Annotated in this window: 47 protein-coding genes (2 of these 47 cut by a window edge); 38 read left to right on the top strand and 9 right to left on the bottom strand. The window is 62.2% G+C overall.

Features of this window, described 5'->3' with window-relative positions:
* On the bottom strand, nt 1-1,123 hold the 5' portion of the coding sequence (locus tag NKH93_RS04480; protein ID WP_352470646.1) for a M16 family metallopeptidase. The gene continues 170 nt to the left of window position 1, outside the view; only the first 1,123 of its 1,293 coding nucleotides appear in the window; the start codon lies at nt 1,121-1,123; its stop codon lies off the left edge, out of view.
* A 14-nt stretch (nt 1,124-1,137) separates the two neighbouring features.
* Complete coding sequence (gene thrC / locus NKH93_RS04475; RefSeq protein ID WP_352969324.1) at nt 1,138-2,535, bottom strand: threonine synthase; 1,398 nt, start codon at nt 2,533-2,535, stop codon at nt 1,138-1,140.
* Nucleotides 2,536-2,663: 128 nt separating this feature from the next.
* Here thrC and NKH93_RS04470 point away from each other — a divergent pair, with 128 nt between their 5' ends.
* Nucleotides 2,664-3,362 carry a hypothetical protein gene (locus NKH93_RS04470; RefSeq protein WP_352768744.1) on the top strand — a complete coding sequence of 233 codons (699 nt, stop codon included), beginning with the start codon at nt 2,664-2,666 and terminating at the stop codon, nt 3,360-3,362.
* Nucleotides 3,363-3,400: 38 nt separating this feature from the next.
* Here the strand turns inward: NKH93_RS04470 and NKH93_RS04465 are convergent, their stop codons facing one another.
* Nucleotides 3,401-4,090, bottom strand: a complete 690-nt coding sequence (locus NKH93_RS04465) for an HAD family hydrolase (RefSeq protein ID WP_254818468.1) — start codon at nt 4,088-4,090, stop codon at nt 3,401-3,403.
* Between the two features lie 180 nt (nt 4,091-4,270).
* On the opposite strand from NKH93_RS04465, the gene NKH93_RS04460 reads away from it, so the two are divergent.
* On the top strand, nt 4,271-5,404 hold the full coding sequence (locus NKH93_RS04460) for a site-specific DNA-methyltransferase (RefSeq protein WP_352969322.1): 1,134 nt from the start codon (nt 4,271-4,273) through the stop codon (nt 5,402-5,404).
* 65 nt (nt 5,405-5,469) lie between these two features.
* Here NKH93_RS04460 and NKH93_RS04455 read toward each other — a convergent pair whose 3' ends face one another.
* Both NKH93_RS04455 and mutY read right to left on the bottom strand, forming a co-directional pair.
* On the bottom strand, nt 5,470-6,081 hold the full coding sequence (locus tag NKH93_RS04455) for an HAD family hydrolase (RefSeq protein WP_352470642.1): 612 nt from the start codon (nt 6,079-6,081) through the stop codon (nt 5,470-5,472).
* An 11-nt stretch (nt 6,082-6,092) separates the two neighbouring features.
* A complete protein-coding gene (gene mutY, locus NKH93_RS04450) occupies nt 6,093-7,205 on the bottom strand; it encodes an A/G-specific adenine glycosylase (protein ID WP_352969320.1) in 1,113 nt (370 codons plus the stop codon).
* 49 nt (nt 7,206-7,254) lie between these two features.
* Here mutY and NKH93_RS04445 point away from each other — a divergent pair, with 49 nt between their 5' ends.
* The 8 genes from NKH93_RS04445 to nadE all read left to right on the top strand — a co-directional run bounded on the left by NKH93_RS04445 (nt 7,255) and on the right by nadE (nt 18,258).
* Nucleotides 7,255-7,755 carry a DUF721 domain-containing protein gene (locus NKH93_RS04445; protein ID WP_023674157.1) on the top strand — a complete coding sequence of 167 codons (501 nt, stop codon included), beginning with the start codon at nt 7,255-7,257 and terminating at the stop codon, nt 7,753-7,755.
* A 129-nt stretch (nt 7,756-7,884) separates the two neighbouring features.
* Nucleotides 7,885-8,610 carry a DsbA family protein gene (locus NKH93_RS04440; protein WP_023674158.1) on the top strand — a complete coding sequence of 242 codons (726 nt, stop codon included), beginning with the start codon at nt 7,885-7,887 and terminating at the stop codon, nt 8,608-8,610.
* A 117-nt stretch (nt 8,611-8,727) separates the two neighbouring features.
* Nucleotides 8,728-12,186: a chromosome segregation protein SMC gene (gene smc / locus NKH93_RS04435; protein WP_352969318.1), complete on the top strand. Its 3,459-nt coding sequence runs from the start codon at nt 8,728-8,730 to the stop codon at nt 12,184-12,186.
* A gap of 109 nt (nt 12,187-12,295) precedes the next feature.
* Nucleotides 12,296-13,267, top strand: coding sequence for an NAD-dependent epimerase/dehydratase family protein (locus tag NKH93_RS04430; RefSeq protein WP_352470637.1), 972 nt, complete (start codon nt 12,296-12,298; stop codon nt 13,265-13,267).
* Nucleotides 13,268-13,451: 184 nt separating this feature from the next.
* On the top strand, nt 13,452-15,389 hold the full coding sequence (gene asnB, locus NKH93_RS04425; RefSeq protein ID WP_352969316.1) for an asparagine synthase (glutamine-hydrolyzing): 1,938 nt from the start codon (nt 13,452-13,454) through the stop codon (nt 15,387-15,389).
* Between the two features lie 19 nt (nt 15,390-15,408).
* Entirely contained in the window at nt 15,409-15,672 is a 264-nt protein-coding gene (locus NKH93_RS04420; RefSeq protein ID WP_352470706.1) for an acyl carrier protein, read from the top strand.
* A 19-nt stretch (nt 15,673-15,691) separates the two neighbouring features.
* Nucleotides 15,692-17,254: a class I adenylate-forming enzyme family protein gene (locus NKH93_RS04415; RefSeq protein ID WP_352470635.1), complete on the top strand. Its 1,563-nt coding sequence runs from the start codon at nt 15,692-15,694 to the stop codon at nt 17,252-17,254.
* Nucleotides 17,251-18,258, top strand: a complete 1,008-nt coding sequence (gene nadE, locus NKH93_RS04410; RefSeq protein WP_352969313.1) for an NAD(+) synthase — start codon at nt 17,251-17,253, stop codon at nt 18,256-18,258. Before NKH93_RS04415 ends, nadE begins: the two co-directional genes overlap by 4 nt.
* Before the next feature lie 275 nt (nt 18,259-18,533).
* On the opposite strand, the gene NKH93_RS04405 is transcribed toward nadE, so the two are convergent.
* From NKH93_RS04405 to NKH93_RS04395, 3 genes are all read right to left on the bottom strand, one after another.
* Entirely contained in the window at nt 18,534-21,005 is a 2,472-nt protein-coding gene (locus tag NKH93_RS04405) for an adenylate/guanylate cyclase domain-containing protein (protein ID WP_352969459.1), read from the bottom strand.
* An 81-nt stretch (nt 21,006-21,086) separates the two neighbouring features.
* A complete protein-coding gene (locus NKH93_RS04400) occupies nt 21,087-22,181 on the bottom strand; it encodes a branched-chain amino acid ABC transporter substrate-binding protein (protein ID WP_352969311.1) in 1,095 nt (364 codons plus the stop codon).
* A 378-nt stretch (nt 22,182-22,559) separates the two neighbouring features.
* Nucleotides 22,560-23,675, bottom strand: a complete 1,116-nt coding sequence (locus NKH93_RS04395; protein WP_352969309.1) for a hypothetical protein — start codon at nt 23,673-23,675, stop codon at nt 22,560-22,562.
* 522 nt (nt 23,676-24,197) lie between these two features.
* On the opposite strand from NKH93_RS04395, the gene NKH93_RS04390 reads away from it, so the two are divergent.
* The 22 genes from NKH93_RS04390 (at nt 24,198) to NKH93_RS04285 (ending at nt 52,948) form a co-directional block, all read left to right on the top strand.
* Nucleotides 24,198-25,325: a transporter substrate-binding protein gene (locus NKH93_RS04390; protein WP_352969307.1), complete on the top strand. Its 1,128-nt coding sequence runs from the start codon at nt 24,198-24,200 to the stop codon at nt 25,323-25,325.
* Nucleotides 25,322-25,924: an ANTAR domain-containing response regulator gene (locus NKH93_RS04385; protein ID WP_352969305.1), complete on the top strand. Its 603-nt coding sequence runs from the start codon at nt 25,322-25,324 to the stop codon at nt 25,922-25,924. Before NKH93_RS04390 ends, NKH93_RS04385 begins: the two co-directional genes overlap by 4 nt.
* A gap of 19 nt (nt 25,925-25,943) precedes the next feature.
* Nucleotides 25,944-26,810 carry an ABC transporter permease gene (locus NKH93_RS04380; RefSeq protein ID WP_352969457.1) on the top strand — a complete coding sequence of 289 codons (867 nt, stop codon included), beginning with the start codon at nt 25,944-25,946 and terminating at the stop codon, nt 26,808-26,810.
* Nucleotides 26,807-27,727, top strand: coding sequence for an ABC transporter permease (locus tag NKH93_RS04375; protein WP_352502518.1), 921 nt, complete (start codon nt 26,807-26,809; stop codon nt 27,725-27,727). Before NKH93_RS04380 ends, NKH93_RS04375 begins: the two co-directional genes overlap by 4 nt.
* Before the next feature lie 32 nt (nt 27,728-27,759).
* On the top strand, nt 27,760-29,403 hold the full coding sequence (locus tag NKH93_RS04370) for an ABC transporter substrate-binding protein (RefSeq protein WP_352969302.1): 1,644 nt from the start codon (nt 27,760-27,762) through the stop codon (nt 29,401-29,403).
* Nucleotides 29,393-30,337 carry an acetamidase/formamidase family protein gene (locus NKH93_RS04365; protein ID WP_352969300.1) on the top strand — a complete coding sequence of 315 codons (945 nt, stop codon included), beginning with the start codon at nt 29,393-29,395 and terminating at the stop codon, nt 30,335-30,337. Before NKH93_RS04370 ends, NKH93_RS04365 begins: the two co-directional genes overlap by 11 nt.
* Complete coding sequence (locus NKH93_RS04360; RefSeq protein WP_352969298.1) at nt 30,334-32,130, top strand: ABC transporter ATP-binding protein; 1,797 nt, start codon at nt 30,334-30,336, stop codon at nt 32,128-32,130. The genes NKH93_RS04365 and NKH93_RS04360 overlap by 4 nt, the downstream gene beginning before the upstream one ends.
* A gap of 204 nt (nt 32,131-32,334) precedes the next feature.
* Complete coding sequence (locus tag NKH93_RS04355) at nt 32,335-33,219, top strand: dihydrodipicolinate synthase family protein (protein WP_352969296.1); 885 nt, start codon at nt 32,335-32,337, stop codon at nt 33,217-33,219.
* A gap of 39 nt (nt 33,220-33,258) precedes the next feature.
* Complete coding sequence (locus NKH93_RS04350) at nt 33,259-33,918, top strand: GntR family transcriptional regulator (RefSeq protein ID WP_023674176.1); 660 nt, start codon at nt 33,259-33,261, stop codon at nt 33,916-33,918.
* A gap of 61 nt (nt 33,919-33,979) precedes the next feature.
* Complete coding sequence (locus NKH93_RS04345) at nt 33,980-35,317, top strand: extracellular solute-binding protein (protein ID WP_352969294.1); 1,338 nt, start codon at nt 33,980-33,982, stop codon at nt 35,315-35,317.
* Between the two features lie 35 nt (nt 35,318-35,352).
* Nucleotides 35,353-36,255, top strand: a complete 903-nt coding sequence (locus NKH93_RS04340) for a carbohydrate ABC transporter permease (protein ID WP_245274609.1) — start codon at nt 35,353-35,355, stop codon at nt 36,253-36,255.
* Entirely contained in the window at nt 36,256-37,077 is an 822-nt protein-coding gene (locus NKH93_RS04335) for a carbohydrate ABC transporter permease (protein ID WP_023674179.1), read from the top strand. It abuts the gene before it with no gap.
* A 40-nt stretch (nt 37,078-37,117) separates the two neighbouring features.
* Nucleotides 37,118-38,176: an ABC transporter ATP-binding protein gene (locus NKH93_RS04330; RefSeq protein WP_352807638.1), complete on the top strand. Its 1,059-nt coding sequence runs from the start codon at nt 37,118-37,120 to the stop codon at nt 38,174-38,176.
* 837 nt (nt 38,177-39,013) lie between these two features.
* Nucleotides 39,014-40,108, top strand: coding sequence for an HlyD family secretion protein (locus NKH93_RS04325; protein ID WP_352470621.1), 1,095 nt, complete (start codon nt 39,014-39,016; stop codon nt 40,106-40,108).
* Nucleotides 40,105-41,685, top strand: a complete 1,581-nt coding sequence (locus NKH93_RS04320; RefSeq protein ID WP_352969291.1) for an MFS transporter — start codon at nt 40,105-40,107, stop codon at nt 41,683-41,685. Before NKH93_RS04325 ends, NKH93_RS04320 begins: the two co-directional genes overlap by 4 nt.
* A gap of 403 nt (nt 41,686-42,088) precedes the next feature.
* The gene (locus NKH93_RS04315) at nt 42,089-45,217 is read left to right on the top strand and encodes a PAS domain-containing protein (RefSeq protein WP_352969289.1); all 3,129 of its coding nucleotides are present in this window, start codon (nt 42,089-42,091) and stop codon (nt 45,215-45,217) included.
* Nucleotides 45,218-45,590: 373 nt separating this feature from the next.
* On the top strand, nt 45,591-48,428 hold the full coding sequence (locus NKH93_RS04310) for a sensor histidine kinase (RefSeq protein ID WP_352969455.1): 2,838 nt from the start codon (nt 45,591-45,593) through the stop codon (nt 48,426-48,428).
* Complete coding sequence (locus NKH93_RS04305) at nt 48,425-49,066, top strand: response regulator transcription factor (RefSeq protein WP_352470618.1); 642 nt, start codon at nt 48,425-48,427, stop codon at nt 49,064-49,066. Before NKH93_RS04310 ends, NKH93_RS04305 begins: the two co-directional genes overlap by 4 nt.
* Nucleotides 49,067-49,068: 2 nt before the next feature.
* On the top strand, nt 49,069-49,458 hold the full coding sequence (locus NKH93_RS04300) for a response regulator (protein WP_352470617.1): 390 nt from the start codon (nt 49,069-49,071) through the stop codon (nt 49,456-49,458).
* Nucleotides 49,448-50,131, top strand: coding sequence for a response regulator transcription factor (locus NKH93_RS04295; RefSeq protein WP_031211078.1), 684 nt, complete (start codon nt 49,448-49,450; stop codon nt 50,129-50,131). Before NKH93_RS04300 ends, NKH93_RS04295 begins: the two co-directional genes overlap by 11 nt.
* Nucleotides 50,132-50,691: 560 nt before the next feature.
* The gene (locus tag NKH93_RS04290) at nt 50,692-51,672 is read left to right on the top strand and encodes an alpha/beta fold hydrolase (protein WP_502896429.1); all 981 of its coding nucleotides are present in this window, start codon (nt 50,692-50,694) and stop codon (nt 51,670-51,672) included.
* 526 nt (nt 51,673-52,198) lie between these two features.
* The gene (locus tag NKH93_RS04285; RefSeq protein ID WP_352969285.1) at nt 52,199-52,948 is read left to right on the top strand and encodes a glucose 1-dehydrogenase; all 750 of its coding nucleotides are present in this window, start codon (nt 52,199-52,201) and stop codon (nt 52,946-52,948) included.
* A gap of 266 nt (nt 52,949-53,214) precedes the next feature.
* Here NKH93_RS04285 and NKH93_RS04280 read toward each other — a convergent pair whose 3' ends face one another.
* Entirely contained in the window at nt 53,215-53,442 is a 228-nt protein-coding gene (locus NKH93_RS04280; protein ID WP_352681192.1) for a DUF680 domain-containing protein, read from the bottom strand.
* Between the two features lie 371 nt (nt 53,443-53,813).
* Here NKH93_RS04280 and NKH93_RS04275 point away from each other — a divergent pair, with 371 nt between their 5' ends.
* The 6 genes from NKH93_RS04275 to NKH93_RS04250 form a co-directional block, all read left to right on the top strand.
* Nucleotides 53,814-54,605 (top strand): alpha/beta fold hydrolase, encoded by a 792-nt coding sequence (locus tag NKH93_RS04275; RefSeq protein ID WP_352502531.1) that lies wholly within the window; start codon nt 53,814-53,816, stop codon nt 54,603-54,605.
* 66 nt (nt 54,606-54,671) lie between these two features.
* Nucleotides 54,672-55,430, top strand: a complete 759-nt coding sequence (locus tag NKH93_RS04270; RefSeq protein ID WP_352449837.1) for an SDR family oxidoreductase — start codon at nt 54,672-54,674, stop codon at nt 55,428-55,430.
* A gap of 46 nt (nt 55,431-55,476) precedes the next feature.
* The gene (locus tag NKH93_RS04265) at nt 55,477-55,878 is read left to right on the top strand and encodes a cupin domain-containing protein (RefSeq protein WP_352470610.1); all 402 of its coding nucleotides are present in this window, start codon (nt 55,477-55,479) and stop codon (nt 55,876-55,878) included.
* 51 nt (nt 55,879-55,929) lie between these two features.
* A complete protein-coding gene (locus NKH93_RS04260; protein WP_352969282.1) occupies nt 55,930-56,577 on the top strand; it encodes an HD domain-containing protein in 648 nt (215 codons plus the stop codon).
* Nucleotides 56,578-56,843: 266 nt separating this feature from the next.
* Nucleotides 56,844-57,365 (top strand): carboxymuconolactone decarboxylase family protein, encoded by a 522-nt coding sequence (locus NKH93_RS04255; RefSeq protein WP_352502533.1) that lies wholly within the window; start codon nt 56,844-56,846, stop codon nt 57,363-57,365.
* Between the two features lie 137 nt (nt 57,366-57,502).
* A protein-coding gene (locus NKH93_RS04250) for a CBS domain-containing protein (RefSeq protein ID WP_352969280.1) crosses the window boundary here: on the top strand, nt 57,503-57,671 show its 5' portion. 269 nt of this gene lie beyond the right edge of the window; only the first 169 of its 438 coding nucleotides appear in the window; the start codon lies at nt 57,503-57,505; its stop codon lies beyond the right edge, outside the window.

The raw sequence follows: 57,671 nt of genomic DNA, 5'->3' as shown, positions 1-57,671 counted from the left end.
CCATCAACTCTTCCTTGGCTATCGGCCTGCCGAACAGAAGCAACTGCCTGGCGATCTGCGAGGCGCGGCTGGCCGGGCTCTCGGCCGACATGATCAGCCCGGCGCGGTACTGCGCACGCGCCCGGTCGAGCTCCTCCTGCAGGATGTTTTCACCGGCCTTTTGCAGCTCGTCGATGATCACAGGCACCAGCTCGGCAATATCGCTTTGTCCGGTCGCCGCATGGACCCCGAAGACGCCCGTGTCGGAAAAACCCCAATGGAAGGCGTAGACCGAATAGCACAGGCCGCGTTTCTCGCGGACTTCCTGGAAAAGCCGCGACGACATGCCGCCGCCCAGGATCATCGACAGGACCTGGGAGGCATAGAAATCGCGGACGTGATAGGCGCGGCCCTCGAAACCCAGCACGATCTGCGCGTCCATCAGGTCGCGGTCCTCGCGAAAATCGCCGCCGACATACTGCGCATATTGCGGGATGGTGCCGTCGGCCTTGCCGCGGAAGCTGCCGAGACGCTTTTCGACCTCCCGCACGAAATCGTCGTGCTTGATATCGCCGGCCGCCACCATCACCATGTTCTCGGCGCCGTACTGTCGTTCGATGAAGTCGTGCAGCTGCTTCGAAGTGAAGGATTTGACGGTTTCCGGCGTGCCAAGAATCGAGCGGCCGATAGTCTGGTGGCGGAAGGCGGTCTCGGTAAAGTGATCGAAAACGACGTCGTCGGGCGTATCGTGCGCGGCGCCGATCTCCTGCAGAATCACATGCTGCTCTCGTTCCAACTCCTGCGGATCGAATTCGGATTCCTGCAGGATGTCGGAAAGGATATCGACGGCCAGCGGCACGTCGTCGCTCAGAACCCTTGCATAATAGGAGGTCGTCTCGACGCTGGTGGCGGCATTGATCTCGCCGCCGACGTCCTCGATCTCCGAGGCAATCTCGAAGGCGCTTCGCCGACTGGTGCCCTTGAAAGCCATGTGCTCGAGCAAGTGCGCCATTCCGTGCTCTTCGTCACGCTCGTTGCGTGCGCCCGACTTGACCCAGGCGCCAAGGGCAACAGATTCGAGGCTTGGAAGGGTTTCGGTGGCGACTGTCAGGCCGTTCGACAGACGGCTTACCTCAACACCCATATGGCAATTACTCCCTAACGCGCCGCCCGCGTGTGGCGGCCGACATAATCTTCCACCATTTTCAGGTCGGATGGAAGTACCGTGTATTTTTCCTCGGCACTCATCAACCCGCCTAGCCATGCAGGCAGGGCAGGCGACACGCCGCTGGCGGCTTCGACGGCGGCGGGAAACTTTGCCGGGTGCGCAGTGCCCAGCACCACCATCGGCACCTCACCCGCAGCCTTGCCGGCGGCCACATGCACGGCCGCGGCGGTATGCGGGTCGAGCAGATAGCGGCTCGCCGCAAGTGTGGTGCGGATGGTGGCGGCGACCTCGTCCATGGTGGCGCGGCCGGCGTCGAATTCGGAGCGGATCTTGGCGATTTCGCCGGCCTCGATGGTGAAGGCGCCGGACTGCTTGAGCCCGTTCATGTAGCGCCGCACGGCCGAGGCATCGCGGCCGGACGCTTCGAACAGCAAGCGTTCGAAGTTCGAAGACACCTGGATGTCCATCGAGGGGGACGTGGTCGAAAAGACCCCCTTCATGCGGTATTCGCCGGTTGCCAGCGTGCGCGCCAGAATATCGTTGTCGTTGGTGGCGATGATCAGCCGTTCGATCGGCAGCCCCATCTTCTTGGCGGCATAGCCGGCGAAGATGTCGCCGAAATTGCCGGTCGGCACGGTGAAGGAAACCGGCCTGTCGGGCGCGCCGAGCGACAGCGCGGAGGAGAAATAATAGACGATCTGGGCCATGATGCGGGCCCAGTTGATCGAGTTGACGCCGGACAGCGATACCCGGTCACGAAAACCGTGGTCGTTGAACATGTCCTTTACCAGGCTCTGGCAGTCGTCGAAATTGCCTTCGATCGCCAACGCATGGACGTTTGCGGCGGTCGAGGTCGTCATCTGCCGCTGCTGTACCGGCGAGACGCGGCCGTGCGGGAAAAGCACGAAGATGTCGGTGCGGTTGCGCCCGGCAAAGGCATCGATGGCGGCCCCTCCGGTGTCGCCGGAGGTGGCGCCGACAATGGTGGCGCGCTGGTCACGCTCGGCCAGCACATGGTCCATCAGCCGTGCAAGAAGCTGCATCGCCACGTCCTTGAAAGCGAGCGTCGGGCCGTGGAAGAGCTCGAGCACGAAGCTGTTCGGCCCGGTCTGCACCAGCGGGCAGACGGCCTCATGGCGGAAGGTTGCATAGGCTTCGCGCACCAGCCGTTCGAACACCGGCGCCGCGATCTCGCCGCCGAGGAACGGCGACAGCACGCGGATGGCAAGATCGGGATAGGCAAGGCCGCGCATGGCGCGGATCTCGGCTGCGGAAAAATGCGGCCAGGCGCTCGGCAGGTAGAGCCCGCCGTCGCGCGCCAGTCCGGCCAGCACCGCGTCGGAAAATCCAAGCGCGGGCGCTTCCCCGCGGGTACTCACATATTGCATCGTCACGTTTCCATTGCTGCCGGGAATTTTCGCCCGCCGCGAGGTGGTGGATTTCTGCGCTGGATCAGTCGCATTTTTGCCGCGCGGTTGATATACGTCACCGGCTTTGCGAGAGGGAAGTGCAGTTCATGGCGTTTCATTCATTCAACGGTCGTTTTGTCGCGGGTGTGGCGCTCACCGGCTTTATGCTTGCCGCCGCAGGTTGCCAATCGAGCGACAATGGAATTCTCGGCTTCGGCAAAAAGGATGCGACGCCGCCACCGCCACCCGATCCAAAGGTGCTTTCCAGCCAGTTGCAGGCCTATTGCCCGAAAGTGACGTTGCGTGACGGCACCGCCTTCTTCAATACCTACGCCAAGAGCGGTCCGAAGCCGAAGAAAAAACCCGATGTTGCCGCCGAGGAAGCCGCCCAGCCGGCAGTGGACGCGGCAGGCGTCGATCAGCCGGACGATTCCGCCAAGATCATCTATCAGGCTTCGATCACCGATGTGACCCGCGACTGCAGCCGCGCCAACGGCTCCTTGTCGATGAAGATAGCCGTCGCCGGCAAGGTCGTGCCTGGCCCGATGTTCACCCCCGGGACCATCACCATGCCGATCCGCATCGCGGTGATGCACGGCACCGAAGTTCTCTATTCGCAGCTTCACTCCTATCAGGTCCAGGTTACCGATCCTTCGAGTGCCACGCAGTTCGTCTTCACCGATTCCAACGTCGTCGTTCCGGAGCCGACGGCGAAGGACTACCAGGCATATGCCGGGTATGACGAGGGCGCTCCGAAAGTAGGGACAGACAAGCCGAGGAAGAAGAAAGCCGCCGCGACCAACTAAGCCGCTGCATTCGTGCCACGGCGGTTGGAGGCGGCCTCTCAGGCGTCCGCCGACCATTCCGACAGCGCGGCGATCACGCTTTTCAGCTCCGCCCAGCGGCGGATGACCGTTTCCGCGCCGGCCTCGGTCAGCGCATCGGCGTGGCCGGGATAGCTGTGCGCCGCGCCGGTGAAGCCGATGACGCGCATTCCCGCCGTCTTGGCGCCGGTGACGCCATGCACCGAATCCTCGATGACAAAGGTGTTGGCAGGATCGGCCTTGAGCTTTTCCGCGGCGAACCGAAACACGTCCGGCGCCGGCTTGGTTTTCCCGGTCGGAGTTTCCAGCGAGGAAAAGATACGGCCGGCAAAGAACGGCAAAAGCTGCACCTTCTCCAGCATGAATTCGATCCGCTCCGAGCGCGAATTCGAACAGACGCAGCGCGGCACTGCTACCGCGGCGACAGCCTCGTGCGCCCCGTCGATGGCACGCACGTCGCTGCGCAGCCTACGATCGACCAGCTGTTCCTCCTTGTCGATCAGCGAGGCCTGGAACGGGATGCGGGACTTTTCCTCGACCCGCATCATGATGTCCTTGAAAGTCAACCCGGCATAGACCTCGGAAATCTCCTCGGCCGATATCTCGTAGCCGGCCGAGGTCAACAGCTCGGCATCGATCCGCGCGGCGATGATTTCGGAATCGACGAGCACGCCGTCGCAATCGAAGATGACAAGGTCTGGCTGGGGCATGGTGATCCGGAAAGCGGGATGAAGGGAATGCCGAGGGCTTTTTGGTCCAAACGGCTCAGGCGGCGCGGCATACACCAACAGGCCGGGCTTCGCAAATTCGGCGGGCTGCTTCACTGAATATTTACGCTGATCGGTAACCATAACGGACAGTAAACAGTAACGCGTGCCTTGGGTGTCACAATGTCTGCCGTGCGTCTTCTCGACGAGCTTTCCGATATTCCCCAGCAATCCGAGTGGCTGGATACGATCCTGAAGGGCGACTGCGTCGCCGCGCTCGAACGGCTGCCGGAAAAGTCGATCGACGTGATCTTCGCCGATCCGCCCTATAATTTGCAGCTCGATGGCGATCTGCACCGGCCCGATCAATCCAAGGTCGATGCCGTCGACGACCATTGGGACCAGTTCGACAGTTTTGAGGCCTACGACGCCTTCACCCGCGCCTGGCTGCTGGCGGCGCGCCGTGTGTTGAAGCCCAACGGCACGATCTGGGTTATCGGCTCCTACCACAATATTTTCAGGGTCGGCGCCAAGATGCAGGACCTGGGCTTCTGGATCCTCAACGACGTCGTCTGGCGCAAGACCAATCCAATGCCGAATTTCCGTGGCCGCCGTTTCCAGAACGCGCATGAGACGATGATCTGGGCATCGCGCGACCAGAAGGGCAAGGGTTACACATTCAACTACGAGGCGCTGAAGGCGTCGAACGACGACGTCCAGATGCGCTCGGACTGGCTGTTTCCGATCTGCACCGGCGGCGAGCGCCTGAAGAACGACAATGGTGACAAATTGCATCCGACGCAGAAGCCGGAAGCGTTGCTTGCCCGCGTCATGACGGCATCGACCAGGCCGGGCGACATCGTGCTCGACCCGTTCTTCGGTTCAGGCACCACCGGGGCTGTGGCGAAGCGGCTTGGCCGCCACTTCGTCGGCATCGAGCGCGAACAAACCTATATCGATGCCGCCATGGAACGTATCGATGCGGTCCGGCCGCTGGAAGGCGCCAATTTGACGGTACTGACCGGCAAGCGCGCCGAGCCGCGCGTCGCCTTCGTCACCCTTCTCGACAATGGCCTGGTGGCGCCAGGCGCCACGCTCTACGACGCCAAGAAGCGCTGGGCGGCAAAAGTGCGCGCCGACGGCACGCTGGCCATCGGCGACAGTGCCGGGTCGATCCACAAGATCGGCGCCGAGGTCCAGGGGCTGGACGCCTGCAACGGATGGACCTTCTGGCATTATGAGCGCAGCGGCGGCCTGACCCCGATCGACGAGCTTCGCCGCATTGCTCGGCTAGGCATGGAGCGGGCGGGCGCCTGACGGCTTCCGAGTTGCGGCAGATCGGTTAATGCGAAGGCTCAACCAACTCCTGGAACCGATTCAAATCACACTTTGATCCCAAGACTCTCAAGGTCCGCCCTGAGCGTCTTTGCATCGGTGAACAGCACCGACTGCCAGCCCGCCGCCTTGGCGCCGTCGACGTTCTTCTGGCTGTCGTCGATGAACAGCGTCGCTGACGGCTCGAGGCTGAACGCGGCGACGTGGTGGTCATAGATGGCGCGATCCGGCTTGATCTGGCGGATGTCGCCGGAAACGGTGACGCCGCGCGGCCGATTGAGGAAATCGAAGCGCTCGCGGGCCTCGGCGAGCGTATCTGCAGCGAAATTGGTGAGCATCGTCACGTCATGGCCGCTGTCGATCAGGCCGATCATGATGGCGACGCTGTCCTCATAGGCGTGAGGCACCATCTCGTGCCAGTGCCGGCGGAAATTGCGGATATTTTCGGCGTGCTCGGGATATTGCGCGATCGCCAGCGCTTCGGCCTCTTCCCAACTGCGGCCGCGATCCTGCTCGATGTTCCAATCATGCGTGCAGACATTGTCGAAGAACCATTTCCGTTCGTCGGGATCGGGGATCAAGCGACTGAAGGGCAGGTCCGGATCATAGTGGATCAGCACTTTGCCGATGTCGAAAACGATGTGGCGGATTTCAGTCATTCTTCTCTCTTTCAACGCGGCCGCTGCTTTTTCGTCGCGCCCGGTATCGCCGCTTCGATTACCTTTTTCATGACGCTCGGCAGCGCTTCCCCGGAAATTTCATGGGCCAGCGACCAGAAATGCCCGACCGGGGCGGCACTGTCGGTGTCCGCCTTGAACACGTCGAGTTCAAGCGCAAAATGGGTGAAGACATGGCCGATGCGTCCGGCCTGCCGCCAGTTGCCGGGGAAGGGGGCTGCCGCTTCCGTGGTGGCGCCGTCTATGCGCGCCGTCCAGCCGGTCGTCGGCACCTCAGTCATGCCGCCGAGCAGGCCTTTGTCCGCGCGCTTGCGCAGAAGGATGGCGCCGTCGCGCCTGACGGCAACGAAGGCGGCACCGCGGCGTAAGGGTCTTTCGGCCTTGGGCAGGCGGACCGGAAAGCGTTCGGGGTCGCCCGAGGTCGTGGCGCTGCAGCCCTCGCGAACGGGGCACAGCATGCAGCGGGGCTGGCGCGGCGTGCAGATCGTCGCGCCCAGGTCCATCATCGCCTGCGCGAAGTCGCCGGGCCTTGTCGGGGGAACCATGCGTTCGACCTGGCCGCGTATCTCGCCCTTGGCTTCGCCCAGCGGCGTGGCGATCGAAAACAGCCGTGAGACGACCCGTTCGACATTGCCGTCGACGACCGCGGCTGGTCGGTCGAAGGCGATCGCTGCGATCGCCGCCGCCGTATAGGCGCCGATGCCGGGCAGTTCCTTCAAGCCGGACTCGCTGTCCGGAAAGCGGCCGCCTTGCCGCGCGACGAGATCGGCACAGGCTTTGAGGTTACGGGCGCGGGAGTAATAGCCGAGCCCGGCCCAGGCCTTCATGACGTCTTCGGTCGGTGCCGCCGCCAGCGCCTGGATCGTTGGCCATTTCTCTGCGAACGCCCGGAAATAGGATTTTACCGCCTCGACCGTGGTTTGCTGCAGCATCACCTCGGAAAGCCAGACCAGATAGGGATCGGGCCGCCCCCCACCCGCCAGCGCGCGCGGCGAAACGCGCCAGGGCAGGTCGCGGTGATGCGCGTCGTACCAGCCAAGCAGCCGGGAGGCGATCTCGACATTGTCTCCGGATACGGCCTTGCGGGTCTGGTCGTGCAGTGCCATTGATCGAGGGTCGGCCCTAATCCATTGGTGCTGAAGCTGGAGAACGCACATGGCAGGGAAAAGGCCCTTCGGCAATCCCGTTCCGGTGAGCGATCTCGCAACCGAGATCCTCGACCCGGTGCTGCGCAAACGGGCCGGTATGTCGATCGGACTGGTCCAGTCATGGGAAGAAATTGCCGGGCCGCGGCTTGCCGGCCGCTCGCGCCCGGAAAAGATCCAGTGGCCGCGCCGCATGCATGAGGACGATCCTTTCGAACCGGCGGTGCTGGTGATTGCCTGCGAGGGTGTAGCGGCACTGCATCTGCAGCACGAGACCGGCGAGATCATCAACCGGGTCAATGCCTTCCTCGGTTTCAATGCGATCGGTCGGATCAGGATCGTGCAGAAGCCGGTAATGGCGGGCAAGGACAAGCCGAAACCCAGTTTGCGGCCATTGACTGCGGCCGAGAAAGCGAAGCTGTCGGGCACCGTTGGTTTGATCGAGGACGGCGGGCTGCGCGCCTCGCTAGAGCGGCTTGGCGCCACCATTCTCGGTCAAAAGAAACCGTGATCTCGCGCTATCGTGATGGTATGCCCGGATTTGGCGATTGGAATAGGGGCGGTAATGCCTTAATTCGCGCCAACTCTCGCTTTTTGTAGACTTTGCATTGCAAAATCCAACTATTGCCAGGTGATTCGTATGATCCGTTCCTTGTCCCGCAGAAACCTTTTGACTTCGCTGGCCGCAATACCAGCGGTGGCGCTGCTTGCCGCCTGCAGCGACTCGGGCGAGAAAGCCGAGGCGCAGGATGTGAAGCCTGCGGCTCCGGAACCTGCGAAGCCGGCCGCTCCGGCCGCCGCGGCGGCGCCGGAGGCTCAGGGCACGGTCGATATGGCGGCACTGCTGAAGCCCGGCGCATTGCCCGACATGCAGCTCGGCAAGGACGATGCAAAGGTCACTATCGTCGAATATGCATCGATGACCTGCCCGCATTGCGCGCATTTCGCCGAGACCACTTTTCCGGAGCTGAAGACGAAATATATCGATACCGGCAAGGCCCGTTACATACTGCGCGAGTTTCCGTTCGATCCCAGCGCCGAGGCCGGTTTCATGCTGGCGCGCTGCTCCAAGGACAACTATTTCCCGATGGTCGACGTGCTGTTCAGGCAGCAGGCGAACTGGGTTGGTGTGAACAATACCAAGGACGCACTGCTGCAAATCGCCAAGCTTGCCGGTTTTACACAGGAGTCCTTCGAGGCCTGCTTGACGGACCAGAAACTTCTGGACGATGTGAGATCCGTCCAGAAGCGTGGCGCCGACGAATTCAAGGTCGATTCCACACCGACCTTTTTCATCAACGGAAAGACCTACAAAGGGGCGATGTCGATTGCGGAAATGTCGGCCATCATCGACCCTCTGCTCTGACGTTTCGGCAGCGCCGAAGCGGCGTCGCTTCGGCGTGCGCACTTCTTTGTCTTGCCGCGGGGTCTCCTTGCAAAACCGCGGAACAGCGTTGCGAAACTTGGCTATGGGCCGGCGCGAATGAAGTTCTCGCGCCTTCGCCTGCTCGGCTTCAAATCCTTCGTCGAACCCGGCGAGTTCGTCATCGAACGCGGCCTGACCGGCGTCGTCGGGCCGAACGGCTGCGGCAAGTCGAACTTGGTCGAGGCGCTGCGCTGGGTTATGGGCGAAAGCTCCTACAAGAACATGCGTGCGTCCGGCATGGACGACGTCATCTTTTCCGGCTCGGGAACGCGTCCGGCCCGCAACACCGCCGAAGTCACGCTGTTCCTCGACAATAGCGACCGCACCGCGCCGTCCGCCTTCAACGACGCCGATGAGTTGCAGGTCTCGCGCCGCATCGAGCGCGAGGCCGGCTCGCTCTACCGCATCAACGGCAAGGAGGCTCGCGCCAAGGACGTTCAGCTGCTGTTCGCCGACCAGTCGACCGGCGCCCGCTCGCCCTCGATGGTCGGCCAGGGCCGCATAGGCGAGCTGATCCAGGCAAAGCCGCAGGCGCGCCGCGCGCTGCTGGAAGAGGCGGCCGGAATTTCCGGCCTGCATACGCGCCGCCACGAAGCCGAGCTGCGGCTGAAGGCGGCGGAACAGAACCTCGAAAGGCTGGACGACGTCGTCGGCGAGCTGGAAAGCCAGATCGAAAGCCTGAAACGCCAGGCCCGCCAGGCCTCGCGCTTCAAGAACCTGTCGGCCGACATCCGCAAGGCCGAAGCGACGCTGCTGCATCTGCGCTGGACGCTGGCCAAGACGCAGGAAGGCGAAGCGCGTTCGGCGCTGGCGATTGCCACCGCGCTGGTCGGCGACCGTGCCGCCGCCCAGATGGCTGCCGCCAGGGAACAAGGTATCAACGCCCACCGGCTGCCGGACTTGCGCGATGCGGAAGCCGCTGCCGCCGCCGCCTTCCAGCGTCTGTCGATCGCCAAGGCGCAGATCGAGGAAGAGGCGGGCCGCATCCGCGCCCGCCAGGCAGAGCTCGACCGCCGACTGCAACAGCTCGATGGCGACCTTGCCCGCGAGGAGCGCATGGTCCGCGATAATGCGGATATCCTCGAACGCCTCGCCGCCGAAGAAGCCGCGCTCAATGCCGAAAACGCCGGCGCCGCCGAGCGCGAAGCCAGCACCCGCGCGGCTTTCGAGCAGGCGGCATCGACGCTTGCCTCGAGCGAGGCCAGGCTCGCCGCGCTGACCGCCGAACGGGCGGAGGCTGCCGCCTCGCGCAACCAGATCGAACGGACGCTGCGCGACACCGCTGAGCGCCGCGACCGCTTTGCCCGCCAGCTTGCCGATGTCGACCGCGAACTGTCGGAGATCGTCTCCAGGGTCGCCGGCCTGCCCGATCCCGCCGAGAAGCGGCTACTGGTCGATCAGGCGCTGGCGCTGCTCGAAAAGGCCGAGGCAGCCGCCATTGCCGCCGAACAGGCGGTCGCCGAGGCGCGTGCAGACGAAAGTGCTGCCCGCCCACCGGTTCAGGACACAAAGGCCGAGCTGGCGCGGATCGAAACCGAGGCACGCACGCTGGCCAAGATCCTCAACGCCGCCAGCGGCGATCTATTTCCCTCGGTGCTGGAGCAGATCAGCGTCGAGCGTGGCTACGAGACGGCGCTGGGTGCGGCGCTTGGCGAAGATCTCGACGTGCCGCTCGACCGCAGTGCGCCGGTGCATTGGGGCCAGAGCGAAATCCAGCCTGCCGACGCCGCATTGCCCGAAGGCATAAGGAGCCTCGCCAGCGTTGTGCGTGCGCCGGCACAGCTGGCCCGCAGGCTGGCCCAGATCGGCATTGTCGAAGCCGCCGACGGAAGACGGCTGCAGACGCTGCTTGCTCCCGGTCAACGGCTGGTCAGCCGCGAAGGCGCGCTCTGGCGTTGGGACGGCTTCACCGCCAGCGCCGATGCCCCGACCGCCGCCGCGCAGCGGCTGGCGCAGAAAAACCGGCTGGCCGAGCTCGATGCCGAAGCAGTCCATGCCACGCGCGCCCTGCGCGAAGCTGAACAAGCCCTTGCCCGGGCCGAACAGGCGCGTGCCCAGGCGAGCGAGGCCGAACGCAACGCCCGACAGGCCGGACGCGACGCCCAGCACGGGCTCGACGCTGCCCGCGATACGCTGGCCGAGGCCGAAAAAGCCGGCGGCGAGCTGTCGAGCCGGCGTGCCGCACTTGACGAGGCGCGCGCACGCATTGTCGACAGCCATGAGGAAACGGCGGCGGCATTCGTCGAGGCGGAAATGCTGCTGCAATACGCGCCCGATCTCGGCGACCTGCAGTTGCAGCTCGAGCAGTCGGCGGCCAATGTCGCCCGCGACCGCGCCGCCCTTGCCGATGCGCGTGCCGTTCACGAGGGCCTGAGGCGGGAAGCCGAGGCACGTGCGCGTCGGCTCGATGCCATCGGCGCGGAACGGCGCAACTGGATGGAGCGCGCCGAAAACGCCTCGACACAGATCGCGGCGCTCGGCGAACGCAAGGCGGAGGCCGAGGCCGAGCGCGAGCAACTGGCCGACGCCCCCGACGAGATCGACGCCAAGCGGCGCGCCCTGCTGTCGCAACTCGCCGAGGCCGAAAGCCTGCGCAAGGCAGCGGGCGACCGCTTGCAGGAAGCGGAGAACCGCCAGTCCGAGCTGGACAAGGCTGCGACTGCTGCCATCCAGTCGCTGGCCGAGGCGCGCGAATCCCGCGTTCGCGCCGAAGAGCGGCTGACCGCCGCCGACGAGCGTCGGCTGGAAGTCGAGGCGCGCATCCAGGAAACGCTGAACACGCCGCCGCATCTGGTGATCCGCCACACCGGCCTCGAACCCGACAGCCCGATGCCCGAAATGGCCGAGATCGAGCGTCAGCTCGACCGGCTGAAGGTCGAACGCGAACGGCTCGGTGCCGTCAATCTGCGCGCCGAGGAGGAGCAGAAGGAACTGTCGGACCGGCTGGAGACCATCGTCTCCGAGCGCGACGACATCATCGAGGCGATCCGCAAGCTGCGGCAGGCGATCCATAGCCTGAACCGCGAAGGCCGCGAGCGGCTGCTCGCCGCCTTCGAGGTGGTTAACGGCCATTTTCAACGGCTGTTTTCGCATCTGTTCGGCGGCGGCACCGCCGAGCTGCAACTGATCGAGTCCGACGATCCGCTCGAAGCGGGGCTCGAGATCCTGGCGCGTCCGCCCGGCAAGAAGCCGCAGACGATGACGCTGCTGTCCGGCGGCGAGCAGGCGTTGACGGCGATGTCGCTGATCTTCGCCGTGTTCCTGACCAACCCGGCGCCGATCTGCGTGCTCGACGAAGTCGACGCGCCGCTCGATGACCACAATGTCGAGCGTTTCTGCAATCTGATGGACGAAATGGCCGCAACCACCGAAACGCGCTTCGTCATCATCACACACAACCCGATCACCATGGCGCGCATGGACCGGCTGTTTGGGGTGACCATGGCCGAGCAAGGCGTCAGCCAACTGGTGTCGGTTGACCTGCAGGCGGCCGAAGCCATGCGCGAGGCAAGCTGACGCATCAGCTTAATGGTGGTCTCCACCTCGGCTTTCGACTATAGCACGACAAAATGGGCCGGATCTGCCGCTCCAGATACCGGCCCGGCTATGCGCGTGGAGAAGCTTGTTGCCTATACTTGTCACCGGAGCCGCGGGGTTCATTGGCAGCCACGTTTGCCACCATCTGCTCGACCGGGGAGAAGCGGTCGTCGGCGTCGACAACATGAACGACTATTACGACCTGGCGCTCAAAAAGGGGCGGCTTGCCGGCCTTCTGCCCCATAAGGATTTTTCGTTCCACCAGATCGATATTGCCGAACAGGGCGCGCTTGCAGCCGCTTTGGCCGGGCAAGGCATCGTTAGGATCGTGCACCTTGCCGCGCAGGCGGGCGTGCGCCACTCACTCGACAATCCGCGGCTCTATATCCGCTCCAATGTCATGGGCCACCTCGAAGTGCTCGAATTCTGTCGCGCCGAACCGGCATTCGAGCATCTGGTCTATGCCTCGTCGAGCTCGGTGTATGGCGGCAACCGCAGCGTGCCGTTCAGCGAAGCCGATCAGGTCGACAAGCCCGTTTCGCTTTACGCCGCCACCAAGAAAACCGATGAGTTGATGAGCCACACCTACGCCCATCTGTTCGGCATACCGCAGACCGGCCTGCGGTTTTTCACGGTCTACGGTCCCTGGGGCCGTCCCGACATGGCCTATTGGATGTTCACCCAGGCGATGCTCAAGGGCAAGCCGATCCGGGTCTTCAACAATGGCGAAATGTGGCGCGATTTCACCTACATAGACGATGTTGTGAAGGCGGTTGTCGCCGTGCTCGACAAGCCGCCGGCGGCTGACGTTCCGCCGAACAGGCTCTACAATGTCGGCAACAACCGGCCGGTGCGTCTGGGCGACTTCATCGACATTCTGGAAAGGCTGCTCAAGGTCAAGGCAATCCGCCACAACGAGCCGATGCAGGCGAGCGACGTCGAGAAGACTTACGCCGACATGACCGCGCTGGAGCGGGATTTCGGCTTCAGGCCTAGCGTTTCGATAGAGGACGGGCTGAAGAAGTTTGTCGACTGGTACCGGCCGTACTCGAAGCAGTGATTTGCACCGCTCGCCGTGATGCCGTCAAGCTGACATCTGAAGTGGGGCGCAAGTCGGTCCGCAAAAGCATCATTTTGTCCTAACATCCTGTTAACCACATGCTCGCTGAAACGTATCCGATTAACCTTTGAGGCGCTTATGACCGCTATGTTTCGTGGCTTGCTGTTCAGTATGAGCTGTGTGGATGTGCGGATTCGGGGGCTATTTCGGTTCAGTCCGGGATGCGGAAGCTTTGCTTGCGCGCATGACGTCTGCGATCGCCCATCGCGGGCCGGATGAACAAGGGAAATTCGTAGCGCCCGAGGTTGGACTTGGGCATGCGCGGCTGTCGGTGATTGGAATTGGTGACGGCCAGCAGCCGATGTCCGACGAAACCGGCAATTTGACGATTGCGTTCAACGGCGAGATCTTCAACTACGTGGAATTGCGCGAAGGGCTGCTGGCCAAGGGCCGACGCTTCCGCACGTCGAGCGATACCGAAGTTCTCCTGCAGCTTTATGACGAGATGGGCGAAGACTGTCTGTCGCTCCTGAACGGTGATTTCGCCTTCGCGATTTGGGATAACCGGCGGCGGCGGATGGTGCTTGCAAGAGACCGCATGGGTGTTCGGCCGCTGTTTTACACCAGCAAGGACGGGGTGCTCTACTTTGCGTCGGAGATAAAGGCCCTGCTGACGGTACCCGGCGTCTCGGCCGAAATCGATCCAATTGCACTCGACCAGATCTTTACGCTGTGGGCGCCGATCGCTCCACGCACGGCTTTCCGCAACATCCACGAGCTGGAGCCGGCAAGCGTGATGATCGCGACACGGGGGCAAGTCACGGTCAAACCATATTGGCACCTAGACTACCCGTATCCGGATAGGCCATCGAAGATCACCAATGAGGACGACGCGGCCGAGGAACTGCAGGCCCTGTTGACCGACGCGGTGAGGCTTCGCATGCGCGCCGACGTGCCGGTCGGTTCTTACCTTTCGGGCGGGCTCGATTCATCCCTCGTTTCGGCACTCGCGGCCGGCATGACTCCTCTTAAGCTGCAGACATTTTCCGTGACGTTCGACAGCGCCGAGCATGACGAAAGCGCCTTCCAGACCGAAATGGCGTCAGCACTTGGCACGCGCCATCGAACCATTGCGTGTCGTGCCGGCGATATCGCCGGTGTGTTTCCCGAAGTCATCCGCTTTACCGAGCGGCCGATCATCCGCACGGCCCCAGCCCCCCTCTATCAACTGTCCGGCCTCGTTCGCCAGGCCGGTTTGAAAGTAGTGCTGACAGGCGAAGGCGCCGACGAGGTCTTTGCCGGCTATGATGTCTTCAAGGAAGCGCGGGTTCGCCGTTTCTGCGCGCGACAGCCGGCATCGCGCATAAGGCCACAACTGTTCCGCAAGCTTTATCCCTATCTGCCGGGCCTGCAACAGCAGTCCGTGGAATACCTGGCTGCGTTCTTCGGAACCGGCAGCGCTGCCCTGGACGATCCGCTGTTCTCGCATCGGCCGCGTTTCAAGACCACATCAGCGGCGAAGATGTTCTTTTCCGGTGACCTGCGCGCGACATTGAAGGGGTATGACGCGGCCGAGGACCTGGCCAGCCGGTTGCCTGAGGCGTTTTCCCGGTGGCATCCGCTGCATCAGGCGCAATATCTAGAAACCCGCTTCCTCCTGCCGGGCTACATCCTCTCCAGCCAGGGCGATCGCATGGCCATGGCGCACGGTATCGAAGGGCGGTTCCCCTTCCTTGACCATCGCTTGGTGGAGTTTGCGGCAAGACTTCCGCCGGAGATGAAGCTGAAGGGACTGGTGGAAAAACACATATTGCGCAAAGTTGCCAGACACCTGCTTCCGGCGGCCATCCGCGAGCGCACCAAACAGCCTTACCGGGCTCCGGAAGCCCGCTCCTTCGTGGGAGCCGGAGAATTGGACTACGTACGCGACTCGCTGAGCGAGGCGAGTATCGCATCCGGAGGACTATTCAACGCCAAGGCGGTGGCGAACCTGCACGAGAAATGCCGCTTGCAGCCAGCGTCCGGATTCCGCGACAATGCGGCTTTCGTCGGCATTTTGTCGGCGCAACTGTGGCAGAAGATTTTCACCGGCGAAAAGGTCGGTGAAGCACGAGCGGCCTGAAAAATCGAGGGAATGAAAAATCATGGTAGCAATCAAGGACAAGGTCAAAACCTTTATCGTCGACAACTTCCTGTTCGGCGACACGTCCTACGAGCTTGCAGACACCGCATCACTGATCGAGAACGGCATCATCGACTCGACGGCCGTGTTGGAGCTAGTGGCATTCATAGAGGATGATTTTGGCATAGCCATGGTCGATGCCGACATCGTACCGGCCAATCTGGATTCGATTGACCGTATCTCAGCCTTCGTCAAGGCAAAAGCAGAAGCGCTGGCAGCATAGCCATCGGTGAGGAGCGTCCGTGCGGATCGAACATTTTCTGACGGCGAAGGCCGCTGCCCATCCAGCCAAAACGGCATTGATCACCGAGCACAAAAGGCTGTGCTACAAAGAGCTGGACGATCTCTCGAGCCGCTTGGCCGCCGCCCTTTTTTTGAATGGCGTCAGGCGCGACGACCGGGTGCTGATCTTCATGGACAATTGCTGGGAGGCTGCGGTTTCGATTTTCGCAGTTCTTAAAGCAGGCGCGACTTTCAGTCCGATCAACGCATCCACCAAGGCCGAAAAGCTAGCCTACATCATCGCCGATTGCGATGCCGCCGCGATCCTCACGCAAGCAAGACTGATGCCCGTGGTCGCCGAGGCGTCCGGATCCTCCGGCGAGACGTCCTCCGGCAAGACCGGCATCTTCGTGGCTTCCACCGTTGCTGCCGATAGCCAATGCCCGGCAGGGGCCACATCCCTGGCGGAGTGCTTGACGGTCCAAGTCAGGGAGATTGACCATCGCGGCGTTGACGTCGATCTTGCGATGTTGATCTACACCTCGGGCTCGACCGGCCGGCCCAAGGGTGTGATGATGACGCACCGCAATTGCGACGCGGCGGCCGACTCCATCACCAACTACCTGCGCAACTCGCCCGACGACATCATCTTGAATGTTCTGCCCCTCGCTTTCGACTACGGCCTCTATCAATTGCTGATGGCCGTCAGGCTCGGCGCCACGCTCGTGCTCGAGAAGTCCTTCGCTTTTCCCCAGGCGGTCTTTGAACGCATCCGCCAGGAAGGCGTCACCGGGCTTCCGCTCGTGCCCACGATGGCAGCGATGATCCTGCAGTTGAGGGACCTGGCGCCGGGCTTCCTGCCCAGCCTTCGCTATATTTCCAACACGGCGGCTGCCTTGCCGCCGCCTCACATAGAACGCCTTCGGTTCCTTTTCCCCGGTGTCAGGCTCTATTCGATGTATGGCCTGACGGAATGCAAGCGCTGCACCTATCTGCCGCCCGAGGAGCTCGACCGCCGGCCGGGCTCGGTCGGAATAGCCATTCCGAACACCGAAGCCTTTGTCGTCGACGACGAGGGGCAACGGGTGCCGCCGGGCGTAGCGGGTGAGCTGGTCATTCGCGGGCCGCACGTCATGCAGGGTTATTGGCGAAACGAAGCTGCGACGGCACGAGCCCTGCGCCGGGGTCCGAACCCTTGGGAGAAGGTTCTCTACACCGGCGATCTTTTCAGGGCCGATGAGGAAGGCTTTCTTTATTTCGTCGGCCGCAAGGACGACATCATAAAGTCGCGGGGAGAGAAGGTGGCGCCCAAGGAAGTGGAAGCCGTGCTTCACGCTCATCCGGGCATCGCGGAAGCGGTGGTTGTCGGTGTGCCGGATCCCGTGCTCGGGCATGCGATCGGCGCAGTTATAGTACGGTCCGACCCGGCGCTTACCGAAAAGGATATCATACGTCACTGTGCACGCCACCTTGAGGACTTCATGGTCCCCAAGGTCGTCGAGTTCCGCCGCGAGCTGCCGAAGACCGATACCGGCAAGGTCAGCCGTCGGCTTGCGGCAGAAACCATGGAGGCCGCGCAATGAATGTTCGCCCGACCGAGGATGCGCGGACCTTTCTGGCGCAGGCTCTGGCAATCGACCTGATCACCGAAACGGACCGTATCGTAACGGCCTTGCGCCAGCAGTTGCGCGGGCTTCGCAAGCGGGGCCTTGTGCTCGGTCTTTCGGGCGGGATCGATTCGAGCGTGTCGGTCGCGTTGGCGGCACGAGCCGTTGGCCCCAAGAATGTACTTTGCCTGTTCATGCCGGAAAGCGATTCCGATCCTGAAAGTCTGCGGCTCGGCCGCCTCGTCGCCGAAACTTTCGGTGTCGAGGCTGTGACGGAGGATATCGGGCCGATCCTGCGCGCAATGGGCTGCTACAGGCGTCGCGACGCCTTCATCCGCGAATTGGTCCCGGAATACGGCGAAGGCTGGGCTTCGAAGATCGTGATCGCGAACGCCCTTGAGGGCGGGGGCTACAATATCTCGTCCCTGGTGGTGCAAGACCCGGAGGGCAAGCAGACGAAACTGAGAATGCCGCTGCCTGTCTATCTCGGCGTCGTCGCCGCTACCAATATGAAGCAGCGCACCCGCAAGCAGATTGAATACTATCATGCGGATCGCCTGAACTTCGCCGTTCTTGGAACCCCGAACCGGCTGGAATACGATCAGGGTTTCTTCGTGAAGAACGGTGACGGCGCCGCGGACGTCAAGCCGATTGCCCACCTCTATAAAACACAGGTCTATGCGCTTGCGGCCCATCTCGGTATTCCGGAAGAAATCCGCAACCGGCCTCCGACCACCGATACCTACTCGCTGGCGCAGACCCAGGAGGAGTTCTACTTCTCGCTTCCCTATGACCGTATGGATCTTTGCCTTTACGGTCTTAACAACGGCGTGGCGGCTGAGGCGGTGGGGCAGGCGGCGGGGTTGGCCGCCTCACAAGTGGAACACGTCTGGGCCGATATCATCGCCAAGCGCAAGGCGACGCGTTATCTGCACATGCGTCCGCAACTCGTCGAGGAAGTCGAAGAACTCGATACCTGACCTGCTTCGAGACCGCCACGTCCCAGGCCGTCGTCATGGCCGAGATGGGCGGGAAGTTGCCGTACATCTCATCTGCGAGAACGAGCACGTTGCGCCATATCCGGACCTTGCCAGTGATGCCGTGAATGTTAAGTCTCGGCTCCGATGCCGACGTTCCGCCCGAGTTCGAAGACTGACCGCGACCGTTCTGCGGCCTTCGCATCGACAGCGCCAATGAGCGGCGTCCCACATCCCACTCCTTGTGTCCATTGGGAGGGGTCGTTGTGGACCAAGCCCTACTGCCCAGGCTTGTGACGAAGCCGATCCAGCGCGTCTCGAAGTGCATTGGCGGCATCGCCACGCTCGTCAGGGGACATCAGCTCCGGTTCAAGTTCCAACCTGAAGTGCGGCAGCTCGGTCCGAACAGCACGACGAGCGGCCGCCAAATTGGCCTTCAGATCGATGACGCGGTAGGTGGCGACGGGATAGGCGATCCCCTTGACCTGGACTTGCCCCAGTTCTTCACAGTCGATTGCGTCCTTCACTTGCGCAAACGTCTCGTAGGAAATGAGGATTGTCCCCGGCGGCGCCTCCTGCTCCAGGCGCGAGGCGAGATTCACGGCGCCGCCGATTATCGTGTAGTCCATCCGGTCCTCGCTGCCGAAGTTACCGACGGTGCAGTAGTCGGTATGGATGCCGATGCGACACCGCAGCGGTGTTTCGATCCCCATGTCCCGCCAGACTTCGGCAAGCTCGCTAATCCGCTTTTGCATTGCAAGTGCCATCTGCGCGCAAGCCAGCGCGTCCTCCTTGACGCCGCGAGTCTCGGGATCGCCGAAAAACATCAGGATCGCGTCGCCGACATATTTGTCGATCGTAGCGCCGTGATCCGAAGCAATTTTCGACATTTCCGTCAGATAGTGATTGAGGAGTTGGGTGAGATCCTCGGATTCCATTTTGTCAGTGGTCTCGGTAAAGCCCGCGATATCGGAGAAGCATATTGTCAGTTTCTTCCGCTGGCTGGCGATCCTGACCTCCTGGCGGCCGGTGAATATCGAGCGGTACACTTGGGGCGCCAGATACTTCGCCAGCTTGCTGGAAAGCGCCTCCAGAATCACGGATTTCTCGGCGAGGTTCTCCTCCCTTTGCTTCAGCTCAGTGATATCCGAATAGACGGCGACCGTGCCGCCGGCGCTGATCCGCCGCTCGCTGATCATGACCCATCGCCCGTCGCCTCGCCGCTGCACCCAAGGTTCGCTAGGGTTGCGGTGCCGCGAGAGGCGCTCGGCGACCCACTCCTCGACCCGCCCCTCGGCGTCCCTGATGTAGCCGCGCTCAGCGGATCGGCGAATGATTTGCTCGAATGTCGTGCCGGGCGTCAGTTCGGTCTCCAGACCGGTGTAGAGCAATTCGCGGTAGCGGCTGTTGCTGAGGACGAGCCGGTCCTCCCCGTCGTACAGAGCGAATCCTTCGGAGATGCTTTCGATGGCATCGATGAGCCGCTGACGAGCTTCCGCAACGTCGCGCAGGTTCTTTTCCTCGACCTCGACAGCAGTATCCCGGAAAAGTCTCAGCGCTTTGGCCATACGCCCGATTTCGTCGCTGCCCGCGGCTGGCAGCGGCGCACGAAGGTTGCCCCCCGCAATCGCGAGCATGCCCTGGCTCACGGCCCCCAGTCGGGCGAGGAGGCTGCGGTCGACATAGAGCCAGACAACCAGAACCGAACTCAGGAGGCTGAGGAAGGCGGAGCCGAGCACAACCGCGGTGCCGTAGCGCTGGACGAGCGCGGCTTCGCGACCGGACGCAGCGATCTCCTGGTCTGCCGTGGCGACCAGGCGATCGACGCCAGCGGTGAGATTGCGCGACAGTCGATTGTTCTCGGCCAGAAGCCTTTCGCCCTGTGCCAGGACAGCAAACTCGTCCTCCCGCGCCTTGGGGATGCTGTCCTCGCCGTCGGTCAAGCCCTTGAACTCATCGACACGCTGCCGAAAGCGGGTCCGCAGCTTTTCGTCGATCTCCGTGGAGACCTTTTCAAGAGCAGTGAGCGAACGGCGTAGCGGAAAAAGGATCAACGCCAAGTCGCCCGGCGTCGGCGCGTTCGCGACCTTCACCAGCGCGTCGTTGACTGCCGAGATCTCCAGCTGCGCCTTCTGCTGGGGGATGTAGGCCGCAATCGCCTGGACCAGGTCGGCCATCGCCGCTGCGCGTCGATCGGGCGACAGCGACGTGTCGGCCGCGACCGCCCGCCATTGCGGCAGCCTGGAATCCATCACTAGGATGCCGGTGGCGACAAGGCGCTGGCTTCCGGTTGTCGTCGCGGCGAGGCGGTTCAGGAGCTCCTCCTTGCGGGCGACCACGTCGAGCCGGGCGACAACAAGAGAGTCGAGCTCCTTCAGGTTGCGCCTCAGAACAATCGCGGCTTCCTCAATCTCGGCCAAAGGCACTGTGCCCAACGTGGCATCCCGGAGGTCCGTGCGCAGGGCCTCGAGGCGGGACATCTCGAGCGCGACGGCAGCCGAGACCTCGCTGTGCTGAGCCCTGCTTGTCGCTGCCAGCACCGATGGCGCGGCAGCAGCGACCCGTTCGGCTTGGCGCGACAGCTGGAGGGAGGCGAGCGCCGACGGCACTCGATCCGTGGTAATTCGGTCCACGACGTCGCCAACCTGGAGGAAGGCATAAAGCGCCGCAGCGGTTGCCAGCACCGCAAGGGCGCTGATCCCGAAAAAGGCGAGCAACAGCCGGCCGCGTATGCCGAGGCGTTCAAGCATCTCGGCGAGTCGGAACAGTCCGGCCACACTGGTCTGCATCAGACTAGACATCTCAGCCGGCACGCCGGCGATCAGCGAACCCTATTCAACCGGCACGTACTCTCCGCCGCGCCAGACGTACCAAACCCAGCTCTGCTTGGTGAGGTCGCCCTTGTCGTCGAAATCGACCCGGCCGATCACGGTGTCGAATTCCTGTTCGTGCAGTGCCGCAATGACGGCCTTCGGCTCCAGCGAACCTGCCTTCGAGACCGCCTGGGCCCAAACCTGGACCGCGCAGTAGCTCAACAGCGTGTAGCCCGCGGGTTCGAAATTCTCCGCACGGAACTGCTCAACGACCGCGGCCGCTTCGGGGCTTCGCCTCGCGTCCGCCGGGAACGTGAAGAGGGTCCCCTCCGCGGCGGGGCCGGCGATCAGGGCAAATTCCTCGGTCGCCAAAGCATCTCCGGATATGAGCTGAACCGTGTAGCCACTGTCGTGTGCAGCGCGAGCAATCAGCGCAACCTCGGCATGATACCCACCCACATATAAGGCGGAGACGCCGGCGGTCTGCAACGTAGCGACCTCGGCCGAATAGTCGTCCTTCCCGGGAATGTATGCGTCGTAAACGGCCTCAGTCACGCCCCGCTTGTGCAGCTGCTTCCTGGTCTCGTCGGCGAGACCCTTCCCATAGGTCGAGTTGTCGTGGAGGATCGCAATCTTCTTGTTGCCCCAGCGATCGGCAAGGTAGTTGCCAGCGATGAAACCTTGCGCGTCGTCGCGGCCAATGGTGCGAAAGACATTGGCACGGCCCTGTTCGGTCAGCTGCGGATTGGTCGAGCCTGGGGATATCTCAACGACGCCCGCCTCCTCGTACACTTTTGATGCGGGGATCGAGGCCCCGGAGCAATAATGCCCGACGACGAGCACGACCCCGTCAGCCACCAGCTTTTTGGCGGCCGCCACAGCTTGCTCGGGATCGCAGAAGTCGTCGACCGAGATGAGCCTCACCTTCTGGCCGAGCACGCCGCCCGCCGTGTTGACGTCGGCCACTGCCATCTCCGCGCCGCGCTGTCCCTGCTCGCCGATCCAGGCGAGCCGTCCCGTCATCGCAGACGAGACACCGATCAGCACCTCCGCCCGCGCGGAACTGAACGCGGCCGCGAGAACTAAGATCGCTATGGCGATGATGCGGTGCATGTGTGCACCCCCTTAACTGTAGCTTACGCCAATCCCGTCAAAGCCGACAGCCCCTTCGGCAAGCGCGGCTGTCTCGGGCTGATATTGCAGCGCACACCCCAATTTGGCGAAGCAATCATACACTGGAATGGCGTGTCACAACTTCGTTCGCTGAGGTCGGAATCGCGCGCCAAATCCGGACGTTACCACTGACCGGAGTGAGCGTCGTGATTGGGTCAGATCGCGTCATGCGACGCTCCCAACTGGATGACGGCAAAGGGTCGAACTCGGTCGTTCAGAGTGATTGGGTTTTGACCCAAGCATTCTGCAGCCAAGTGGAAACGCGCCTAAAATAGATAGAGCGGAATGCTCGGTTCAACTTGAGCGTGTCCCGCTCTACTAGCTGAAACGGCTTCCGATCAACCGGCTCCACTGCTCGCCCGCAAGCCCGTTCAGGAAGACTTGCGAGTTCTTCATCGCGTCCAAAAGCTCTAGATCACGTGAATGTACCACCGTTGAGGCAACGGTCAGGAAAGCAATGCGTCGTCCAAGCATCGCCTCCAGAAGTGCAGGTTGAATACGTCCGCGCAGGCCGCTGACGCCGCGCGCGGCGGCGTGATCGATCAGGCAGTCAATCACCGGGCCCGCCTGGCCGGGGAGGGCGAAGATCTGCAGCACGCGACCAATTTCATACTTCCGTGCGTAGTAGGCGAAAGCGCCGACATTGGTGCCGACTGGCGACGTCACACAAACGTAGACAAGCTCGCCCAGATCCGGCTTTTGCGCCGCATCGGTCAGGATGTGGTCGAGTTGATCTTCCGTCCAGTCAGGCCGCAGGGCGAATTGAGCGGTAAACGGTTCGATGAGCCTGGCAAATGCATGGCTGTCGATTTCGGATGTACGAAATGCTCCGTGGCCTGCCCCGTCCACCGCCACACCCGACCAACGTCGCTCGCTGGACGTCATCCTTCTGCAGTAAAATCGGTCGATTGTACGCGCCAGCGGATTGAGCATTCGCGCAAGCGCCATGCGATTGGCGGAAAGGCTGAGCATGAAGGCCGCGGGGCGCATCACGCGGACCCAGTCAAGGCTGTATTGCGGCAGGACCACGCCGCGCAGCCGGGTCCACAATTTCACGGAAATATCGTTGGCCGTCTCGCTGAAGGAGATGTCCTGCGGACCATCCAGGTAAGCTTTTAGCAAGCGGGCGCCGGCCAGCGGATCGTGCTCATGGTCCTCGACCATGAGCGAGCTACAGATGGCCGCGCGTAGTTGTCGGCCGTTGAACGTCATCGGCAGGACGTGGACGCCGACAAATCCGGAGACGCGACCGGCGTCGTTGACATGGACAAGCGACCGGAGGTTGTCTGCGCAACCGGGCGCATCCAGATAAAACCGTTTCATGTATTCCACGAGAGAGGCCGGCGCTTCGGTCCTCTCCTTCAACAGCACGCGCTGAAACATGTTCGCAACTGCCGGGAGGTCGGCGCCTTGCAAGGCGCGAATGACGCTCAAGCCCGGCTCCCGCCACCAAAGTCCCATCCACCGAGCTTCCGGGCCAAGGCGACGCGAGGCACGAGAACATCGGGCGCGCGTTCCAACTCGACGCCCATCAAGCCGTGCAACCTCGGCCAGTTGGCATCGCCCCGGTGACCGAACGGAGTGCTGAATTGCTGCGGCAAGGTGGAACCCTTTGCTTGACCGACGAAAAGCCGGCGTCATTGCTGCTAGCAGATTCAGGTAAACCGATATTAAAGTCGTTGCTTTGAATGGTAGCGAACCGGGTTTGTCCGGCCCCATACCTGGACATCAGCAATTTTGGTTCCTGGCGGACTCTGCACAACCAGCGGCATGAGTTGCGTGCTGCGCGCCCAACGGTTTCGGCTGGCCAAAGTTTCGCGTGGCGGCTCTTGACTGGGAGCGCGGGCGTAATACGGTGAGGACAAATACCGGCTCCGACCGCCGGGCGGCAAGAATGCCTCGTATGCTCTCGCCTGGCGGCGGTGGCTGCGGGGCATTGTCATTTTGAGGCATTGCTTGAAACGGCATATCGAGATCGGCATTCTCTATTCGCGGTCTGGCAACTACCGGCTGGTGTCCGAATCCTGCCGTGCGGGTGCGATGAACGCCATCGCCGACGTCAACGGCGATCTCGCAATCCCATTCGAATTCATCCCGATCGAGCGCGACCCGCAGGGCAACATCGATCGCTATGCAAGCGGCTGCGCGGACATTCTCGCCAACAGCGGCGTGCGTCACATCATCGGCTGCGTCACCTCGTGGAGTCGCAAGGAGGTCATTCCAATCCTGGAAAGGGCAGGCGGCACGCTGTGGTACGCCTGCCCGTACGAGGGCTTCGAAGCCAACGAGCATGTCGTCTACACACACGCCTGCCCCAATCAGCATCTCGTACCGCTGCTCGCCTATGTCGTGCCTCGTTTCGGCGCCGATGGCTTCCTGCTCGGTTCCAACTACATCTGGGGCTGGGAGACCAACCGCGTGGCGCGCGACCTGATTGCGGACGCTGGCGGCAAGGTGCTGGGCGAACGCTATCTGCCGCTCGGCGAGGTCGATGTTGCGCGGCTGATCGCGGAGATACAGGCGACGAGACCTGATTTCATTCTGAACAATCTCATCGGCCCTTCTTCTTATGCCTTCATCGCTGCCTATGCGGAGCTTGGCCGGCGCGACCCGCATTTCAGGCCGGAGCGTTGCCCGATCCTGTCCTGCAATCTCACGGAATGCGAATTGCCGGCGCTCAACGGGGCAGGCGATGGCCACCTTTCCGTTGGGCCCTATTTTCACGACATCTCGGGGGCGGATCGCGGTGCGGTTCCAGTGCCTTCCGTCATGCCGGCCTCATCCTTCGAGGCGGCGGCTTATGCCTCGGTGCGCATGCTCGCCGAGATCCTCACCCTTAACCCCGGTGCACAATGGACGGACCTTCCCAAGGTCTTTTCCGAAACATCATTTCGAACGCCACTGGGCGACATCGCCATCGACCAGCAAACCCAGCATGCTACCTTGCCGGTGCTAATCGGACGTATCGATGGAACATCGTTCAAAACGGTCACACTGACGAAGGGCGTGGCACCCGATCCCTACCTTTCCCGCTATGACCGGACGGAGACGTTCGGGCGGCCACGCCTGCGGGTGGTGTCGTGAGCAAGATGGCGCGTATCCCGAACCTCGGAGGCGCCAGGGCTTTTGTCCTGCATCGTCCACATCCGACCGTGCAGGCGATCACAAGGCAATTGTCGGCCATAGGCCTTGAGGCGATTGGCTTCTGGCCGGAACTGCCGGCCGAAGCCTTGGCGGCGGACTTCGTCTTCTTCGACGTCGATCTCGGCTTTGACGAGCAATTTCCGTGGAAGTCGGGCGAGGCGCCGATGCCGCTGATAGCACTGATCGGCTCCGAGGCGCCGGGACGCGTCGAATGGGCATTGTCGCACAAGGCCGATGCGCAGTTGCTGAAACCGGTCGGCAATGCCGGCGTCTACAGCGCACTTTTGATCGCAAGGCAGAGTTTCGAGGCGCGCAAGCTTCTGGCCAGCGAGATTGCCTCGCTTCGTCAGCGGGTCGCGGAGCGCCAGACCATCGTACGCGCGGTGGAGGTCTTGTCGAAGGGCGCCGAGGACGGCCGTGCCTATGCGCAGCTCCGCTCGCTGGCGATGAGCTGGCAAATCAGCGTCGAGGAAGCCGCGCGCAGGATCATGGCGATGACACAAGAAGAAGGCGACGATGACCAATCCGATCGCGCCTGAGCTTTCGGCCGCCGGGCGTATGCCAGCCAAGCCTCGCGCCGGCGTCTGGCGACGTCTGCTAAATCGGCCTCTCGCTTTGCTCGGCCTCGGGATTATTGCCGTTGTCTTGGCCGGCGCCATTCTTGCACCGTGGCTGACAGGCTACGATCCAAACGAGCAGATGTTCGACGGGCTCACGCTTGAAGGCGCGCCACTGCCGCCGGGGGCCCAATTCTGGCTGGGCACCGACCTGCTTGGCCGCGACCTGCTGACCCGTCTCCTTTTCGGCGCGCGCACGTCGCTGATCATCGGCATCGTCGCCAATGGCGTGGCGCTTCTGATCGGCACGTTGGTCGGCATCACCGCCGGCTATTTCCGCGGCTGGATCGGCAGCGCCCTTATGCGTTTCACCGATTTGATGATGGCTTTCCCGGCGCTGCTGCTCGCCATCTGCCTGGCGGCGGTGCTCCAGCCGAGCCTGTGGATCGTCGCCATGGTGATCGCATTGGTGAACTGGGTGCAGACCGCCCGCGTCATCTACACCGAGACAAGTTCGCTCTCCGAGCGCGAGTTCATCGATGCCGAGCGCACCATCGGCGCTAGCGCTCCACGCATCCTGTTCCGCCATATCCTGCCCCACCTTTTGCCGACGATCATCGTCTGGGGCACGCTCGGTATTTCGACCACGGTGCTGCTCGAAGCGACGCTCAGCTATCTCGGCATCGGCGTGCAACCGCCGACCGCGTCATGGGGCAACATCATCTTCGAGAACCAGACCTATTTCCAGGCCGCGCCCTGGCTGGTCTTCTTTCCCGGTGCGGCGATCCTGGCACTGGCGCTGGCCTTCAACCTGATCGGTGACGCACTGCGCGACATCCTCGATCCGACGCAAAGGGGGCGGGCATGATCGCCTATCTCGGCCGCCGCGTTGTCCAGTCGGTGCTCATCTTGCTCGGCGTCTCTCTGATCACCTTTGCGCTGCTCTACCTGCTGCCCGCCGATCCCGTCCGCCAGATCGCCGGCCGCAGCGCCACACCCGAGACGGTCGAAAACATCCGCCGGCAGCTCGGCCTCGACCAGCCCTTCGTCGTCCAGTATTGGCACTATCTGACCAGCCTTCTCAGCGGCGATCTGGGGCGCTCCTACATTCAGCGCTCGGAGGTCACGGAGCTTATCGTCTCGCGGCTGCCGGCAAGCCTGCTGCTGATGGTCGGCGCCATTGCCTGCGAAGTCGTGATCGGGCTGACGATGGGCCTCATCGCCGCCGTCAAGCGTGGCACCGCCACCGACCAGTCGCTGATGGTCGCCTCCTTCGTTGGCGTCTCGGCGCCGCAATTCGTCGTCGGCCTGCTGCTGCTTTATGTGTTCGCGGTGCGGCTCGGCTGGTTCCCGATCGGCGGTTACGGCACCTGGCGTCATCTGGTGCTGCCGTCGCTGACCATGGGAATTCTCGGCGCCGGCTGGTACGCCCGCATGATGCGCTCGTCGATGATCGACGTGCTGCGCCAGGACTACGTGCGTACCGCGCGTGCCAAGGGTCTTGCACGCAGCGCCATTATCCTCCGGCACGCGCTGCCCAACGCCATCCTGCCGGTCATCGCCATGATCGGCATCGATATCGGCATCTTCATGGGCGGCATCGTGGTTGTCGAAAGCGTGTTCGGCTGGCCAGGCATCGGCCAGCTAGCCTGGCAGGCCATTCAGCGCATCGACATTCCGATCATCATGGGGGTCACCCTGGTTTCGGCCTTTGCCATCGTGCTCGGCAATCTCCTGGCCGACACTGTCGCACCGTTCATCGATCCACGCATCAAGCTCAGATGAAAACCAAGAAAACCAGAGAAAGGGAACATGACATGAGAAAATATCTGATATCGACCGTGGCGGCATCGGCGCTTGCGCTGGTGCTTGGCATGACAAGCGTACGCGCCGAAGACGCCGTCGATCCGAATGCCAAGCAGGGCGGCGCGATCACCATCACCTACAAGGACGACGTCGCCACGCTCGATCCGGCCATCGGCTATGACTGGCAGAACTGGTCGATGATCAAGAGCCTGTTCGACGGGCTGATGGACTACGAGCCGGGCACCACCAACCTGCGGCCCGACCTTGCCGAGACCTACGAGATTGCGCCCGACGGCAAGACCTTCACCTTCAAGCTGCGCCACGGAGTGAAGTTCCACAATGGCCGCGAGATGACCGCCGACGACGTGAAATATTCGCTCGACCGGGTCACCAATCCAAAGACACAGAGCCCGGGTGCCGGCTTCTTCGGCTCGATCAAAGGCTATGACAACGTCGCTGCCGGCAAGGCGGAAAGCCTGGCGGGCATAACCGTCGTCGATCCCTACACGATCAAGTTCGAGCTGACCCGGCCCGACGCCACCTTCCTGCATGTCATGGCGATCAACTTCTCGCATGTGGTGCCGAAGGAAGAAGTCGAAAAATACGGCGCAGACTTCGGCAAACATCCGGTCGGAACCGGCGCCTTCAAGCTCGCCGAATGGACGCTCGGCCAGCGCGTGGTCTTCGAGCGCAACCCGGATTACTGGCACAAGGGTCTGCCGCATCTCGACAAGATCACCTTTGAGATCGGCCAGGAGCCGATCGTGGCGCTGCTGCGGCTCCAGAAAGGCGAGATCGACGTCCCCGGCGACGGCATTCCGCCGGCGAAATTCCAGGAGGTGATGGCCGATCCCGAGCAGAAGGCCCGTGTCGTCGAGGGCGGCCAGTTGCACACCGGCTATATCACCATGAATACCACCATGGCGCCCTTCGACAACGTGAAGGTGCGGCAGGCGGTCAACATGGCGATCAACAAGGACCGCATCGTCCAGCTGATCAACAACCGTGCGGTGCCGGCCAATCAGCCGTTGCCGCCGTCGATGCCTGGCTATGACAAGGAATTCAAGGGCTATCCCTATGACGTGGCCAAGGCCAAGGCCTTGCTTGCCGAGGCCGGGCATCCCGACGGGTTTGACACGCAGCTGTTTGCCATGAACACCGATCCCAACCCGCGCATCGCGCAGGCCATTCAGCAGGATCTGGCGGCGGTCGGCATCAAGGCCAGCATCCAGTCGCTCGCGCAGGCCAACGTCATCGCCGCCGGCGGCGACAAGGCGGGTGCGCCGATGATCTGGTCCGGCGGCATGGCCTGGATCGCCGACTTCCCCGATCCGTCGAACTTCTACGGCCCGATCCTCGGCTGCGCTGGTGCCGTCCCGGGCGGCTGGAACTGGTCGTGGTATTGCAACAAGGAGCTCGACGCCAAGGCGGCCGAAGCCGACTCCATCGTTGACCCGGCCAAGGCTGGCGAACGCGCCAAGATGTGGAGCGAGATCTACGGCAAGATCATGGAAGACGCTCCTTGGGCACCGGTCTTCAACGAGCAGCGTTTCACCATGAAATCAACCCGCATGGGTGGTGCCGACAACCTCTATGTCGACCCGGTCCACATCCCGATCAACTACGACAATGTGTATGTGACCGATGTGCAATAACTGCGACTACACCATCCACGGGCGCCACCATCATTTCGGCTGGGACAATTCCTTTGTCCCGGCCGAACGGGTGGCGCCAGGGTCGACGATCGAGTTCCAGTGCCTGGACTCGTCCGGCGGGCAGCTGACGATCGAGAGCACCGTCGACGACGTTGCTTTGCTCGATTTTGCCAAGGTGAACCCGGTCACTGGGCCAATCTATGTCGAAGGGGCAGAGCCGGGCGATGCCCTGAAAATCACCATCGAGGCGTTCAAGCCGTCCGGCTTCGGCTGGACGGCGAATATCCCGGGATTCGGTCTGCTGGCGGATGACTTCTCCCAACCGGCACTGAATATCTGGAAGTACGACGCCGCCTCGCTCGAACCGGCGCTGTTCGGCAAGAGCGGCCGGGTGCCGCTCAAGCCCTTCGCCGGCACCATCGGCAATGCCCCGGCTGAGCCGGGTCTGCATTCGGTGGTCCCGCCGCGGCGCGTGGGCGGCAATCTGGACATCCGTGATCTCGCCGCCGGCACGGTTCTCTACCTCCCTGTGGAGGTCGCGGGAGCGTTGTTCTCGGTCGGCGACACGCACGCCGCGCAGGGTGACGGCGAGGTCTGCGGCACGGCGATCGAGAGCCCCATGAACGCCGTGCTGACGCTCGATCTGGTCAAGGATGCCCGGCTGCGGACGCCGCGTTTCACAACGCCCGGTCCGGTGTCGCGGCATCTCGACGCCAAGGGCTACGAGGTGACAACCGGTATCGGGCCGGATCTGATGGACGGCGCCAGGAGCGCCGTTTCCCAGATGATCGACCTGCTCTCCGGCCGCTACCGCATGGATCCGGTAGATGCCTATATGCTCGTCTCGGTTTGCGGTGACCTGCGCATCAGCGAGATCGTCGACATGCCCAACTGGGTGGTTTCGTTCTACTTCCCCCGCTGCGTCTTTGAATGAAGGTGGAGGACATCAAACGATCCGGGCAGGCCGCCGCGGAGAGTGGCTCTGTCAGGCCGGTACTCAGCGTCTCAGGTCTGAGCGTCGCCGTGCGCGGCGAGGAGGGCGAGCGCGACGTCGTTTCCGACCTGACATTCGGCCTGATGCGCGGCGAAACGCTTTGCATCGCCGGCGAGTCCGGTTCCGGCAAGTCGATGACGGCGCTGGCCATCATGGGCTTGCTGCCGCAGCCGGCGGCACGCATCGGATCAGGCTCCATCCGGCTCGGCGATCAGGATCTCGCCGCTCTCAGCGAGAGCGGCATGCGCCGCATCCGCGGCAACCGTATTGCCATGATCTTTCAGGAACCGATGACATCGCTCAATCCGGTGCTGTCCATCGGCCGTCAGCTCACGGAGGCGATCGAGGCACACACCTCGATGTCGCGCTCCAACTCGCGGCTGAGGGCGCTCGAGGCGCTGAAGGCAGTCCGAATTCCGGATGCCGAACGGCGGCTCGAGCACTATCCGCACGAACTCTCAGGCGGCATGCGTCAGCGCGTGATGATTGCCATGGCTCTGGCCCTGAACCCGGACGTGCTGATCGCCGATGAGCCGACGACCGCCCTCGATGTCACGGTTCAGGGTGAGGTGCTGGAACTGCTGCGCGACCTGCAGCGCGAGCACGGCACCAGCGTTATCCTGATCACGCACGACATGGGCGTCGTCGCCGAGATGGCGGACCGCGTCATCATCATGCGCGACGGCCGGATGGTGGAGCAGGGCAGCGCGGCTGACATCTTCAATCGCCCGCAGGCCGACTATACACGCGAGCTTCTGGCCGCCGTGCCGCGTATCGGCGGCGGACGGACCGCCGAAGAACGACAAGACGCCGCCAACATGCCGGCCGAGCTTGTATCTGTCAGCGATCTTCACGTCCGCTTCGACCTGCACGGCGGCTTCTTCGGCCGCGTTGACCGCAGCGTGCACGCGGTCGAAGGCGTGAGTTTCTCGATCGCGCCGCACGAAACCCTGTCGCTGGTCGGCGAATCGGGCTGCGGCAAGTCGACGACGGCCAAGGCGATCGCCGGGCTGGTGCCCTTCACCGGCAGCATTTCAATCGGTGGCCACGACCTGTCGGCGCTCAGCCGCAAGGAGCGCAAGGCTGTCCGCCGCAATGTGCAGATGATCTTTCAGGATCCCTTCGCGTCCCTCGACCCGCGCATGCGGGTCGGCGATCTCGTCGCCGAGCCTCTGCTGATCCACGGCCTCGGCGACGGAGAGCAACGGCATGCCCAGATCGCCGCCCTGTTCGAACGCGTCGGCCTCTCCGCTGACCAGATGGAGCGCTATCCCCACGAATTCTCCGGCGGGCAGCGCCAGCGAATCTGCATTGCACGGGCGCTGGCGCTGCGACCAAAGCTGATCATTGCCGACGAGAGCGTCTCTGCTCTCGACGTGTCGGTGCAGGCGCGCGTGTTAAGATTGCTGAAGGAGCTGCAGCGTGAATTCGGCGTCGCATATCTCTTCATCTCGCACGACATGGCGGTGGTCGAGAACATCTCCGATCGCGTGGCGGTAATGTATCTGGGGCAGATCGTCGAGATGGGCACCCGCGACCAGATCTTCTCCAACCCGCGCCATCCTTACACAAAGCGGCTGATCGAAGCCGTTCCGGTTCCCGATCCAGGCCGGCGTCGCGCCCGGTTCGCCCGTTTGGACAGCGAAATTCCAAGCGCTGTGCGGCGCATCGGTGACGAGCCCCGGAAACTCAAGCTCGAAGATGTTGGCGACGGCCACCTCGTCGCCACTTGATCGAGCTTAGGCTGCCTCGTCCAGCCAATCCCGCAGAGGCTCGGGGACAGCTGCATATGTGATGTTCGAGCGGCGGAAAATGATCGGCGATGGCGCTGCCGCGGCAGCGCCGTTCGGCGATGCCGAGTTGACAAGATCACCCGTTTACATCTGACATGTTAGCGTGCTAACGCTACGTCCACATTGATTACAACGGAGATCGCATTGGCTTCCCGCTTTGGTCTTTCGGTTGCCCTGACCACACCCTTCGACCCGTCGGGGCAGATAGCGCTCGCGCCGATGATCGCGCATGCCCGAGCCTGCCTTGGTGCCGGCTGCAGCAGCGCGACGCTGTTCGGCACCACCGGCGAAGGAGCCTCGGTCGGCACCGACGAGCGACGGGTCGTCACCGAGGCCATGCTGGCGGCCGGTATTCCGCCACATCAGCTCGTCGCCGGAGTGCTGGTCGATGCAGCCGAAGATGCCGCCGATCAGGCCCGGCACGCTTTGCAGCGCGGCGTTCGCAACATTCTGCTCGCTCCGCCGAGCTACTTCAAGAATGTCGGCGAGGACGGGCTGTTCGGATGGTTTTCCGCCGTCTTCGCCGCACTCGGTCCGCTGGCGCGCGATGTGCTGCTCTATAACATCCCCTCAGTCACCATGGTGCCGCTCCCGCTTGGGCTGATCGGCCGGCTGCGCGCCGCTTTTCCCGCTGTGGTGGCCGGGGTGAAGGATTCCGGCGGGGACTGGAGCTACAGTGAGGCGCTGCTTGAGGCGCACGGCGATCTGGTGATCCTCATCGGCGACGAACGGCATCTGGCGAGAAGCGTGCGCCGCGGCGGACAGGGCGCGATTTCCGGCATGGCCAATTTTGTTACCGGCGAAATCCGGGCAATGGTCGAAAACGGGGGCGACGACCCACGCGTCGAAGACTTCGTGCTCGAATTGCTCAAATACCCGGTCACGCCGGCGGTGAAGGTCATGGTCGCGCGCAAGACCGGCGACGAGCGCTGGCTGGCGGTCCGTCCGCCCCTAGAGGCGATCGATCCGCAGGGACAGCGGCAGCTTGCCGCTGCCTACGACAGGCTGTTTGCGACAGAGGCGGCCTGACCGACAAGGCCAGGCTGACCGACAAGGAAGCGAGCTTAAGTGGAAGACGGCAGCGAACCGATCACTCTCCGGGAGAAGGCCTATGCCAGCTTCACGCGGCATTTGCTGGCCCGCGATCTGCGGCCGGGGCAGTTCGTGTCACAGCGCGAACTGGTCGCTTTCACCGGGCTGCCGCTGGGTGCCATTCGCGAGATCGTCCCGCGTCTCGAGGCCGAGGGACTGCTGACCACCATCCCGCAGCGCGGCATGCAGATCGCGCATATCGATATCAATCTGATCCGCGAGGCGTTCCAGTTTCGGTTGTTCATGGAACGCGAGGCAGTGGCGCTATTCACGACCAGCGCTTCTGATGCCGAACTTGCCCGCATGCGGCGCGAACATGAAGAGATGCTGGCTCAAGCTCTCGGGCAGGCGCCGACGCCGGAAATGGAAGCCAAGGCCCAGAACATCGACTGGGCGATGCACGACACCTTCATCAATGCGCTCGGCAACGAGATTATCGCCAAGGCCTATCTGGTCAACTCGGTGAAAATCCGGCTGATCCACCAGGAGCGTTTCCGCATCGACGGTCGTGTAGTGCCGGTGATGCGCGAACATTTGGCGGTCATCGAAGCCATGGAGAGCCGCAATCCGCAAAAAGCGGTTGAAGCGATCAGTCTGCATATCGACAATGCGCGCCGGCTGGCGCTCCAGATCTGAGGAAATATAGCCGCGCCGCGGTTCGCGGCGCATCCACAACGACAGCAACCGGGAGGAAGAAATGTCGTCCAATCTGTTCAACCCAACCAGGAGGCAACTCCTTGCCGGAACCGCGGCGCTAACCGCTGCCGGCCTTGTGGGGCTTCGCCCCGGCTTTGCCGCAGGCGTTGACTGGAAACGCTTTGCCGGGACGACGCTTGACGTCAATCTGGTGAAAAGCCCGCGCAGCGACACCATCCTGAAATATCTCGCCGAGTTCGAGGAACTGACCGGCATCAAGGTCAATGCCGAGGCAACGCCCGAGCAGCAGCAGCGCCAGAAGACGGTGATCGAGTTGAGCTCGGGCAAGCCGAGCTTCGACGTCGTGCATCTGAGCTACCACGTGCAGAAGCGCCAGTTCGAGAAGGGTGGCTGGCTGGCCGACATCGCCGGCTATCTCGCCGATCCGTCGCTCACCGACCCGGCGCTGGTCGAAAGCGACTTCGCCGAAGCCGGCATTCTGTTTGCCAAGGACGGCCAGGGCGTGCTGCGCTCGCTACCGTTCTCGGTGGACTACTGGATCCTGTATTGGAACAAGGAGCTGTTCGAGGCCAAGGGCCTCAAATACCCAGAGACCTTCGAGCAACTGGTGGCAGCCGCCGAAGCGCTGACCGACCCCTCGACCAATACATACGGCTTCGTCGCCCGCGGGCTCAAGAACGCAAACACGCCGGTGTGGACGTCGCTGATGCTCGGCTACAACATGACGCCGCTAGATGACAAGGGCAAGCTGCGCACCGAGGCTCCCGAGGCGATCGAGGCTGCCGCGCTCTATCAAAGATTGATGACCAAGTCCGCCCCTCCGGGCGTTACCGGGTTCAACTGGGCCGAAGCACAGTCGGCCTTCCTGCAGGGCAAGATCGGCATGTGGCTCGACGGCGTGGGTTTTGCCCCGCCGATGGAAAATCCGGAAAAATCGAGGGTGGTCGGCAAGGTCGGTTACGGCGTGATGCCCAAGGGTCCCAAGGCGCATGCCTCGGGCACCTTCGGCGACGGGATTGGCGTTACCGCCGCCAGCGAGAAGAAGGAGGCTGCCTATCTGTTCTGCCAGTGGGCGGTATCGCCAACCATGGGTGCACGGCTGTTGCAGGCCGGCGCCGGCGTTCCGTTCCGCAAATCCGTGCTGGAGGATCCCAAGGTGCGCGAAGGCGTCACCATGCCGGCAAGCTGGCTTGATGCCGTGGTCGGCTCGGGCAATATCAGTCGGCTGGCACTGCCGGTCATCATCCCCGTCACGGAATTCCGCGACATTTATGGCGTGGCGCTGACCAACATGATTGCCGGCGCCGATCCAGCCGCGGAGCTGAAGAAGGCCACCGAACAATTCCAGCCGGTTCTCGACAGGAGCGAGCAGGGCTGATGTCGGCCACCACCCCAGAACAGACCGGGGTGACGATGCCGGTTATCGACGGGAGCCAGACGATCCGGCTGGCTCCCAACTACTGGCCTTTCGTTGTCCCCGCACTCGTCGTCGTCGGCGCCGTCATCGTTTTCCCCTGGGCTTTCACCCTGTGGATGAGCGTCAATCGCTGGACGCTCGGCCAGTCGCGGAGTTTTGCCGGCATGGAAAACTATCTCCGCCTGGCCAGCGACCCACGTTTCTGGGAATCCCTTGTTCATACGTTGACCTACACCTTCCTCTCGGTTGCAGCGCCGATGCTGCTGGGCACTCTGGCCGCCCTGATCTTCGATGCCAGGTTTCCGCTGCGCGGCTTGCTGCGCGGCGTCTTCGTCATGCCGATGATGGCGACACCCGTTGCCGTCGCACTGGTTTGGACAATGATGTTCCATCCTCAGCTTGGCGTGCTCAACTACCTGCTGTCGCTGGTCGGCATCCCGGCCCAGGAATGGATATTCAACGCCAACACGGTCATCCCGTCGCTGGTTGCGGTCGAGACCTGGCAGTGGACGCCGCTGGTCATGCTGATCGTGCTTGGCGGGCTGGCCTCGGTGCCGCGCGAGCCCTTCGAAAGCGCCGAGATCGATGGCGCCAATGCCTGGCAGCAATTCCGCTATCTCACTCTGCCGATGATCGCGCCGTTCCTGATGATCGCGGTCATCATCCGCACCATCGATGCTTTGAAGAGCTTCGACATTATCTACGCGATGACCCAGGGCGGGCCGGGAACGGCGTCGGAAACCATCAACATCTATCTCTACAACACCGCCTTCTCCTACTACGATATCGGCTACGGCTCGGCCATGGCCGTGGTGTTCTTCATTGTCATCGTGGCCCTGTCGTTTGTCCTGCTGATGCTGCGCCAACGCTCGCAGTGGATCGATACGGAGGGCAAATAGATGAGTTCACGGCTGCTCAACCAGATCGGTCTGTTTTTCGCTGCCCTGGTTTTCGTCTCGCCGGCGATCTTGTTCTTCCTCTGGATGATCTCGCTGTCGCTGAAATTCGAGATCGACAACGGTGCCTATCCGCCGATCCTGATCCCCGAACGCTTCGCCTGGTCGAACTATGTAAAGGTATTCGAGGAGAACAATTTCCTGCTCTATCTCTGGAATTCGGTGCTGGTGACCGGCACGGCGACCTTGCTGGCGCTGCTGATCGGCGTACCGGCCGGCTATGGCATCGCACGGCTCAAGGCTGAACGATCGGCGGTCGTCATCATGATCGCCCGCATGACGCCTGGGCTATCCTATCTCATCCCGCTGTTTCTGCTGTTCCAATGGATCGGGATACTCGGCACGCTGTGGCCGCAGATCATCATCCACCTGGTGGTGACGGTGCCGATCGTGGTGTGGGTGATGATCGGCTATTTCGAGACCACGCCGATGGAACTGGAGGAGGCGGCCAACATCGACGGCGCCAGCTCCTGGCAGGTTTTCCGGCTGGTTGCCCTGCCCATCGCCAAGCCGGGCATCGTCGTCGCCTTCATCCTGTCCGTGATCTTCTCGTGGAACAATTTCGTCTTCGGCGTGGTGCTTGCCAGCCGTGAGACGCGCACACTGCCGGTCGCCGTCTACAACATGCTGTCCTACGAGCAGGTCAGCTGGGGGCCGCTCGCCGCGGCGGCGCTGGTGGTGACGTTGCCGGTGCTGATCCTGACCATGTTCGCGCAAAGGCAGATCGTCGCGGGGCTGACCGCCGGCGCCGTCAAGGGCGGCTGAGGGCCCGCCCTGACATCACTCTTTTTCCAGGAAAGCTCCAATGGCATCGGTAACAATCAACAACGTGCAGAAGGCCTTCGGGGCCACCAAGATCATTCACGACGTCAGCGTCGATATCGCCGACGGCGAGTTCGTCATCCTGGTCGGCCCGTCGGGATGCGGAAAATCGACGCTGCTGCGCATGATCGCAGGCCTTGAGACGATCTCCGGCGGGAAGATCGCCATCGGCGAGCGTATGGTCAACAATCTGCGGGCACGGGACAGGAACATCGCCATGGTGTTCCAGAATTATGCGCTCTATCCGCATATGACTGTGGCCGACAATATGGGCTTTGCCCTCAAGATCAAGAAAGCCGACCCGACCGATACCGCTGGCCGGGTCAGGAAGGCAGCCGGCATCCTCGGCCTGGAAAAGCTGCTTGACCGCTATCCGCGCCAGCTTTCGGGCGGCCAGCGCCAGCGCGTTGCCATGGGTCGCGCGATCGTACGCGACCCCCAGGTCTTCCTGTTCGACGAGCCGCTCTCCAACCTCGATGCCAAGTTGCGCGTCCAGATGCGCGGCGAGATCAAGGCCCTGCACCAGCGGCTGGGTACCACGACGATCTATGTCACGCACGACCAGATCGAAGCCATGACGATGGCCGACAAGATCGTCGTGCTGCATGACGGCCTGGTCGAGCAGATCGGCGCGCCGCTGGACCTCTACGACCATCCGGCCAACCTCTTCGTTGCCGGTTTCATCGGCTCGCCCGCCATGAACTTCATCGCCGGCCGCATCGAGGAGGGCGTGTTCCGCAGCGCCGGCGGGTTGATCCTGCCGTTGCCCGAAGGCGCCCAGCCGGCGGATGCCGCAGGACGCGAACTCGTCTACGGCATTCGCCCGGAACATATCCGGGCAACCGGACAAGGCGTGCCGGGCACGATCACGCTTCTCGAGGCGACAGGCTCGGAAATCTTCGCCAGGGTCGACTGCTCCGGTGAAGAAATTTCCTGCCTGTTCCGAGAACGGCTTGCGCTCAAGCAAGGCGAAGGAGTGCGGATCGAGATCGACCGCGCATGTGCGCATCTGTTCGACGCAGCAACCGGTCGGCGCATCTGACTCGATGGCTTGGTGAATGCGTGGTCGGCCTTAGGTCGGCAATGCGAATTCACCGGCGAGTTCGATGGCGCGGCCTTCGCGGGCCGATCTCTCGGCGGCGAGACCCATGACGACGGCCCACCAGCCGTCGTGCAAGGTCACTTCCACTTTGCCTTGTCCGCGCACCGCAGCGGTGAAGCGGGCGTGCTCGAAATAGTCGAACCGCTAGGGTCGCCTGCCTCGAGCAGCCGGGGGTCGACGGGAATCTCCAGCAGTCGTGGTCCAGGCGGATTGCGCGGGCTGATGATCAACTGGGGCACTGGCGCAGGGCCAAGCTGGGTCGGCCAGAAACGGCCTGGTCCGGGAACCAGACATTCGATCTTTCTGTCGCCGCCGACAGCGCAGAGTTGCTCCTGGTAGCGGCTGCCCTCGGCAAACATGCAGAGTTCCAGCATGGCGCGCGCGCCGCGAGGGCGCTCTCTGCGATCATTGCTGCCACAGGATGATCCGGAAACGCTTCAAAGTGAATTTTCTCGTGGGCGGTCTTCGGCACTACGGAGATCCGCGCCGGCATGTTCGCGCGCCTGAATCCGGCTGACTGACAATACGACCTGTGCTGAGGTTCAGTACGAACTGCCGATCAGGGCAGATGGGATGTTCGTCCGCGTGATAGCGGCGAGGCGTGAAATCCGCGATCGTTCTGCAGTTCTGCTTTGTTGCAGAGCCGCAGCCCGACGGAGACGTTCTCGTGAACCTGTACTGCGCACCGTGGGTTTGCAGCCTTGCCGAACATCTCGCTCTTCGGGAGGCGGATACCTCCTTCGATAGCGAGCGCATCGACCGGGTGTCGAGGCAATCATGAGCCGAGCCCGCAAGATCGCAATCGCTATCGTCGCCCTTATGGTGATTCCAATGGCAGCTATTTGGAGCTGGCAATGGTTCACGCGGGGCCGGTTCGAGGAAACGACCGATAACGCCTATCTCCGCGGAGACATTACCAGCATCGCGCCGAAGCTCGCCGGTTACGTCGTCGAAGTCGACATAGACGACAATGCCAGTGTGTCAAAGGGTGCTGTCCTGTTTCGCATCGACGACAGCGACTACAAGGCCAAGGCAGAGCAGGCGAAAGCCAACGTCGCCGCCCGGCAGGCGGAAATCGCCAACATCAAGGCGACCCGTGAACTGCAGGACGCATTGATCGCGCAGGCTGAGGCGCAGAAGCAATCTGCCGCAGCCGACCTGCAATTCGCCCGAGCCAACCTGAACCGCTACGTCACGCTGCAGAAGAACGGGACCGCAAGCGATCAGAAGCTGCAGGATGCGCAGGCCGGCCATGACAAGGCAAAGGCATCGCTGGACGGTGCAGAGGCCAATCTGCTGGCTCAAAAATTGAAGCTCGGTGTCCTGGATGCACAGTTGTCCGGTGCGCAGGCAGCCCTGTCCCAGGCACAGGCAGCGCTCGACCTGGCAATGCTCGACCTGGCCAACACCGTCGTGAGGGCCCCGGTCGGCGGCATCGTCGGTAATCGCCAGATCCGTGTCGGCCGCTATGTCACCCCAGGGACAGCAGCCTTGGACATCGTTCCGGTTAACGATGTCTGGATCGTCGCCAACTTCAAGGAAACACAGCTGAAGCAGGTTGAGATCGGCCAACGGGTCCGCGTCATGGTTGATGAATATCCAGATCTGCAAATCGACGGCCTTGTCGACAGCTTCGCTCCCGGTAGCGGCGCGGCATTCAGCCTGCTGCCGCCGGACAACGCCACCGGAAACTTCATCCGCGTCGTCCAACGTGTGCCGGTCAAGATCAGGATGACGCGCAATCCGTTGCCCGGCCGCCTGGTTCCGGGACTCTCGGCTCGTGTTGCCATCACCGTCGGCACCAGGGATGCTCCGGCTGTAGCGCAGGAAATGCAGACAGGCGGGATTGCGGACGGGCGCTCAGCACAATGATGCACCTCGCCGAAACGGCGGCTGTGCAGCGCCATCCCGGTACATTGCGCGCTTGCTTGATAGCAACCGGCGTCGTGCTGGCCGCCTTCATGGACGCGGTCGCATCCACTGCACTGTCCATCGGCCGGATCGACATGCTCGGCGACACCTACGCAACGTTGGACGAACTGGCGATGATCGACGTTGTTTTCATCGCCGCCAAGCTGACGGCGTTCCTTGTCGCTCCGCTACTTGTGACGGCAGCCAGGCCGACCGCCTGCCTGCGCGCGGCGGTTGTCACCCTTCTGCTGGCATCCGCGGCCTTGACGTTGTCGGTGGACCTCACCTGGATTTGCATCTGCCGCCTTGTCCAAGGGCTGGCTGGCGGCACAGTTCTCGTCGCCGGCCAGACACTGCTGTTCTTTCGGTTCCCGCACCGGCATCAGCCGGTCGTTCAGGCGGTTTTTGCCGTAGGCGCCGTCATGGCTCCGACGACCGTCACGCCGGCCCTGCAGGGCTGGCTTGTCGACCATCTGACCTGGGAGTGGATATTCCTGAGCATCATTCCGCTCGGCATCGTCTCCCTTGTCCTGTTGGCGGCGGACGGCGATCGGACCTTTTGGCGGAAAACCAGGTTTCCTGCCGTCAGGATATTGTTGCTCGGCATCAGCGCCGCGCTTTTGACCTACGTCCTGCTGCAAGGCAGCAGGTTCAACTGGTTCGACGACACCGACATCACCTTCCTTGCCGCAACCGGTATGACGGCTGCCGGCCTCCTGGCCGTCTGGGAGACCCGCTTTCGTTCAGAAGGCTCACTGCTGGCCATCTCGCCCCTTGGCAATCCGGACTTTCGCTTTGGCCTTCTCGTCGGCTTCGTCGCCGGCTCTGCCCTTTCAGGCAGCGCCTATCTTATTCCGGCTTTTGCCCTCAACGTGCTCGATTTTACCGCGACGGGCGCAGGAGTGCTTCTGCTGCCCAGCGGAGCCATGCTCGCGCTTGGACTTCTGTTGTCCGGCTTCGTCATCCAAAGGACCGGGATGCGCCCGATCACGCTTGCGCCATTTGGCATTCTGCTCTTCGCAGGTGCCATGTGGCTGCTGTCCGCTTCGACGAGCGGTAGCGGATCACCGGACCTGACCCTTGCTCTGCTGCTGCGAGGATTCGGCCTCGGCCTTCTGTTCGTGGCACTGACGCTGGTTACGCTGCAGGGCCTTGCCGCCAATGCGTTGCCGTTTGGCATCGGGCTGTTCAACTTCGGCAAGCAGGTGGGCGGTCTGACCGGCACAGCCCTCTTGCAAACGTATATTGATCACCAGAATGTCCACAACCGGACGATACTGGCGTCCCACCTCGTCAATGGCGATCCAGCCGTAGACCAGCGCTTGAGAGCAACTGCGAACGCTCTGGCGAACAGTGTCGACAGCACTGCGGCGACAAAGGCCGCCCTGCCGCTGCTGCAGCGCGCGCTTGAGAAGCAGGTCGCCACGATCTCGTTCGACGAAGCTTTCTTCGCGCTCGTCCTGCTGTTCGCGGTCGCTGCGCCCTGTCTCATTGTCGCCAAACAATTGCTCGGCCGCCAAGCCGCTCCGCAGAACTAAAACCGCGTCCACGCCCTATACTTTGGAACAGATGTATTGGTCGGGAGAGGCTTCCAGATTATCTCATGAGCCGTGTTAACCGGACGAGACAGGGATGACGAATGCAGAGGTTTTTCCGGTTTCACTCTGCAGCCGACGAAGAGGCAGCCGAGCGTCTTACCTGTCCGGCTCGTATTCCCAGTGGTAGGTGTTGATGCATCGATCCGCGTCGCTCCTCGCGCGAGGCCATCGTTAGGGCCCCCGCAGCGCGATAACTCCGCGCAATGCATGGATTTCCATGAGATGCAGCCGAGGCATGGCGGAACTAGATTTAGGCGGTGAGTTCGCCTGTCCAGATATTGAAAACAAGTGCTATATCAAGCGCTGACCGTCCCAAGGCTTTTTTGTCCGACAGGAGAAGCCAATGACAGCAGCGTCCAACTCACTTGACGAAATCGAGCCCGAAGCAACGCTAGCGCTGCAAATCATCGAGAGCATGCCCGGCCACGCGTGGGCAGCCGATGCCGCCGGAAGATTCACCTATGTCAGCCCAAACACGCTGGCGTTCCTCGGCAACATGCATGAGGATCTCAACACTTCCGAAGACGACGATGATTTCGGCTGGCGTCGAGCCGTCCATCCCGACGATTATGATCCCGTAGCCGCCAGATGGCGGCATTGCCTCGAAACCGGCGATCCCTATGATACCGAGCATCGCCTGCGGCGCGCCGATGGCGTCTATCGCTGGTTTCGAAGCTCAGGACGACCATTTCGCGATAGTCAGGGGCGCATCGTTCAATGGTACGGCACGACAATAGACATTGAGGACCAGAAACGGGCCGAGTCAGCATTGCGTGACCGGGAGCGGGAACTTTCGCAGCTCGTGGACATGGTCCCGAGTCACATCTGGCGGCTCGATCCCGACGGCGAGCCGATCTTCTTCAATGGGCGCATGGTCGACTTTCTCGGCCTCGATGTAGCGGATCTGGACCGACCGGGCATGAGCCGGCTGGCGGTGATGATACAGGCCGCCGTTCATCCGGACGACGCGGCAGCATTCGGCGATGCACTTCGTGGCTGCTTCGCTACCGGTGCGAGCTTCGCCATGCGCTATCGCCTGCGCCGTGCCGATGGCGTCTATCGCTGGATGTCGAGCCGGGCGGAGCCGATGCGCGATGGCGCTGGCGGCATCGTCCAGTGGTACGGCCTCTGTCACGACATAGACGATCAGATGCACGCCGAAGCGGCGTTGCGGCAGAGCGAGCAGCAACTTCAGCACATGATCGACGCCGTGCCGGTCCGCATCTGGAGTGTGATGCCGACCGGCGGGCCGGTCTACTTCAACAAGCGATACCAGGACCATTTCCGCTCCGTTATCGCGAACTTTGACGCGCTCGGCGAGCCGGGAATCGAAACGTTGCTGCACGAGGTGATTCATCCCGAAGATGCGCCCGAGGTGCAGCGCACGTTGCTGAGGTGTTTCGAAACTGGCGGCGGCTCCGCGATGCGGTTTCGCTGGCGCGAAAAAGACGGCACCTATCGCTGGGCTGAGTGCAGGGTCGAGCCGCGACGCGATGACGACGGAACGGTCGTGCAGTGGTACGGGGTTTCTCTCGACATCGACGATGAGGTGCGCGCGCAGGCGGCGTTGCGCAAAAGTGAGCGGCGCCTTCAGCAGCTGATCGACACCGTGCCCGCTTTGATCTGGAGTACGACACGGGAAGGGATGCCTTCCTACGTCAACAAACGGTTCACCGATGTAACCGGGGCCACGCTCCACGACATCACCGCCCCGGACGGCTCGCCGTCGCTGAGCGTGATCCATCCAGACGATATCGACACCGCACGGCAGGCGATCCGCCATTCATTCGCAACCGGCGTGCCTTACGTTCAGAGATATCGCCAGAGGCGGGCCGACGGCGGCTATCGCTGGACCGAGACTCGCGCCGAGCCGCTGCGCGACGAAGATGGCAGCATTCTCCAATGGTACGGCGTGAGCGTCGACATCCATGACCTGGTGACCACGCAAGCCGCGTTGCACGACCGGGAACGAGAGCTCTCGCAACTCGTCAACATGGTTCCGAGCTACCTCTGGCGGCTATCTCCCAACGGTGAGCCGACCTTTTTCAACAAGCGCCTGATAGATTTTCTCGGCCTGGACATAGCGGACGCGGAAAAGCCGGACACCAGCCTGCTGACGGCCTTCATTGCCACCGTCGTCCATCCCGACGATGCAGCCAGCCTGAAGGAAGCACTCGACAGCTGCTTTGCCACCGGCGAGCGCTTCTTCATGAAGTATCGCCTGCGCCGTGCCGATGGCGTTTATCGTTGGATGGAGGGCCGCGCGGAGCCGCTGCGGGACCAGGGTGGACGCATCGTCCAATGGTACGGCCTTACGCACGACATCGACGATCAGCTGCGCGTCGAAGAGGCGCTGCGCGAGAGAGAACGGGCTCTCTGGCAGCTCGTTGAAACGCTGCCGGCAATGATCGATTGCGCCGCGCCGGATGGCGAACCGATATATCGCAGCCAGCAGCTCCGCGAATTCCTCGGATACAATCTTGAGGAATTGGACGAAGCGGGAAAGTCCCGGCTGGCTGGCACACTCGACGCCGGTGTTCATCCCGACGACCTGACAGGTGTCAAAGAGAGATATGCCGATTGTCTGTCCACAGGCGAGCCGTATGCGCGACGGCACCGTCTGCGGCGCTTCGATGGTGAATATCGCTGGGTCGAGACGCGCGCCGCGCCGATGCGCAACGCTGAAGGCGCCATAGTGCAGTGGAACGTTATCTGCCTCGACATCGAAAATGAGGTGCGGACACAAGAGGAGCTTCGGCTGGCACAAGAGAGACTTGCGCGTGCGAGCCAGGCGGCGAGCCTTGCCGAACTCTCCGCATCCATCGCTCATGAGGTGAACCAGCCGCTGGCCGCCATCGTCGCCAATTCCAACGCATGCCACCGTTGGCTGTCCGCCGAGCCCCCGAACGTCGAGCGCGCGAAGATCACGGCCGAGCGTATCATCCGCGATGCCAACTCGGCGGCGGATGTCGTCAGCCGCATCCGTGCCTTGTTCAGACCTTCGCTTGAAATGAGAACCAGCACGCCGATCCCCAGCGTCGTTGCCGAAGCACGTGACCTTATGGCCGAGGAAGCCATGCGGCGTCGCGTTCGCATGGACATCGACGTCGAAAGCAACCTTCCGCTGGTTGCGTTCGATCGCGTCCAGATCCAGCAGGTCCTGGTCAACCTCATTCGCAACGGCATGGAGGCGATGGACACCACGGCGGGCGACAAGGTTCTTGCAATGCGCGTGCGCCGGATAGAGGACACGATCCAGACCGAGGTCCGCGACCGAGGCCCGGGTATCGAACGTCCCAACAAGATATTCGAGCCGTTCTTTACAACGAAAGGGAACGGAATGGGCATGGGGCTCGCGATCTCCCGTTCGATCATCGAGTCTCACGGCGGACGCCTTTGGGCGGAGAATAGCGTGCCGCGTGGGGCGATATTCATCTTCACCCTCCCGGTTGAAGCGAAAGCTGCGCAATAACTGGCGGCGCTCAGTAAGCGCTTGGTTTTTCGGCTCTCGGTGAAGGGGCGCCGCCGCCCCGTGCAATGCATGGATTTCCATGAGGTGCGGTTGGGGCGTGGCGGGATTAGGGTGGCGACGTGAGTCCGTCAGCCCAGTCCAGCTATCAAGAGCAAGTGCTACACGAAGCGCCGACAATCTCCAGAGTTTGTTTGTCCGTTAGGGGCACCCGATGACGACAGCGCCCAACTCACTTGGCGAGACCGATTCCAGCGCAACGCTCGTGTTAGCGCATGACTTGAACCGATCCGGACCGGGAAGTGGCCGACCTTTCGCGACGAATGAACCGGGCCTGATTCGCGGCAACATGATCAGCGATCTTGGAAGAGGCAGGTTGTCGCGCGTCTGGTCGCACCGTCCCCAATTCCTGCATCTGGGGCTTTTTATTACGGCCTATGTCCTGGGCTGCGGCTTCGCCCAGTCGCTCGCAATCATACCTGGAACAGGGATTTCCATTTGGCCTCCGAGCGGGCTTTTCATCGCTACTCTTGTCTTCGCCTCCAGGTATAGCTGGCCGTGGTGGGTGCTGGGGGCCTGTGTGGCAGAACTGTTCAGCAACTTCTTGTGGTTCCACACTCCGCTGCCCGCGGCCTTCCTGATCTTTGCCGGCAACGCTCTTGAAGCGGTGGCCGGCGCATGGCTTGTGAACCAGACCTGCAAGCGCCCAGTTCGGCTGGAAACGTTGCGGGACGTTCTCGCATTCGTCGTACTGGCCGCTGGAATTGCGCCAGTTGCAAGCGCAACGGTGGGAAGTGCGGCGCTTGCTTGGTTTGGCATACAATCGCAAACCTTTGTGGCGGCTTGGCCGCTGTGGTGGATCGGAGACGCGACGGGAGTCCTGATCGTAGCGCCACTGGCGCTGGTCGTGTTCCAGAACTGGCGCGGAAAAGCGCAGCTCTCGGCAGCGCGATGGATGGAAGCTTGCGTCCTGGGGCTGATCTTTCTTGGTATCGCCGCCCTTTCCTTGAGCGGCTATCTGCCCTTCGCCTACATCATCATGCCGCCTCTTCTTTGGGCCGCGGTGCGTTTTGAGTTCAGAGGCGCCGCCGTAGCATTGACCGTCCTCGCTCTGATCACGGCGGTATTCACGATATCCGGCGCCAGCCAATTTGCCGGCGATCCCGAGTCCCAGAAGCACAACCAGATCATGCTGCAGCTTTTTCTGGCCATCTCTGCATTTTCGGCGCTCGTCGTGGCCGCCATTTCCAGGCAGCATCAGGCGGCGGTGCTCACTTTGCGCCAAAGTGTGGAGACCTTGCGGGAGCGGGAGCGAGAACTCTCGTTGCTGGTCGAAATGATCCCCGCTCACATCGCCCGTATGGCGCCCAACGGCGAACCAACCTTCTTCAGCAAGCGCACGACAGACTATATCGGCCTCAACGACATCGCGGACTGGGACAAGCCGGGCACGAGCCGCCTGGCGACCGTAGTCGCGGCAGCCGTCCATCCCGACGATGGACCCAGGATGAGAGAATGGCTCAGCCGCTCGCTTGCCACCGGCGAACCCTATCCCATAAGGTATCGCCTGCGTCGCGCGGACGGCGTGTACCGCTGGAGGGAGGGCCGCGCCGAGCCGCTGCGGAACCAGAGTGGGGCGATCGTGCAATGGTACACGGCCAGCATCGACATCGACGATGAGGTGCGTGCGCAGGAGGCATTGCGCGACCGGGAGCGGGAGCTCTCGCAGCTTGTCGACATGGTTCCGAGCCACGTTTGGCGCCTGACGCCGGACGGCGAGCCGACCTTTTTCAACAAGCGAATGGTCGACTTTCTCGGCCTTGACGTAACGGATTTGGACAAACAGGGCATCAGCCGGCTGGCGGCGATGATAGCGGTCATCGTCCATCCGGACGACGCAGCAGCATTCGGCGATACGCTCAGTCACTGCCTCGCCACCGGTGAGCGCTTCTCCATGAGGTATCGCTTGCGCCGCGCCGATGGCATCTATCACTGGATGTCGAGCCGGGCGGAGCCGATGCGCGATCACGCTGGTCTGATCGCGCAGTGGTACGGCCTCTGTCACGACATAGACGATCAGATGCAAGCCGAAGAGGCCCTGCGGCGGAGCGAATTGCAGCTTCAGCAGATGATCGACGCTGTGCCGGTCCGCATTTGGAGCGCGGTGCCGACCGGCGGGCCGGTCTATTTCAACAAGCGATACCAGGACCATTTCCGCGCCGTCATCGCCAATTTCGAAACACTCGGAGAGCCGCGCATCGAGGAATTGCTGCAAGAACTGGTTCATCCCGAAGATGCTCCCGAGGTGCTGCGCACGTTGCTGAGCTGTTTCGAAACAGGCGGCGGTTCCGCGATGCGGTTTCGCTGGCGCGAAACAGATGGCTATCGCTGGGCGGAGTGCAGGGTGGAGCCGCGGCGTGATGAAGACGGGGCGGTTGTGCAATGGTACGGGGTTTCCCTCGACATCGACGAAGAGGTGCGCGCCCAGGAAGCGCTGCGACAAGCCTCCGACAAACTCGCGCAAGCCACTCAGGCTGCAAGTCTCGCCGAGCTTTCCGCTTCGATCGCGCACGAGGTGAATCAGCCGCTGGCCGCGATCGTCGCCAATTCCCATGCATGCCACCGTTGGCTGTCCGCCGCCCCTCCGAACGTCGAACGCGCGAAGATTACGGCCGAGCGCATAATCCGGGACGCCAATTCGGCGGCGGACGTCGTCGGCCGCATCCGCGCGCTGTTCAAGCAATCCACCGAGACGAGGACCAATGCGACGCTCAGCAGTGTCATCGCAGAGGCACGCGACCTCGTGGCCGAGGAAGCGATGCGGCGGGGCGTTCGCACCAGCGTTGATGTCGGAAGCGACAGTCCGCTAGTCGCGTTCGATCGCGTCCAAATCCAGCAGGTTCTGGTCAATCTCATCCGCAACGGCATGGAGGCGATGGACTCTGGTGCGGATGACGGAGTTATCAGCATCCGCGTGCGCCATATCGGGGATGTTGTCCAGACCGAAGTCAGAGATCGCGGCCGGGGCATCGAGTTTCCCGACCGGATATTCGAACCGTTCTTTACCACGAAAGAGCAAGGGATGGGCATGGGACTGGCGATCTGCCGTTCGATCATCGAGTCGCACAGCGGGCGTTTATGGGTCGAGAAGAACGAACCACGTGGAGCGACGTTTATCTTCACGTTGCCGATTGAAGCGAAAGCGGCGTCATGACGACGGACGGCCAAATTGTCTTCATCGTAGATGACGATGAACGCATCCGGGAGGCGCTCAGTGAGCTGCTGGCTGCACACGGCATGTGTGCCGTAGCGTTCGGATCGGCGGGCGATTATATCCGCGCTGACAAGCCGGACGTCCCTGCCTGCCTCATCCTCGATATCGAGTTGCCGGATATTAACGGCCTCGATCTGCAGCGGCAGATTGCCGAGGGCGATCATCCGCCGATCGTTTTCCTGACGGGACATGGCGATATCCCGTCCTCGGTGCGTGCGATCAAGCACGGCGCCGTGGATTTCCTGACTAAGCCCTTCAGCGATGCAGACCTCATGGCCGCAATCCATGCGGCGATTGCCCAGGATCGGGTACAGCGATCGGAGCGCGCCGAGCTGGGCGTGTTGAAGCAACGTTATCTCGAGCTGACGCCGCGCGAACGTGAGGTGCTGCCGCTGGTGGTCAGCGGCCTGCTCAACAAGCAGGCCGCCGCTGAACTGGGGATCAGCGAAGTTACGCTGGAAATTCATAGAAGGAACGTCATGCAGAAGATGGTCGCGGCGTCGCTCGCCGACCTCGTTCGCATCGCCGAGCGATTGGGAATACCGATCACGCACTCGCGCCGGGCAGGGGGGAACTGAGGGTGAGCAAGCGGAGGCCTGTCGTGGCGATTGTCGACGATGACCCAAGACTGCTCGAGTCGCTGGAGGACCTTCTGGAGTCCGCCGGCTATGTGGCCCGCAGCTTCTCGTCGGCAGGGTCGTTGCTGGTCAGCGGCCTGTCTGGATTGGACATGCTTATCACCGACATCGGGATGCCCGGCATGGACGGCTTTGAACTTCGCGACTTGGTCAAGAAGGCGCGTCCGGATCTGCCTGTGTTCCTGATCACCGGCCGCCACGAGATAGTGGATCAGCACCGCGCCAAGGGCATTGGCAGGCTTTTCCGCAAGCCGTTCGATGGCCAGGCACTGCTTGCGGCGATCGGCGACGCTTTGCGCAACCCAGAAACGGAGGCTAAACATGAGAGTTGACCAATTGCCCTTACCGAGATCGACGCCGTCATCACAGCAGCGAAGGGCTGAAGCCGAGCAGCCGCTGGTCATTATTGTCGATGATGATGCCTCTGTTCGGGAGGCGCTGTCTGAATTGATCCTGTCGGCGGGTTTCCTGCCGGTGTGCTTTACCTCAACCCGTGAATTGCTTGACGCCGACGTGTTGGAGAGCCCCGGCTGCTTGATCCTCGACGTGCGCATGCCAGGGACGAGCGGTCTCGATCTGCAGCACCATCTTGCGAAAAACGGCAACCCCAAACCCATCATCTTCCTGACCGGGCATGGCGACATCCCGATGACTGTCCAGGCGATGAAGGCCGGCGCCGTGGACTTTCTCACCAAACCGGTGCGGGATCAGACGCTGCTTGACGCTGTGATCGCCGGCATTGCGGTGGATGCCAAGCGGCGGGCGGATGCCGTGATCGTCAAGCGCAACATCGAGCGCGTCGAGACGCTGACGCCGCGCGAGCGCGAGGTCCTGCGTGAAGTGGCGCGCGGGCGCCTCAACAAGCAGATCGCCTTCGACCTCGGCATCAGTGAAGTGACGGTCAAGCTTCACCGCGGCAATGTCATGCGCAAGATGGAAGCCGCTTCCATCGGTGAGCTGATCCGGGCGTGGGAAACGCTGCCCGCGCCGATGCGCGAGGTCTAGAATTTGGCACAAGCCGATCCATGCCCCATCCAATAGGATCGCCCGGCGCGCCGGGCCATTTCAGGTGCTTTCTCAGCGCGCCCAGGCCTTCCTGCCTGTTGATACGCTCGTGCTGCTGCGGGTGATCCTGATGTACATCGGTGGTTCTGTTTGGTGTTTCGCGGCAAGGCCCGCGCCAAACATCGGTCACTACTGAGCGGCGCTCTTTGGCAGCGCCAGCCTGACCGACAAACTCGCAACATTTCATGCAACAGCAACTGACGCCGGCCATGCCGCGTCGGTCCCCGCGCCGCTACCCAAGCCTAATTGACGTGTGTCTATAAGAGCTTGCCTTAGCCCGGCTCTATCTTCGGCGTGCCTGCCCTGCACCTTGGCATCGTATGACAGATGCCTCCGTAGAGTAGGTTCGCGGCCCGGATCGGTGCATCCTGTTCCTCGCAAGCCATCACGACCGTCGCGTTTCTACCGCTCCTCGCTCGCTCCTCCCCGAACGCGACCGCTCAGGCCGACTCGACGGTCGTGATGGTGAGCAGGATGTTCAAAGCACATGGATGGACATGATGAACAAAGACGGACTTTTCTCCGTCGGCGGATCTCGCCGCGATGTCATGTTGGCAGGCCTGATCTCTACGGCAGCCGCCGGACTGCCCCGCGCTGCTTCGGCAACGAGCCGAAAACAAAACCTTCCCTCTTCCCCCTCAATCAAAGGAACCAAGACGATGAGCACCATCACGACCAAGGATGGCACCGAAATCTACTACAAGGATTGGGGCAAGGGTCCTGTCGTCACGTTTTCGCACGGCTGGCCGCTGAATTCCGACGCCTGGGACGGCCAGATGCTCTTTCTTGCCCATAACGGCTTTCGCGTCGTTGCGCATGACCGGCGCGGCCATGGCCGATCGAGCCAGGCCACGTCCGGCAACGACATGAACGGCTATGCGGATGATCTTGCAGCCGTGATTGAGGCGCTGGATCTCCGGAACGCCACGCTGGTCGGCCATTCGACCGGAGGAGGCGAGATTGCTCGCTATATCGGACGGCACGGGACGAAGCGGGTGGCCAAGGCTGTTCTTATCGCCGCTGTTCCGCCGATCATGGTGAAGACGCCGGCCAATCCGGAAGGCCTGCCGATCGAGGTATTCGACGGCATAAGGGCTGGCCTCGTCAAGGATCGGTCGCAGTACTACCGGGACCTCGCACCGTTGTTTTATGGCGCGAACAGGCCAGGCGCCAAGGTTTCCCAGGGGACTCTGGATCAGTTCTGGCTCTGGAGTATGCAGGCGGGTCTCGTGAACGCGTACGAAAGCGTCAAGGCGTTCTCCGAGACCGATTTTACCGAGGACCTCAAGAAGTTCGACGTGCCAACCCTCGTCCTGCATGGCGAAGACGACCAGATCGTCCCCGTCAAGGACTCGGCAGTCAAGTCGGCCCAATTGATCAAAGGCGCAAAGGATATCTATTACCCCGGCGCGCCCCACGGGATCACGGCCACGCACCAAGATCAGGTCAATGCTGACCTGCTCGCCTTCATCAAAGGATAGCACACCCTCAGTCACGACCGCATGTTCTCCGCAATCCTTGGAGCCGCCGATGACCACCTTTGGCAATATTTCGCGCGCCCTTAACCGCATTTCGGGTGGCGCGCCAGGTCAAACCTTGTGCGCTCGCATAGGCGAGCGGTGGCCTGAATGCCGGTTCTGTCGGCTCATGTCCCGGATTGTGGAACCGAACCACTGCGCCATCGAGTTAGAGCGCTGGCAAAGGCGCGAAACATATGCTGCGATAGGGCTGCCATTCGAGCAACTTCGCCTGTGCAGCGCGGAGGCGATCGCCGGCGTTCGACACTACGTCGCGCTGTCGGGGGTCGCCGCCGCGCGCTTGTTCTGCCTTGAAGGCCAAAGCGCTCCTCCAAAACGTCAAACTGGCTAAGCGCCGGGAGTTTATCAATCGGTAGCCGTTTGCGATTGCCGCTCATTTTGGCGGTCTCAATTCGGCGTGAAATTTTCTTGGCCAGCAGTTGCGACTATCGCAGCAGCACCGGCGCTATTTTTCGAAGGCAGGAACGAAATGGGCGTACTCTCGGGCAAGATCGCGGTGGTCACCGGCGGAAACAGCGGGATCGGACTATCGGCTGCAAAAATCTTTGCGGCCGAGGGCGCGCAAGTCGTCATTACCGGCCGCCGGCGGCAGGCGGTCGAGGAAGCGGTCGCACAGATCGGGGCAGGCGCGCTGGGCATTCAGGGAAATGTGGCCGACGTGTCGCACCATGACGAGGTAGCGCAACAGATCCGCCAGAGGTTCGGGGCGCTCGACATCTATATGGCGAACGCCGGCATAAACACCATCACGCACTCGGCCGACGTCTCCGAGGCAGAATATGATGCGCAATTTGCCGTCAATACGCGAGGCGTCTTCTTCGGCGTCCAGAAACTGATTCCGGTCATGCGGAATGGCGGCGCAATCATCCTCACAGGCTCGCTGGCCAGCGAGAAGGTTCTGGACGGTCATGCTGTTTACGCGGGCTCGAAGGCGGCCATAAATGCCTTTGCGCGCGCTTGGGCGATCGAACTGAAGTCTCGCGGCATCCGGGTCAACGTGCTCAGCCCAGGTCCGGTGGATACGGCTATTCTCGATAAGCTGGGCATACCGTTTGAGCAGCGCGGGCTGTTTGAAAAGGCGATGGCAGAGGCAATACCCCTGGGCCGGATGGGGCAGCCGGAAGAGTTGGCAAAAGCCGCCCTGTTCCTTGCCTCGGACGCGAGTAGTTTCGTAACGGGCATCAATCTGCGGGTCGACGGCGGGATGGCAGTGCTCTGAGCCACGACTGCGAAGTCGTCGCGCCAATACACTTCCGAATAAATGGCTGAGCAATCGGTCTTCCTCAAGACGATTTTCCGGGAAGCTGCCGCACGAGTCGCGCCAAATAGGTCGGAGGCGAGACGTTTTGTCGACGTGGCGCAAATTGAGCCACGTAAGCAGCAAGTCGCATTGCAGGGATCGACGCGCAAGAGAGAAGTCGGCTCGCCGATACGGCGGAAGGACCGAGGTCTCGCCCCGGTCCTTCAATTTTCTGTAGGTCGGGATCAGTGACCCCAGATGCCCTGGCCATATTCATCGTTGGGAACAGTCGGCTTGCGTACGGTTTTCGGCACCCGGATATCATTGTTCATTTTTTTGATCGAGGATGTATACATGTTGTAAGACGCAGTCGCAGGCTGCTGGGATCCGTTTGATCCATAGTGGTCGCTTCCGGCAGTGGCGCTTCCTGCTGTAATAACAAGCACGGCGACAGCAAGGACTGTCATTTTCATTTCAGTAACTCCATTGATGGCTTGGATGGTATTCACCCATACAAATATAAATGTCGTGACGCAGCGACACGATCAGACGGTCCGGCTGTTTGATCCATACGAAGGCATTGGGCGATTCAGGCCGAAGGCCAGGGACTATGTCGTTGACGAGAGGAGGCTTTGCGGCGCGCCCTCAGTGTCTGTTCCGGCGACCGCCGACAATGCACACCCGGCATAGATACCTCAATTATGCTGCAGGGCACCTGATCTCCCCGGTGACCTACCCTGCACCTTGGCATTGTATGACAGACCCTTCCGCACAATAGGTTGGCGGGCTGCGTCGGCGCATTCTCCTGAGCATTGGTCACCACAGGCGACACGGGAGAAAGCAAATGCGAAACATAACTCGAGTCCTGGCCCTCACCGCAGCGCTTGCCGCGTCAGGCGGCGGGATGGCGCAGGCCGCGAATTCTCAGCCCAAGCCGACGATCGTACTGGTGCACGGCGCCTTCGCGGAATCGTCGAGCTGGGATGCAGTCATCACCAAGCTCAGCAAAGACGGTTATGTGGCGATAGCCGCAGCTAATCCGCTCCGCGGCGTTGCCAGCGATGCGAAAGCAGTCTCAGCCATCGTCCGGTCGGTTTCCGGGCCGGTCGTGCTGGTGGGGCATTCCTATGGCGGGCCCGTCATCACCGAGGCCGCCAATGGCAATCCCAATGTGAAGGCGTTGGTCTACGTGGCGGGTTTCGCGCCGGATACCGGCGAATCGAGCCTTACGTTGTCCAGCATGTTTCCCGGTAGCACCTTGGGGAGCGCGCTTGCTCCAGTCGCGTTGCCGGACGGCGGACAAGATCTCTTCATCGAGCCGGCCAAGTTCCGCGCCCAGTTCGCCGCCGACGTTCCGCAAGAGCAGACTTTGCTGATGGCTGCCACTCAACGCCCTGTTGCGCAGGCGGCTCTGGCTGAAGCCTCGGGCGTCGCCTCATGGAAGACGCTGCCGTCCTACATGATCTATGGCTCGGATGACCGCAACATCCCGGCAGCCGTCATGAGCTTCATGGCCGAGCGTGCGCACGCGGTAAAGACCGTCGTCATCGAGGGTGCGTCCCACGCGCTCATGGTTTCGCATCCCGACGAGGTCACGTCACTCATCGAGGATGCTGCTGCATCGGTCAGTCAGTAGCAGGCCGGAAACGCCCAGCATCCGATCGAGCAACGAAAATAGACACGCAACACCAGGAGACTAGACATGAAGATCGTCGTCATCGGCGGAACCGGGCTGATCGGTTCAAAGACCGTGGAGAGACTGCGAAACAAAGGCCACGACGTACTTGCGGCGTCGCCGAATTCGGGCGTCAACACCGTTACGGGAGAGGGTCTGGCGGCCGCGCTTGCCGGTGCGCAGGTCGTCGTTGACCTCGCGAACTCGCCGTCGTTCGAGGAAAAGGCTGCCCTGGAGTTCTTCTCGGCATCCGGGCGTAATCTTTTTGCCGCCGAAACGGCCGCCGGCGTCCGTCATCACGTGGCGCTGTCGGTCGTCGGTACCGACCGGCTGCAGGGCATGGGCTATTTCCGCGGCAAGTTGCTTCAGGAAAAGCTGATCAGGGAGTCCGGAATTCCCTACACCATCGTTCACGCCACTCAATTCTTCGAATTCACCGCCGCCATCGCAAACACGGGCGCCGTCGGGGATACCATTCATATGTCGCCGGCCTACTTCCAACCCATGGCGGCTGATAATGTTGCCGATGCGATGGCGGACGTCGCGCTTGCCGCGCCGTTGAACGGCATGATCGAAATTGCCGGCCCGGAGCGTGTTCGCATGAGCGAACTTGTCGAGCGCTTCCTGAAGGCCACCAACGACCCGCGCAAAGTCGTCCCGGATCCTGGCGCGCTCTACTACGGCCAAGTGGCAATCGACGATCGAACGCTGGTGCCCGGCGAGAACGCGCGCATCGGCGCCGTGCGTTTCGATGATTGGCTCAGCCGATACACACCACCGAAGTAAGTAATCATCGGATAGGCCCGCCATTCGCACAACAAGGAGACCAGACATGATCAAAACACTTCTCTGCGCCGCGCTCACCGCCGCTTCCGTCACCGCAGCAATGGCCAATGACGCCGCCAGCGTGAAGCTTGTCTACGACCAGGCTCTGCCAAACGTGCCCGGCAAGAGCATGAAAGCCGTGCTCGTCGAGTACGCGCCTGGGGGCACGTCGCCGGCTCATACCCATCCCAAATCCGCGTTCATCTATGCCACGGTCCTGCAGGGGGCGATCCGAAGCCAGGTCAATGACGGGCCGGTGAAGACTTATCGCGCCGGCGAGAGTTTCTCGGAATTCCCTGGCGACCGTCATGCCGTCAGCGAAAACGCCAGCAAGACGGAAGGCGCTCGTCTGCTTGCTATTTTCGTCGTCGACACCAGCGAGACGGAACTGACGACGAACGCGAAATGAAATCGTAGCCCACGGGACCATCGGGGCGTACGCGAAGGGACGGTCAGTGACATGAATTCGATCGCCATCCGCACACTTGCGGGGATTTTGGTCCCCGATACTCCGCTTGTTGGCCAAGCGATCGAACATGCCCGCGCTCGATGTGAACCCTACCTGTTCAACCACGTGGTCCGATCCTGGCTTTTCGCGGCCCGGATCGGACAGATTCAGAATATCCAGCACGACGCGGAGGTTGTTGCGGTTGCAACCCTGTTGCATGACGTCACGCTCAATGAGGACTTCGCCGGGCCGCGCCGTTTCGAAGTGGAAGGCGCCGATCTCGCCCGCGCCTTCGTTCGGGAGGGCGGCTTCGACGAGCGGCGCGCCCAATTGATCTGGGACAGCGTCGCCCTCAACTCGACGCCGTCGATCGGCCTCTACAAGGAGGCTGAGGTGGCGCTGTGCACAGCCGGCATCTGCCTCGATGTCGTCGGCTTGCAATACAGCCTCGTTTCGTCAGCCGAGATTGCAAAGATCGTTGGCGAATTTCCGCGCCTCGGGATGAAGCGGCGGATGACGCGATGCTTTTGCCATATCGCCGAGATCAGGCCCGAAACCACCTACGACAACTTTGCCCGGGACTTCGGCGAGCGCTTTGTTTCAGGCTACAAGGCGACTTCGGCAGTTGATCTTGTGATGAACGCTCCCTTTGAAGAGTGAGGGCAGTTTCGATCCAGGTTCTATCGACACCGGTCGGTTCAGTCTTGCCCTTCAAGTGACCCAAACGCTGTGCGTCTGTCGGATGCATGCGGCAAAGCGAATTGCCGAGGGCAGCGGTCAGGTGCCAATTTCCACCTCCTATACTTCGGTTTAGGCGCCCCAACCCAATCGAGTGGCAATACATATCATCGGCACGATAGCAACAGTTCGTCTCACCGGTCATCCTTACGGTGCAATGGATTGCAAACACCTCAAGGAGATAAATAATGAATATTGCAGCGCCACCGGTCGCTCCGAAAGGAAAAGCCGTCGCCCAACGCGCGAGTTATGCGGAGCAGTCGCCGGAACTTCTGAAGAAATTTATTGAATTTCTTGGTGCGACGCGAGAGGGGTCGATCGAAGAGCCAATCCGCGACCTTGTTGCAGTCCGAGCCGCGCAGCTGAACGGGTGCACCTTCTGCCTCGATATGCACGTCAAACAGGCGAAGATCCATGGCGAGCGCGAACTGCGCCTTTACCACCTGGCAGCTTGGCGGGATTCGACCTTGTTCGTTCCTCGCGAGCGCGCAGCCTTGGCATGGACGGAAGTCTTGACCAAGCTGCCCGAGCAGGGTGTCCCCGACGAGATCTACGATCGGGTCGGGTCGCAGCTTTCCGAGAAGGAAATCTCCGATCTGACCTTCGTTGTCATGGCGGTCAACTCTTGGAACCGTCTGAACATCGGCTTCAAACCCGTCCCGGGCTCGGGCGATGCGAAGTTTGGCCTGAGCAAAGCAGCACTGAGCTAATCTTTGGAACGGGTCAGAATGGCGCTTGTTTGCGCGCCATTCTGACCGGCCGGACGAAGGCGCCGAGCTCGGCGACCAACACTGGAACCGATCCCAGCCCCGCGGCCGCGGCCGCGAGGCGCTCTCAGGAGGGCGTCATGCGAATTGACAGTCTGCATCCAGTAATATCGGCCCGTCTCATGGTGGTCGATGTCGACGCTCCACTCCGCAGTGCGGCACTCTCACTTTCCAGGCCCGCAATAGGCCTGGTCGTGGTGTGCCACGGCAGTGGGGAGGCGGCAGGCGTGCTGAGCAAGTCCGACCTTG

This window comes from Mesorhizobium sp. M0954, assembly GCF_040319155.1.
Classification (GTDB): domain Bacteria; phylum Pseudomonadota; class Alphaproteobacteria; order Rhizobiales; family Rhizobiaceae; genus Mesorhizobium.
This window is presented reverse-complemented; position numbering and strand designations above follow the sequence as displayed.

What these genes read in the sequence shown, in the direction of transcription:
- thrC (WP_352969324.1), bottom strand. Translation starts at nt 2,535, where the DNA reads ATGCAATATGTGAGTACCCGCGGGGAAGCGCCCGCGCTTGGATTTTCC.
- NKH93_RS04470 (WP_352768744.1), top strand. Translation starts at nt 2,664, where the DNA reads ATGGCGTTTCATTCATTCAACGGTCGTTTTGTCGCGGGTGTGGCGCTC.
- NKH93_RS04465 (WP_254818468.1), bottom strand. Translation starts at nt 4,090, where the DNA reads ATGCCCCAGCCAGACCTTGTCATCTTCGATTGCGACGGCGTGCTCGTC.
- NKH93_RS04460 (WP_352969322.1), top strand. Translation starts at nt 4,271, where the DNA reads ATGTCTGCCGTGCGTCTTCTCGACGAGCTTTCCGATATTCCCCAGCAA.
- NKH93_RS04455 (WP_352470642.1), bottom strand. Translation starts at nt 6,081, where the DNA reads ATGACTGAAATCCGCCACATCGTTTTCGACATCGGCAAAGTGCTGATC.
- mutY (WP_352969320.1), bottom strand. Translation starts at nt 7,205, where the DNA reads ATGGCACTGCACGACCAGACCCGCAAGGCCGTATCCGGAGACAATGTC.
- NKH93_RS04445 (WP_023674157.1), top strand. Translation starts at nt 7,255, where the DNA reads ATGGCAGGGAAAAGGCCCTTCGGCAATCCCGTTCCGGTGAGCGATCTC.
- NKH93_RS04440 (WP_023674158.1), top strand. Translation starts at nt 7,885, where the DNA reads ATGATCCGTTCCTTGTCCCGCAGAAACCTTTTGACTTCGCTGGCCGCA.
- smc (WP_352969318.1), top strand. Translation starts at nt 8,728, where the DNA reads ATGAAGTTCTCGCGCCTTCGCCTGCTCGGCTTCAAATCCTTCGTCGAA.
- asnB (WP_352969316.1), top strand. Translation starts at nt 13,452, where the DNA reads ATGTGCGGATTCGGGGGCTATTTCGGTTCAGTCCGGGATGCGGAAGCT.
- nadE (WP_352969313.1), top strand. Translation starts at nt 17,251, where the DNA reads ATGAATGTTCGCCCGACCGAGGATGCGCGGACCTTTCTGGCGCAGGCT.
- NKH93_RS04405 (WP_352969459.1), bottom strand. Translation starts at nt 21,005, where the DNA reads ATGCTTGAACGCCTCGGCATACGCGGCCGGCTGTTGCTCGCCTTTTTC.
- NKH93_RS04400 (WP_352969311.1), bottom strand. Translation starts at nt 22,181, where the DNA reads ATGCACCGCATCATCGCCATAGCGATCTTAGTTCTCGCGGCCGCGTTC.
- NKH93_RS04380 (WP_352969457.1), top strand. Translation starts at nt 25,944, where the DNA reads ATGCCAGCCAAGCCTCGCGCCGGCGTCTGGCGACGTCTGCTAAATCGG.
- NKH93_RS04375 (WP_352502518.1), top strand. Translation starts at nt 26,807, where the DNA reads ATGATCGCCTATCTCGGCCGCCGCGTTGTCCAGTCGGTGCTCATCTTG.
- NKH93_RS04370 (WP_352969302.1), top strand. Translation starts at nt 27,760, where the DNA reads ATGAGAAAATATCTGATATCGACCGTGGCGGCATCGGCGCTTGCGCTG.
- NKH93_RS04365 (WP_352969300.1), top strand. Translation starts at nt 29,393, where the DNA reads ATGTGCAATAACTGCGACTACACCATCCACGGGCGCCACCATCATTTC.
- NKH93_RS04360 (WP_352969298.1), top strand. Translation starts at nt 30,334, where the DNA reads ATGAAGGTGGAGGACATCAAACGATCCGGGCAGGCCGCCGCGGAGAGT.
- NKH93_RS04345 (WP_352969294.1), top strand. Translation starts at nt 33,980, where the DNA reads ATGTCGTCCAATCTGTTCAACCCAACCAGGAGGCAACTCCTTGCCGGA.
- NKH93_RS04340 (WP_245274609.1), top strand. Translation starts at nt 35,353, where the DNA reads ATGCCGGTTATCGACGGGAGCCAGACGATCCGGCTGGCTCCCAACTAC.
- NKH93_RS04335 (WP_023674179.1), top strand. Translation starts at nt 36,256, where the DNA reads ATGAGTTCACGGCTGCTCAACCAGATCGGTCTGTTTTTCGCTGCCCTG.
- NKH93_RS04330 (WP_352807638.1), top strand. Translation starts at nt 37,118, where the DNA reads ATGGCATCGGTAACAATCAACAACGTGCAGAAGGCCTTCGGGGCCACC.
- NKH93_RS04325 (WP_352470621.1), top strand. Translation starts at nt 39,014, where the DNA reads ATGAGCCGAGCCCGCAAGATCGCAATCGCTATCGTCGCCCTTATGGTG.
- NKH93_RS04320 (WP_352969291.1), top strand. Translation starts at nt 40,105, where the DNA reads ATGATGCACCTCGCCGAAACGGCGGCTGTGCAGCGCCATCCCGGTACA.
- NKH93_RS04315 (WP_352969289.1), top strand. Translation starts at nt 42,089, where the DNA reads ATGACAGCAGCGTCCAACTCACTTGACGAAATCGAGCCCGAAGCAACG.
- NKH93_RS04305 (WP_352470618.1), top strand. Translation starts at nt 48,425, where the DNA reads ATGACGACGGACGGCCAAATTGTCTTCATCGTAGATGACGATGAACGC.
- NKH93_RS04295 (WP_031211078.1), top strand. Translation starts at nt 49,448, where the DNA reads ATGAGAGTTGACCAATTGCCCTTACCGAGATCGACGCCGTCATCACAG.
- NKH93_RS04290 (WP_502896429.1), top strand. Translation starts at nt 50,692, where the DNA reads ATGAACAAAGACGGACTTTTCTCCGTCGGCGGATCTCGCCGCGATGTC.
- NKH93_RS04285 (WP_352969285.1), top strand. Translation starts at nt 52,199, where the DNA reads ATGGGCGTACTCTCGGGCAAGATCGCGGTGGTCACCGGCGGAAACAGC.
- NKH93_RS04280 (WP_352681192.1), bottom strand. Translation starts at nt 53,442, where the DNA reads ATGAAAATGACAGTCCTTGCTGTCGCCGTGCTTGTTATTACAGCAGGA.
- NKH93_RS04275 (WP_352502531.1), top strand. Translation starts at nt 53,814, where the DNA reads ATGCGAAACATAACTCGAGTCCTGGCCCTCACCGCAGCGCTTGCCGCG.
- NKH93_RS04270 (WP_352449837.1), top strand. Translation starts at nt 54,672, where the DNA reads ATGAAGATCGTCGTCATCGGCGGAACCGGGCTGATCGGTTCAAAGACC.
- NKH93_RS04265 (WP_352470610.1), top strand. Translation starts at nt 55,477, where the DNA reads ATGATCAAAACACTTCTCTGCGCCGCGCTCACCGCCGCTTCCGTCACC.
- NKH93_RS04260 (WP_352969282.1), top strand. Translation starts at nt 55,930, where the DNA reads ATGAATTCGATCGCCATCCGCACACTTGCGGGGATTTTGGTCCCCGAT.
- NKH93_RS04255 (WP_352502533.1), top strand. Translation starts at nt 56,844, where the DNA reads ATGAATATTGCAGCGCCACCGGTCGCTCCGAAAGGAAAAGCCGTCGCC.